Origin of the sequence: Thiohalocapsa halophila (assembly GCF_016583825.1) — a bacterium.
GTDB lineage: Bacteria > Pseudomonadota > Gammaproteobacteria > Chromatiales > Chromatiaceae > Thiohalocapsa > Thiohalocapsa halophila.
On record NZ_NRRV01000035.1, the window covers coordinates 1 to 51,008 of the forward strand.

44 protein-coding genes are annotated in these 51,008 nt (G+C 68.6%); 33 read left to right on the forward strand and 11 right to left on the reverse strand.

What is annotated here, in order from left to right; translation table 11 throughout:
- Nucleotides 1-136: 136 nt before the first annotated feature.
- Nucleotides 137-1,114: a bifunctional riboflavin kinase/FAD synthetase gene (gene ribF / locus CKO31_RS14625; protein ID WP_200238853.1), complete on the reverse strand. Its 978-nt coding sequence runs from the start codon at nucleotides 1,112-1,114 to the stop codon at nucleotides 137-139.
- A gap of 66 nt (nucleotides 1,115-1,180) precedes the next feature.
- A complete protein-coding gene (murJ, locus tag CKO31_RS14630; protein ID WP_200238855.1) occupies nucleotides 1,181-2,755 on the reverse strand; it encodes a murein biosynthesis integral membrane protein MurJ in 1,575 nt (524 codons plus the stop codon).
- 231 nt (nucleotides 2,756-2,986) lie between these two features.
- Between murJ and CKO31_RS14635 the strand changes: the two genes are divergently transcribed.
- The 6 genes from CKO31_RS14635 to CKO31_RS14660 all read left to right on the forward strand — a co-directional run bounded on the left by CKO31_RS14635 (nucleotide 2,987) and on the right by CKO31_RS14660 (nucleotide 8,212).
- Nucleotides 2,987-4,546, forward strand: a complete 1,560-nt coding sequence (locus CKO31_RS14635) for an ArnT family glycosyltransferase (RefSeq protein WP_200238857.1) — start codon at nucleotides 2,987-2,989, stop codon at nucleotides 4,544-4,546.
- Nucleotides 4,547-4,801: 255 nt separating this feature from the next.
- On the forward strand, nucleotides 4,802-6,391 hold the full coding sequence (locus CKO31_RS14640) for a DUF4139 domain-containing protein (RefSeq protein WP_242475392.1): 1,590 nt from the start codon (nucleotides 4,802-4,804) through the stop codon (nucleotides 6,389-6,391).
- Between the two features lie 92 nt (nucleotides 6,392-6,483).
- Nucleotides 6,484-6,900 carry a hypothetical protein gene (locus CKO31_RS14645; protein WP_200238858.1) on the forward strand — a complete coding sequence of 139 codons (417 nt, stop codon included), beginning with the start codon at nucleotides 6,484-6,486 and terminating at the stop codon, nucleotides 6,898-6,900.
- A complete protein-coding gene (locus tag CKO31_RS14650) occupies nucleotides 6,872-7,441 on the forward strand; it encodes a Uma2 family endonuclease (protein ID WP_200238861.1) in 570 nt (189 codons plus the stop codon). Before CKO31_RS14645 ends, CKO31_RS14650 begins: the two co-directional genes overlap by 29 nt.
- A 230-nt stretch (nucleotides 7,442-7,671) precedes the next feature.
- On the forward strand, nucleotides 7,672-7,932 hold the full coding sequence (locus tag CKO31_RS14655; RefSeq protein ID WP_200238863.1) for a type II toxin-antitoxin system Phd/YefM family antitoxin: 261 nt from the start codon (nucleotides 7,672-7,674) through the stop codon (nucleotides 7,930-7,932).
- 10 nt (nucleotides 7,933-7,942) lie between these two features.
- The gene (locus CKO31_RS14660; RefSeq protein ID WP_322789150.1) at nucleotides 7,943-8,212 is read left to right on the forward strand and encodes a type II toxin-antitoxin system RelE family toxin; all 270 of its coding nucleotides are present in this window, start codon (nucleotides 7,943-7,945) and stop codon (nucleotides 8,210-8,212) included.
- 33 nt (nucleotides 8,213-8,245) lie between these two features.
- On the opposite strand, the gene CKO31_RS14665 is transcribed toward CKO31_RS14660, so the two are convergent.
- Nucleotides 8,246-9,220, reverse strand: a complete 975-nt coding sequence (locus tag CKO31_RS14665; RefSeq protein WP_200238865.1) for an MBL fold metallo-hydrolase — start codon at nucleotides 9,218-9,220, stop codon at nucleotides 8,246-8,248.
- Nucleotides 9,221-9,546: 326 nt separating this feature from the next.
- Between CKO31_RS14665 and CKO31_RS14670 the strand changes: the two genes are divergently transcribed.
- The 6 genes from CKO31_RS14670 to CKO31_RS14695 all read left to right on the forward strand — a co-directional run bounded on the left by CKO31_RS14670 (nucleotide 9,547) and on the right by CKO31_RS14695 (nucleotide 20,510).
- Nucleotides 9,547-15,036, forward strand: coding sequence for a RecQ family ATP-dependent DNA helicase (locus CKO31_RS14670; RefSeq protein ID WP_200238867.1), 5,490 nt, complete (start codon nucleotides 9,547-9,549; stop codon nucleotides 15,034-15,036).
- Between the two features lie 244 nt (nucleotides 15,037-15,280).
- Nucleotides 15,281-15,658: a hypothetical protein gene (locus tag CKO31_RS14675; RefSeq protein WP_200238869.1), complete on the forward strand. Its 378-nt coding sequence runs from the start codon at nucleotides 15,281-15,283 to the stop codon at nucleotides 15,656-15,658.
- A gap of 214 nt (nucleotides 15,659-15,872) precedes the next feature.
- Nucleotides 15,873-17,288 carry a hypothetical protein gene (locus CKO31_RS14680; protein WP_200238871.1) on the forward strand — a complete coding sequence of 472 codons (1,416 nt, stop codon included), beginning with the start codon at nucleotides 15,873-15,875 and terminating at the stop codon, nucleotides 17,286-17,288.
- 248 nt (nucleotides 17,289-17,536) lie between these two features.
- A complete protein-coding gene (locus CKO31_RS14685) occupies nucleotides 17,537-19,054 on the forward strand; it encodes a phytoene desaturase (RefSeq protein ID WP_200238873.1) in 1,518 nt (505 codons plus the stop codon).
- Entirely contained in the window at nucleotides 19,032-20,150 is a 1,119-nt protein-coding gene (locus tag CKO31_RS14690) for a phytoene/squalene synthase family protein (protein WP_200238875.1), read from the forward strand. The genes CKO31_RS14685 and CKO31_RS14690 overlap by 23 nt, the downstream gene beginning before the upstream one ends.
- Before the next feature lie 3 nt (nucleotides 20,151-20,153).
- Entirely contained in the window at nucleotides 20,154-20,510 is a 357-nt protein-coding gene (locus CKO31_RS14695) for a hypothetical protein (protein WP_200238877.1), read from the forward strand.
- A gap of 757 nt (nucleotides 20,511-21,267) precedes the next feature.
- Here CKO31_RS14695 and CKO31_RS14700 read toward each other — a convergent pair.
- Together CKO31_RS14700 and CKO31_RS14705 are read right to left on the reverse strand one after the other, a co-directional pair.
- Nucleotides 21,268-21,981 carry an SDR family oxidoreductase gene (locus tag CKO31_RS14700; protein ID WP_200238880.1) on the reverse strand — a complete coding sequence of 238 codons (714 nt, stop codon included), beginning with the start codon at nucleotides 21,979-21,981 and terminating at the stop codon, nucleotides 21,268-21,270.
- Between the two features lie 160 nt (nucleotides 21,982-22,141).
- Complete coding sequence (locus CKO31_RS14705; protein WP_200238882.1) at nucleotides 22,142-22,351, reverse strand: DNA gyrase inhibitor YacG; 210 nt, start codon at nucleotides 22,349-22,351, stop codon at nucleotides 22,142-22,144.
- 284 nt (nucleotides 22,352-22,635) lie between these two features.
- Between CKO31_RS14705 and CKO31_RS14710 the strand changes: the two genes are divergently transcribed.
- From CKO31_RS14710 to CKO31_RS14755, 10 genes are all read left to right on the forward strand, one after another.
- Nucleotides 22,636-23,385, forward strand: coding sequence for a YebC/PmpR family DNA-binding transcriptional regulator (locus CKO31_RS14710; RefSeq protein WP_200238884.1), 750 nt, complete (start codon nucleotides 22,636-22,638; stop codon nucleotides 23,383-23,385).
- Between the two features lie 302 nt (nucleotides 23,386-23,687).
- Nucleotides 23,688-24,218 carry a crossover junction endodeoxyribonuclease RuvC gene (ruvC, locus tag CKO31_RS14715; protein WP_200238887.1) on the forward strand — a complete coding sequence of 177 codons (531 nt, stop codon included), beginning with the start codon at nucleotides 23,688-23,690 and terminating at the stop codon, nucleotides 24,216-24,218.
- Between the two features lie 245 nt (nucleotides 24,219-24,463).
- Nucleotides 24,464-24,754 (forward strand): type II toxin-antitoxin system Phd/YefM family antitoxin, encoded by a 291-nt coding sequence (locus tag CKO31_RS14720; protein ID WP_200238891.1) that lies wholly within the window; start codon nucleotides 24,464-24,466, stop codon nucleotides 24,752-24,754.
- Nucleotides 24,751-25,050 carry a type II toxin-antitoxin system RelE/ParE family toxin gene (locus CKO31_RS14725; protein WP_200238894.1) on the forward strand — a complete coding sequence of 100 codons (300 nt, stop codon included), beginning with the start codon at nucleotides 24,751-24,753 and terminating at the stop codon, nucleotides 25,048-25,050. Before CKO31_RS14720 ends, CKO31_RS14725 begins: the two co-directional genes overlap by 4 nt.
- Nucleotides 25,051-25,165: 115 nt before the next feature.
- Complete coding sequence (gene ruvA, locus CKO31_RS14730; RefSeq protein WP_200238897.1) at nucleotides 25,166-25,780, forward strand: Holliday junction branch migration protein RuvA; 615 nt, start codon at nucleotides 25,166-25,168, stop codon at nucleotides 25,778-25,780.
- 170 nt (nucleotides 25,781-25,950) lie between these two features.
- The gene (gene menB / locus CKO31_RS14735) at nucleotides 25,951-26,808 is read left to right on the forward strand and encodes a 1,4-dihydroxy-2-naphthoyl-CoA synthase (RefSeq protein WP_200238900.1); all 858 of its coding nucleotides are present in this window, start codon (nucleotides 25,951-25,953) and stop codon (nucleotides 26,806-26,808) included.
- A 111-nt stretch (nucleotides 26,809-26,919) separates the two neighbouring features.
- Nucleotides 26,920-27,822 (forward strand): 1,4-dihydroxy-2-naphthoate octaprenyltransferase, encoded by a 903-nt coding sequence (menA, locus tag CKO31_RS14740; RefSeq protein ID WP_200238959.1) that lies wholly within the window; start codon nucleotides 26,920-26,922, stop codon nucleotides 27,820-27,822.
- Between the two features lie 79 nt (nucleotides 27,823-27,901).
- A complete protein-coding gene (gene menC / locus CKO31_RS14745) occupies nucleotides 27,902-28,969 on the forward strand; it encodes an o-succinylbenzoate synthase (RefSeq protein WP_200238903.1) in 1,068 nt (355 codons plus the stop codon).
- Entirely contained in the window at nucleotides 28,966-29,751 is a 786-nt protein-coding gene (locus CKO31_RS14750) for an alpha/beta fold hydrolase (protein ID WP_200238906.1), read from the forward strand. The genes menC and CKO31_RS14750 overlap by 4 nt, the downstream gene beginning before the upstream one ends.
- A 307-nt stretch (nucleotides 29,752-30,058) precedes the next feature.
- Nucleotides 30,059-30,475: an acyl-CoA thioesterase gene (locus CKO31_RS14755; protein WP_200238908.1), complete on the forward strand. Its 417-nt coding sequence runs from the start codon at nucleotides 30,059-30,061 to the stop codon at nucleotides 30,473-30,475.
- 90 nt (nucleotides 30,476-30,565) lie between these two features.
- On the opposite strand, the gene CKO31_RS14760 is transcribed toward CKO31_RS14755, so the two are convergent.
- The 4 genes from CKO31_RS14760 to CKO31_RS14775 all read right to left on the reverse strand — a co-directional run bounded on the left by CKO31_RS14760 (nucleotide 30,566) and on the right by CKO31_RS14775 (nucleotide 35,351).
- The gene (locus CKO31_RS14760) at nucleotides 30,566-31,987 is read right to left on the reverse strand and encodes an APC family permease (RefSeq protein WP_200238911.1); all 1,422 of its coding nucleotides are present in this window, start codon (nucleotides 31,985-31,987) and stop codon (nucleotides 30,566-30,568) included.
- Nucleotides 31,988-32,014: 27 nt separating this feature from the next.
- Entirely contained in the window at nucleotides 32,015-33,568 is a 1,554-nt protein-coding gene (locus CKO31_RS14765) for an AMP-binding protein (RefSeq protein ID WP_200238913.1), read from the reverse strand.
- A gap of 228 nt (nucleotides 33,569-33,796) precedes the next feature.
- Nucleotides 33,797-34,303: a PIN domain-containing protein gene (locus tag CKO31_RS14770; RefSeq protein ID WP_200238916.1), complete on the reverse strand. Its 507-nt coding sequence runs from the start codon at nucleotides 34,301-34,303 to the stop codon at nucleotides 33,797-33,799.
- The gene (locus CKO31_RS14775; protein WP_200238919.1) at nucleotides 34,284-35,351 is read right to left on the reverse strand and encodes a helix-turn-helix domain-containing protein; all 1,068 of its coding nucleotides are present in this window, start codon (nucleotides 35,349-35,351) and stop codon (nucleotides 34,284-34,286) included. Before CKO31_RS14775 ends, CKO31_RS14770 begins: the two co-directional genes overlap by 20 nt.
- Before the next feature lie 378 nt (nucleotides 35,352-35,729).
- On the opposite strand from CKO31_RS14775, the gene CKO31_RS14780 reads away from it, so the two are divergent.
- The 4 genes from CKO31_RS14780 (at nucleotide 35,730) to CKO31_RS14795 (ending at nucleotide 41,582) form a co-directional block, all read left to right on the forward strand.
- Entirely contained in the window at nucleotides 35,730-37,328 is a 1,599-nt protein-coding gene (locus CKO31_RS14780) for a bifunctional GNAT family N-acetyltransferase/carbon-nitrogen hydrolase family protein (RefSeq protein ID WP_200238922.1), read from the forward strand.
- Between the two features lie 783 nt (nucleotides 37,329-38,111).
- Nucleotides 38,112-38,804 carry a PEP-CTERM sorting domain-containing protein gene (locus CKO31_RS14785; RefSeq protein WP_200238925.1) on the forward strand — a complete coding sequence of 231 codons (693 nt, stop codon included), beginning with the start codon at nucleotides 38,112-38,114 and terminating at the stop codon, nucleotides 38,802-38,804.
- Nucleotides 38,805-38,929: 125 nt separating this feature from the next.
- Entirely contained in the window at nucleotides 38,930-41,074 is a 2,145-nt protein-coding gene (locus CKO31_RS14790; protein ID WP_200238927.1) for a PhoX family protein, read from the forward strand.
- Between the two features lie 265 nt (nucleotides 41,075-41,339).
- Nucleotides 41,340-41,582 carry an ATP-binding cassette domain-containing protein gene (locus CKO31_RS14795; protein WP_200238930.1) on the forward strand — a complete coding sequence of 81 codons (243 nt, stop codon included), beginning with the start codon at nucleotides 41,340-41,342 and terminating at the stop codon, nucleotides 41,580-41,582.
- Nucleotides 41,583-41,791: 209 nt separating this feature from the next.
- Here CKO31_RS14795 and CKO31_RS14800 read toward each other — a convergent pair whose 3' ends face one another.
- Entirely contained in the window at nucleotides 41,792-42,217 is a 426-nt protein-coding gene (locus CKO31_RS14800; protein ID WP_200238933.1) for a type II toxin-antitoxin system VapC family toxin, read from the reverse strand.
- Nucleotides 42,214-42,429, reverse strand: coding sequence for an AbrB/MazE/SpoVT family DNA-binding domain-containing protein (locus tag CKO31_RS14805; protein WP_200238935.1), 216 nt, complete (start codon nucleotides 42,427-42,429; stop codon nucleotides 42,214-42,216). Before CKO31_RS14805 ends, CKO31_RS14800 begins: the two co-directional genes overlap by 4 nt.
- Before the next feature lie 595 nt (nucleotides 42,430-43,024).
- On the opposite strand from CKO31_RS14805, the gene CKO31_RS14810 reads away from it, so the two are divergent.
- The 7 genes from CKO31_RS14810 to CKO31_RS14840 all read left to right on the forward strand — a co-directional run bounded on the left by CKO31_RS14810 (nucleotide 43,025) and on the right by CKO31_RS14840 (nucleotide 51,006).
- The gene (locus tag CKO31_RS14810; RefSeq protein ID WP_200238938.1) at nucleotides 43,025-43,858 is read left to right on the forward strand and encodes an MlaE family ABC transporter permease; all 834 of its coding nucleotides are present in this window, start codon (nucleotides 43,025-43,027) and stop codon (nucleotides 43,856-43,858) included.
- A gap of 245 nt (nucleotides 43,859-44,103) precedes the next feature.
- Nucleotides 44,104-44,913, forward strand: a complete 810-nt coding sequence (locus tag CKO31_RS14815) for an ATP-binding cassette domain-containing protein (RefSeq protein WP_200238940.1) — start codon at nucleotides 44,104-44,106, stop codon at nucleotides 44,911-44,913.
- Nucleotides 44,914-45,001: 88 nt separating this feature from the next.
- Nucleotides 45,002-46,093: an MlaD family protein gene (locus CKO31_RS14820; RefSeq protein ID WP_200238942.1), complete on the forward strand. Its 1,092-nt coding sequence runs from the start codon at nucleotides 45,002-45,004 to the stop codon at nucleotides 46,091-46,093.
- Entirely contained in the window at nucleotides 46,078-46,722 is a 645-nt protein-coding gene (locus CKO31_RS14825; RefSeq protein WP_200238944.1) for an ABC-type transport auxiliary lipoprotein family protein, read from the forward strand. Before CKO31_RS14820 ends, CKO31_RS14825 begins: the two co-directional genes overlap by 16 nt.
- 118 nt (nucleotides 46,723-46,840) lie before the next feature.
- A complete protein-coding gene (locus CKO31_RS14830) occupies nucleotides 46,841-48,184 on the forward strand; it encodes a hypothetical protein (RefSeq protein WP_200238947.1) in 1,344 nt (447 codons plus the stop codon).
- 40 nt (nucleotides 48,185-48,224) lie between these two features.
- Nucleotides 48,225-49,127: an EamA family transporter gene (locus CKO31_RS14835; protein WP_200238949.1), complete on the forward strand. Its 903-nt coding sequence runs from the start codon at nucleotides 48,225-48,227 to the stop codon at nucleotides 49,125-49,127.
- Between the two features lie 115 nt (nucleotides 49,128-49,242).
- The gene (locus CKO31_RS14840; RefSeq protein WP_200238952.1) at nucleotides 49,243-51,006 is read left to right on the forward strand and encodes a B12-binding domain-containing radical SAM protein; all 1,764 of its coding nucleotides are present in this window, start codon (nucleotides 49,243-49,245) and stop codon (nucleotides 51,004-51,006) included.
- Nucleotides 51,007-51,008: the final 2 nt, after the last annotated feature.

Here is a 51,008-nt window from a genome sequence, read left to right on the forward strand (position 1 = left end):
GCTCCTGGTCCGAAACAGGCACGGAAGCCGCAGCGCAGCGGGGCATGGCAACAAACCTCTGATCATCGAAAATTCACGAGATCAGAATGATAACGAACATACCTCGAAACGGTCTCAGGACTTTCATGCGGCTGCACTAGCCGACGCCGAGGTAGGCACGGGCCGCGGCGGCGTCGCGGCCGATCTGCGTCTTCAGCGCCTCGAAGGACTCGAAGCGCTGCTCGCCGCGCAGTCGCAGGCGAAACTCCACTTCCAGGTGGGCGCCGTAGAGATCGCCGTCGAAGTCGAGAAGGTGCACCTCCAGGCGCACGTCCTGCCCGTTCAGCGTCGGCCGGCGCCCGACGTTGGCCACGCCTGGCCAGAGGCTCGGCCAGCGCTCGGCCCAGTCCGCCGGCCGCTGGACCGGGAGCCGCCCGCCGTCCAGCTCCCGCACCGCCACGGCATAGACGCCGGCGACCGGACTGACCCGCCGGTGCAGCGGCAGATTCGCCGTTGGAAAGCCGATGCTGCGCCCGCGCTTGTCTCCGTGGGCCACGCGCCCGCGCATGGCGTAATGGCGGCCCAGCAGGTGGCGGGCCTGCGCCAGCTCGCCGCGGGCCAGGGCCTCGCGTACCCGGGTGCTGCTGATGCGCTCTTCGCCTTGGGTGATGGTGTGGAGGTTCTCCACCTCGAAGCCGCGCTGCGCACCGGCGGCCTGGAGCAGCTGAAAGTCGCCGCCGCGGTTGCGCCCGAAGCGGAAATCGTCCCCCACCAGTAGGAAGCGTACACCGAGCCCGCGCACCAACAGCCGGTCGATGAAGGCGTCCGCCGGCATGGCCGCGAGCCTGGGCCCAAACTCCAGCAGCATCACACGCTGGATGCCATCGGCCTCGATGGCGGCGAGCTTCTCCCGCAGGCGGGTGAGTCGCGCCGGTGCGGCGTCCGGCTGAAAATATTCCATGGGCTGCGGCTCGAAGGTGATCACCGTCGCCGGCAGGCCCAGTTCCTGCCCGCGCTGGAGCAGGCGCCTGAACACGGTGCGGTGACCAAGATGCACGCCGTCGAAGTTGCCGATGGTGGCGACACACCCGCGGTCTTGCTCGCGCAGGTTGTGCAGGCCCCGGATCAATCTCATCGCGCTCGGTTGCTCGGGCTGCGGTCTATGGGAGTGAGCGGCGGATTATAGACCGCCTTGGGCGTGTTATTCGGCGCCGTCGCCCTCCGCATGCTGCGGCGGCTCGCGGAAGTGGTGCGGGCGCAGGCCCAGCGCCAAGAGTGCGCCACCGTAGACCAGCGCGGCGGCGCCGATGACGCCGGCGAGTCGGAGCACCCGCTCGGCAGTAGCCGTCTCCAGCCAGTCGGCGGTTGGCCCCGCGAGCCACCAGAGCAGCAGCGCCATGGCCAGATTCGCCGCGAGCGCCCGCAGCAGCAGCAAGCGCCAGCCCGGTAGGGGCCGATAGACACCGGCGCGGTTCAGCCCAGCCAGCAGGAGCCCGCCGTTGAGCAGCGCCGCAAGGGATGTCGCCGCCGCCAGGCCGCCATGGCCAAAGGGGATCATCAGTGCCAGGCTCAGCAGCAGATTGACGACCATCGCCAGCAGGGCGATGCGCATCGGCGTGCGCACGTCCTGGCGGCCGTAGTAGCCGGGCACCAGGGCCTTCACCGCCATGAAGCCAGTCAGCCCGGCCGAGTAGGCCACCAGGCTCTGCCGGGCCATGGTCACATCCTCGGCACCGAAGCTGCCGGAGAGAAACAGCGTCGCCAGCACCGGGCCCGCCAGCAGCATCAGGCCGATGCTCGCCGGCACCCCCAACAGCAGCACCCAGCGCAGGGCCCAGTCCAGGGTGCGCGAGAAGGCTCCGCCGGCACCGGATTCGGCCCGCACCCCGGCGGAGCGCGACAGCTGCGGCAGGATCACCGTGCCCAGCGCCGCGCCGAGAATGCCGAGCGGAAACTCTACCAACCGGTCCGAGTAGTAGAGCCAGGAGATGCTGCCGGTGACCAGCAGCGACGCCAGCAGGGTGTCGATGAGCAGCGCCACCTGGGCCACCGACACCCCGAACAGCGCCGGTCCCATGAGCCGCCCGATGCGCTGCACGCCAGGGTGGCGCAAGCCGAGCCGCGGCCGCGGCAGCAGCCCGAGCCGAGCCAGAAACGGCAGTTGGAAGGCCAGCTGCACCAACCCCGCCAGGAGCACGCCCCAGGCAAGCGCCATCACCGGCTGGTCGAGTCTGGGCGCCAGCCATAGTGCGCAGGCGATGAGCACCAGGTTCAGCAGCACCGGCGTGAAGGCAGGGACGCCGAAGCGCTCGTGGGTGTTCAGGACGCCGCCGGCAAAGGCGGTGAGGCCAATGAAAAAGAGATAGGGCAGCGTCAGCCGCAGCATGGCCGCGGACAGGACATGAGTCTCGGGCTCCGCGGCAAAGCCCGGCGCAAAGGCCAGCACCAGCAGCGGCGCTGCCAACACGCCAAGCGCGGTCACCACGAACAGCAGCAGTGCCAGGCTGCCCGCGGCGCGATCCACGAAGTCCTTTAGGTCCGCCGCCGAGCGCGCTTCCCGGTACCGCTGCAGCACGGGCACCAGCGCCGCCGCGAAGGCGCCCTCCGCAAACAGCCGCCGCAGCAGATTCGGCACTTTGAAGGCGACGAAAAAGGCGTCCGTGGCCGCATCCGCCCCGAACAGCCGCGCGATCAGCAGGTCCCGCACGAACCCGAGCACGCGCGACAGCAGGGTGGTGCTGCCCACCTTGGCGATGGCAGCGGTGAGCTTGGGCACTGGCGCTCCGGCAAAAGCCGCGATTATAGGCAGGTGCGCCGACGCGACCCAGGTACGCCCGAGACCTGGGTCAACGACGCGCCGGCAGTGGCTGGCTCTTCCTCACCGGCTCCCTATGGGCTGTGTCGCGCACTGCCGGGGCATTGCGCTTGGCCCTGCGGGATAATCGACCTCGATGCGGGCCAGGGCAGCGGGCCGCCGCGCAACACTCATGCTCAGGAGTCCCAGACCTTGGCCGAGACCCGAGAGGCCGCCAGCAGCAACGGCACGATGCAGCCTGCGCCCGCTACCCGCAGGCGCATGGTCGAGTGGCTCGGCGTCTTGGCGCTGGTGCTGGGTGCGGCAGCGCTCTTCGTCACGAACAACGACTTCTCCCGGCACTACCACAGCGACGAGTCCAACAAAGCCCGCTTCACGGCGGAGCTCGTCCAAGACTTCAAGCATCCGTTGCTGTTGCTGCAGGCGAGCCGACTGGTCAACGCGCTCGTGCAGGCCGAGGATCGACAGGCCATCACGCGGATCGGGCGCTCGGTCTCCGCCGCGGCGGCGTCGGGCCTGGTGCTGCTCATGTATCTGCTTGCCCGGCCACGTCTCGGGATAGCGGCGGGGTTTGCGGTCGCCGCGGGCGTTGCGCTATCGCCCATCATCGTCATCCACGCCCATTACTTCAAAGAAGACCTGCTCCTCACTCTCTTCTGCTATCTCTCCCTGCTGGCGCTGGCACGCTTTCTTGCGGAGCCGACGCGGCGCACGGCCCTGCTGCTCGGCGTGGCCACGGGTCTGGCCTTGTCGTCACACTACAAGTCTCTGATCCTCGCGTTCGTGTATGTGCTGGCGCTGGTCCTGGTGGCGCCGAGGCCGGCTCGGGCGTACGTCAGGCTGGGCCTGCAGGCCGCCGCAGCCGCGGCCGTGCTGTTCCTGATCGTGAACTACCCACTGCTCTGGGACCCGGCGAGCTTCCTGAAAGGCTTCTTCTTCGAGGGCGAGCATGCGCTGAGCGGTCATGATCTGCGCATCAGCCCGATGGCGCACCTGTTCAGCTTCCACCTCGCGAACAGCCTGATTCCCGGCATGACACTGCCGCTGGCCCTCGCCGCCGTGGCGGCATCGCTGTGGGCGGCCCTCAACTTGCGTCGGCTCGACACGGCGGAGCGTATCCTGCTGTTGTTCATTGCCACGGCCTACTTCGTGGTCGAGCTCTCCCCCACCAAGCCGTTCCCGGATTTTCAGCGCTACGTGATACCGGTGGTGCCGGGCCTGATCTACTTCTTCGTGAAGCTGCTCTCGCGCATCGCCGCCGGTCAGCCGGAGCGCAAGAAACTGATTCTGGGTGTCGGCGCACTGATGCTCTTGGCGTACCCGGGATACGTGACCCTCAATCTGCTCTACGCCCTGGATCGGGACACGCGGGAAGCGGTGCAGGCGTACGTCGAGAACAATCCGGGCGCCTATGTCTTCGAGTGGTACACCCGCCCCGGGCCGGGCACCGTGCGCGACATCTCGGCGGTGGCACCCGATGCCTACCGCAGCGAGCACGGCTTCTATGTCGCCAGCAGCTTCATGTACGGGCGCTATCTCGCCGGGCTTGGCATGCCAGATCAGCCGCCGGCGGTGTACGCGAAGGCCGGCCGCTACGCCCGCCTGTTCTCCGGATTCGAATGCGTGGAGATCAGGCCGCGTTTCCGCTCCTTCGCGTTCAGCAATCCGGTTCTGCGCATCATCGATCTCCGCCGCCCCACGGAGCAGGCATCCGGCTGTGAAGTCAGGGTCCATGGCGGCGCGCAGGAATGACCGAGATCCGCCCGCGCGCACCATGCGCTCGCCACTCGGGGGCGCGGACTCCCAGGCGGCGACGAGCCGCCCATACGCACGCCCTGTCGGCCGGCGCGACGGCAAGGGACTTGGGGCCGCAGCGCTCAGCGGCGCCCGGTTTGCGCGGCGGGATGTACAACGCTCGGCAACTTGCGCAAACCGAGGGTTTACACTGTGCGCCCTGATGTTTTTCGCTGGCTCTATTAGGGTCCGGCGCCCACCGACAGGTGACACATGCACAAGCCCATCGGCATCCGCGCTGCGCTGCTCGCGGCCCTGACCCTCATCGGCACGGAGAAGACCATGGCCCAACCGCCCCAAGAGCCCCCGGCCCAGCCCTCCGTGTATCCCCCAGGTGCCATGGCCGGCACAGCTCAGTCCGAGCCCGGCGGCACGGATGCCGGCGACCCTGGTGCCGGGCTCGCCGCCGGGGTGCCCGAGCAAACCAGCACCCTGGCGGAGCAAACCGCCGTCGCCGTGACCATTTACAACCAGGATCTGGCGCTCATCAAGGACCGCCGCCGGCTAACCCTGCCTGCCGGCCGTGTGGATCTGGCTTATCGGGACGTGAGCGCGCGCATCCGCCCCGAGACGGCCCTGCTGCGCGACAGCGCCGGTGCCGCGGGTGTGACGGTGCTGGAGCAGAACTTCGACTTCGACCTGCTGACACCGGACAAGCTCTTGGAGAAGTACGTCGGCCGCGAGGTGGGCGTGGTGCGCACCCACCCGACCACCGGCGAGGAGACCGAAGAAACCGCCACCGTGCTCGCCGCCAGCGACGGTGTCGTGCTGCGCATCGGCAGCGGTGCCGAGCAGCGCATCGAGGCGAGCCGCGACGGGGGGCTCCCCGGACGCATCGTCTACCGCGACATCCCGCCCAACCTGCGCGATCGCCCGACCCTGGTGCTGGCGCTGGACAATGCCGCCGCCGGCGAGCGCGAGCTGGAGCTGTCCTATTTAAGCGGCGGCCTGAGCTGGGAGGCGGACTATGTCGGCGAGCTGGCCCCGGACGAGACCACTGTGGACCTCACCGGCTGGGTCACCCTTACTAACCAAAGCGGCACCGCCTACCCGAGCGCCAAGCTCCAGCTCGTTGCCGGCGAGGTGAACATCGCCGACGAGCCGCAGGCGGACATGCGCATGATGGAAGCCATGCCGCGCGCCGCCGCGGCCCCGCAAATGACCGAGGAGAGCCTGTTCGAGTATCACCTCTACACCCTCGAGCGCCCCACCACAATCGCCGACAACCAGACCAAGCAGGTGTCGCTGCTGGATGCCCCCGGTGTGGCCGTCGGCAAGGAGCTCTTGGTCCGCGGCAACCCCGGCAGCTACCGCGGCGCCCGCGGTCAGCTGACCGAAGAGATGGAGGTCAGTGTTTTCCTGAAGCTGACCAACGACGAGGCCTCGAACCTCGGCATGCCGCTGCCGGCGGGCACCGTGCGCATCTACAAGCGCGACGCGACGGGCAACGCGCAGTTCGTCGGCGAGGACCGCATCGACCACACGCCGAAGAACGAGACTGTGCGCCTGAAGCTCGGCGAGTCCTTCGACGTCACCGCCGAGCGCAAGCAGACCGCGTTCGACAAGCGCTCCGGCACCGGGCCCTGGCAGTACGAGTTCGACAGCGCCTACGAGATCCGCATTCGCAACGCCAAGCCCGAGCCGCAGCCGGTCACCGTGCAGGAGCGCATCCCCGGCGACTGGAAGATGCTGGAGGAGAGCGCCCCACACCAGGTGGGCAACGCCAACACCGCGCTCTGGAAGCTCACCGTGCCCGCCGAGGGCGAGACGGTGCTGACCTACCGCGTGCGCGTCAGGTTCTGAGCGCGGCAGCGCGGGAGCGGCGTCCCCGCCGCGATTGCGATGGTCACGAGGTGGGAGCGGCGTCCCCGCCGCGATTGCGACAACAGCGGTCAGTGTCGCGGCAGGGATGCCGCTCCCACGTCCCCGCGAGCTTCGCGGCCTGCTTCTTCTCCGGCCGCTCGGGCGGCGGGGCGGGGCTGATCCTGCTGCCGGTGCTGCTGTTCACCGGGCTGGCGTTCATCAATGCCCTGGCGAGCCACAAGCTGGCGGTGGGCTTCATCGGCGTCGGCTCGACGCTGAGCTACGACCAGCTCTACGCAACGTCCATGACGCTCGCCGCCAACGGCATCTTCTGGAACCGCGTCGGTGCGGTTGACCCCGTCTTCATGGGCCATGTGATCTGGCCGTTGGCGCCCGGGCTCTCTGGGCGAGGCTCCGCTGGTTTTCCACCCCGTCCCGCTTCGGCTATGCTGCTCGGAATCGAGCATCGATCTCACCGCCATGTCCAGCGTCGCCCTCCAATTGCCTGAGCGCCACCGGATATCCGTGCGTGAATACTTCCGCATGGCCGAGACCGGCGTGCTGGATCCCGAGGCGCGGATCGAGCTCATCGACGGGGAGTTGTTCGACATGCCGCCCATCGGCCCCGCCCACGCCAGCCGGGTCAAGCGCTGCATTCGGCTGTTCTCCCGCGTGGTGGGCGATGCGGCCATCGTCTCCGCCCAAGACCCCGTGGTGCTTGGCGATTTCTCCGCCCCGCAACCGGATCTTGCCCTGCTGCGCTGGCGGGAGGACTTCTACGAGCAGGCCCACCCAGGGCCTGCGGACATCCTCGTCGTCATCGAGGTCGCGGACAGCAGCCTGGCCCACGACCGCGACCGCAAACTGCCCCTCTATGCCCGCTTCGCCGTGCCCGAGGTTTGGCTGGTGGACATCACGGGCCGGCATCTGGATGTCCATCGCCACCCCGAGGACGGCGCCTACACCACCCGGTTCCGGGTGCAGCACCTCTCGTGCGTGGGCATCGCTGGCCTGCCAGGTCTCGAGCTGGACCTGCGGTCGCTGTTCTGACCCGGGCGGTCAACACCCGGGCAGCTCGGCATCGAGCTGCTTTCGAGCCAACGACGATCTGACATTAATCCTTGCAGCATCGTTGGCGGTCACGGGCCTGCTGCTGCTGTGGCCGACGGTGCGGGGCTGGCTCGGCGGCTGAGCCGAGACTGCGCGACCTGGACAGCAACGGCATTGAGGTCTAACCTTCCGTACCAGAACATGTACACTGTCGAGCTTCACCCCCTGCCATGAGCGCCATCACCGCCACCGACGCCCGCAAGGGCTTTTTCGACCTGATCAAGCGCGTCAACGAGCGCTACGAAGTCATGCACATCCGCCATCGCCAGGGCGATGCCGTGCTCATGTCCGAGGCCGAGTACGAGGGGCTGATGGCGACACTGGAATTGCTGTCCGACCCGGGTTTCCGAAGCGGCATGTCCAGAGCGCAGGCGGAAGCCGAGGCCGACGACACCCGATCCTTCGAAGAGGTCTTCGGCGAGCCGCAGTAAGGAGCGGAGCGTGCCGGAGGGATCCAAACGTTACCGCATCCGGTTCACGCGGCAGGCGGAGAAGGATGTCCAAAAGCTCACCCCCAAGGTTAGGGACAAGCTGAAGGACATCCTGCGCAACCGCCTCGCCGTCGATCCCCACTCAGGCAAGCAGCTCGTGGGTCCACTCAAAGGCTACTGGTCATTGCGGCTCACCTATCAGGACCGCATCGTCTACGCCAGCCACGATGACGAGCTGCTGGTGCTGGTTCTGCGTGCGCGCAGCCACTACGGAGACTGAGCGGTCGCCCGGCTGGGGCCGACTCGCCCGGCATCACTGCCCCAGCATCTCCTGCTCCAGCGACAGATAGATGCCGTAGGCGTTGCGCCGGTGCGCGGCATCGAAGGCCGGCAGCTTCTGGAATCGCGACCAGTCCGCGGCCTCGTAGGCCTCGGCGAAGGGGATCATCTCGTCCACCGCCGCAGCCATCTGCTCGCGGGTGTACTTGAGATAGTCGAGCGTGCGGGAGACGGCCGCCGCGGGCTCGCTGGCCGCGGGGCCGTGGCCCGGGATCAGCGCCTCGATACCGGTGTCGTCCAGGGACTCCAGCACGGCCAGCCAGTGGCCGGTGTCCGCGCTGCCGGTGAAGGGCACCCGGCCCTCGAAGATGATGTCGCCGGAGATGAGCACATTGTCCGGGCGCACCAGCACGGCGAGGTCGCCGTCGGAATGCGCCGGGCCCAGGTAGCGGATATCGAGGGTCACATCGCCCAGGCCGATCTCCGTCTGCTCAGTGATCACCACGTCCGGGCTCACCAGCCTCGTGTCCTCGTTGACCCAGGGGTCGAGGGAGAAGCGCCGCTCCTCCAGGCGCTCCTCTGCGGCCGGCGCGTCCAGGTAGTCCTGGAAGCCGCCGGGGGCAATGATCTTGGCGCCGAGGTCTTCAAACACCTGCAGCCCGTAGATGTGATCCGCGTGATAGTGGGTGACGAGGACGGTCTTGATGGGCGCATCGGACACCTTGCGGAGCTCGTCGATGAAGCGCTTGGCAAGCGATGGCGAGCCGAGGGCGTCCACCACGGCGATGCCGTCGTCGGTGATGATGGCCGCGGCGTTGGAGATGAAGCCCTTGTTGTCGGTGGCGATGCCGGGCACGCCGCGCACGTAGTAGACATGGTCCGACACCTTGTGCAGCGGCATGTCGATGTCGATGGGGGCGATGTCTGCGCCAGCGGCGGCGCTGGTCAGACCTAGCGCTGCGGACAGGCAAAGGGCGGACAGAGAGCGTGTGATGTGCGACGAAGCCATGGGCTGAACTGAGATTGGGCGTTTTGGGCTACTTGGGTAGCGATTGACGGCAGGAGCTCGCCGCCGCTTTGGCTGAGATGCGGCGCCGGGGCAACCACCGCCTATGGTTGGTCAGCTTGTTCGTCCGCGGCGCTGAGCGCTTCGCAGAAGATGCGAATTGCATCCGCGTATTCTACATGCACTACCAATACCACCAACTGATCGGGCGGGCCGCTGCCGATCATGCGCTGGCCAATCCGGCAGGATTGGCGCAAGAATCGGCACCAATGACTGCGCGATTGCGGCCGTCGGCTCGGCAACCGGCTGCGGGAGCAGCGACCACAGACATGGCAGACGACGGCCGGCATACCGAGGGCGGCGCACCGGGCGACGACCTACTGTTCTCCTGGCTCGGGCGCGCCCTGCTGCTCGACCTGGAGACCGGCCCCTCGGGCGAGGTCCACAAGATCGGCGCCGTTCCGGGCTCGCGCGGCGGCGAGCGCGAGTTCCGCCGCGAGGGCCGGTTCGAGCTGGGCCGGGCGCTTAAGGATCTGGCGGACTTCGCCGGCGATGCCGAGACGGTCATCGGCCATAACCTGCTGGGTCACGACCTGCCGACCCTGCGCGCGCTGGCACCGGCGCTCGGGCTGCTCGGGCGGCCCATCGTCGACACCCTCTATCTCTCGCCGCTGGCCTTCCCGCAGAACCCTTACCACCGGCTGGTGAAGGATTACAAGCTGGTGCGCGACAGCCTCGCCGACCCGGTGGCGGACTGCCGGCTGGCGGCGCAGGTGCTGCGGGAGCAGTGCGAAGAATTCGCCCGGCGCCTGGCAGCCGACCCATCCGAGGCGGCCCTGCTGGCGGTCTATCGCTTCTGCTTCCAGGGCGCCACCCTGCTGGACGACAACCCCACCGGCGGCGACGGCATCGCCGCGGTGTTCCGGTTGATGGGGGTGCCCCTGCCCACGGTGCAGCAGGTGCGCGACACGCTGCTCGCGCGTTGGCAGGGCCACGCCTGCGCCACGGCCGCACCACGGCTGATCCTGGATCACATCAAGGACATCAAGCTGCGCCCGGTGCTCGCCTACGCCGCTGCCTGGCTGACGGTGGCCGGCGGCATCTCGGTGCTGCCGCCCTGGGTGCGCCAGCGCTTCCCGGCCACGGCGGGCCTGCTGACGGCCCTGCGCGAGGTGCCCTGCGGCGAGCCGGACTGTGCCTGGTGCCGGGAAACCCACGACCCGGCCATGCAGCTGCGGCGCTGGTTCGGCTTCGACGCCTTCCGTGCGGAGCCGGCGACGCCGCACGGCGCAAGCCTGCAGCAGGCGGTGGTCACCGACGGCATGGCTGGGCGCTCGTTGCTCGCCCTCCTGCCCACCGGCGGCGGCAAGTCGCTCTGTTTCCAGCTGCCGGCGCTGGTGCGCTACACGCGCCGCGGCACGCTGACGGTGGTGATCTCGCCGTTGCAGGCATTGATGAAGGACCAAGTGGACAACCTTGTGCGTAAAACCGGCGCCACCAACGCCGCCGCCCTCTACGGTCTGCTGACCCCGCCGGAGCGCGGCGACGTGATGGAGCGGGTGCGCCTGGGCGACGTGGCCATCCTGTACCTCTCGCCGGAGCAGCTGCGCAACCGCTCGGTGGCGGAGATGATGGCGAGCCGGGAGATCGGCTGCTGGGTGTTCGACGAGGCCCACTGCCTATCCAAGTGGGGCCACGACTTCCGCCCCGATTATCTCTACGCCAGCCGCTTCATCCGCACCCTGGCCGAGCGTCAGCGGATGCCGGTGCCGCCGGTCACCTGCGTCACCGCCACCGCCAAGCAGGACGTCACCGACGAGATCCTGGCCCATTTCCGCGACGAGCTGGGCCTGACGCTCACCCTGTTCGAAGGCGGTGTGGAGCGGGACAACCTGGCCTTCGAGGTGCAGCTCGCCGGCAAGCACGAGAAGGACGCCCGCATCCACGCCATCCTCACCGAGCACCTGGGCAAGCCGACAGAGCGAGCGCATGATAGCGGCGGCGCCGCCATCGTCTACGCATCCCGCCGCCGGCGCACCGAGGCGCTGGCCGAGCGCCTGCAGCGCGAAGGCTGGGCGGCGGAGGCCTTTCATGCGGGCATCGAGGCACCGCAAAAGAAGCGCATCCAGGACGCCTTCGTGGCCGGGGAGCTGACGGTGATCTGCGCCACCAACGCCTTCGGCATGGGCGTGGACAAGGAGGACGTGCGCCTGGTCATCCATGCGGATATCCCGGCGTCGCTGGAGAACTACATCCAGGAAGCCGGCCGCGCCGGGCGCGACCGCCAGCCTGCGCTCTGCGTGCTGCTCTACGACCAGCAGGATATCGAGGCCCAGTTCGGCATGGAGGCCATGTCGGAGCTCACCCATCGGGATATCGCCGAAATCCTGCGCGGACTGCGCCGCGCCAAGCGCAATCGCGACGGCGATGTGGTGGTGACCGCCGGCGAGCTGCTGCGCGACGAGGAGCTGCGCCTCGGCTTCGACCCCGAGGCGCGCGACGCGGACACCCGCGTGCGCATCGCCATCTCCTGGCTGGAGCGCGCCGGGCTGGTGCAGCGGGACGAGAACCGCACCGGCGTCTTCCAGGGCCGCCCGGCGGTGACGGACCTGGCGGCGGCGGAGCGCAAGATCGCCGGCCTGCGCCTCTCCAACGCCCAAAAGGCGCGCTGGCTCGCCATCCTGGAGGTGCTGCTGAACGCGGAGCCGGACGAGAGCTTCACCGCCGACGATCTGGCGCTGCTGCCCGCCTGCAGGCAGCAGCCCGGGGCCGACTGGGATCGCGGCCAGAGCGCGGCGCAGCGCGTGCTGCGCACCCTGCACGACATGGCGCGGGCCGGGCTGGTGGACGAGGGGCCGCAGCTGAGCGCCTTCGTCCGGCACAAGGTGCGCGACAGCTCCCGGTCTATCCTGGCACGCGTCGTCGCCCTGGAGCGGGCCATGCTGGAGGCGCTGCGCGAGCAGCAGCCGGACACGGACCCCGACGCCTGGCTGCACCTGTCCCTGCGGCGGCTCAATCAGCACCTGCTGGACGCGGGCCACGCCGACAGCAACCCGGAGACCCTGCGCGCGCTGCTCAAGGGCCTGGCGCTGGACGGCCGCGGCCTGGCCGGCGCCCGCGGCAGCCTGGATCTGCGCCAGCTCGACCGCGACCACTATCGGGTGCGACTGCACCGAGACTGGCCGACGCTCGCCCGCACCGCCGAGCGCCGCCGCGCCGTGGCCCAGCTGATGCTCGACACCCTGCTCGCCAAGCTGCCCGCGGATGCCCCGGCGGGCGCCGACCTGCTGCTGCGCTTCGGCACCGACGAGCTGACCCGGGCCATCGCGGACGACCTGGTGCTCGCCGGCGAGGTGCGCGATCCGCTCGCCGCCGTGGACCGCGGGCTCATGTTCCTGCACGAGCACGGCGCCGTCATCCTGCACAGCGGCCTCGCCGTGTTCCGCGCCGCCATGACCGTGCGGGTGCTGCCGGAGGCCAAGCGCCGGCGCTACAGCAAGGCCCAGTACCAACCGCTGGCGCAGCACTACGGCGAGCGGGTGTTCCAGATCCATGTCATGGACCGCTACGCCCGCCTCGGCGCCGAGCAGGTCCGCCGGGCGCTGGGGCTGGTGGCTGGCTATTTCTCCCTGGGCAAGGAGGCCTTCGTGCGCCGCTTCTTTGGCGACCAGCGCGAGATGCTCTCCCGCGCCACCACCGCCGAGTCCTTCGCGCGCATTGTGGATGCCCTGCGCAGCCCGGCGCAGACGGAGATCGTCGCCGCCCCGGCGGACGGCAACCGCCTGGTGCTGGCGGGCCCCGGCGCCGGCAAGACCCGGGTCATCGTGCACCGCTGCGCCTACCTGCTGCGGGTGCTGCGGGTGCCGGCGCACCGCATCCTGGTGCTCTGCTTCAACCGGTCCGCGGCGCTGGAGCTGCGGCGGCGGCTCGGCGAGCTCGTGGGGGACGACGGGCGGCGGGTGACGGTGCAGACCTACCACGGCTTTGCCATGCGCTTGACGGGACATTCGTACGCGGAGCGCGCGGCTGACGGCGCCGACATGACGCCGGATTTCGAAGGGGTGTTGGAAGAGGCCGTCGCCCTGCTGGAAGGTCAGAGAGACCTGCCGGGCATGGCGCCCGACACCGCCCGCGAGCGCCTGCTCGCCGGCTATCGCCACATCCTGGTGGACGAGTACCAGGACATCGACGCCACGCAATACCGTCTGGTGAGCGCCATCGCCGGCCGTGCGCTGCAGCAGGACGGCGACGATGCCCGCCTCACCCTGCTCGCAGTGGGCGACGACGACCAGAACATCTACGCCTTCCGCGGCGCCAGCGTCGAATATATCCGCCGTTTCCACCAGGACTACGACGCCGAGCTGCACTACCTGGTGGAGAACTACCGCAGCAGTGCGCACATCATCCAAGCCGCCAACGCGCTCATCGTCCACAACCGCGAGCGCATGAAGGCGGATCAGCCCATCCGCATCGACCGCGGCCGGGCGCGGGCGCCCGCCGGCGGGCGCTGGGCCGAGCTGGACCGCCACGCCCGCGGCCGGGTGCTGGTGCAGCAGGTGTCGGATGCGGGCCGGCAGGCGGCGGCCATCGTCGCCCGCATGCAGGCGTTGCACCGCCTCGGCGGCGGCAGCTGGCGGGACTTTGCCATCCTCGCCCGACGGCACGCGGTACTCGCACGCGTGCGCGCGCTCTGCGAGCACATGGGCATTCCGGTGCGCCTCGGCGCCGACCTGCCGGGTTTGCATCGCATCCGTGAGATCCACGCCTTCCTGGCCGCGCTGAAGGACCACGGTCAGGCGCCGCTGACACCGGCGCAGCTTGACGAGCTGCTGCCGTCACGGCGGGGCCCTTGGCGCGATCTGCTGAGGGATCTGATCGCCGATTGGCGTGCAGAGCTGGGGGCTGCGGGGGGAGAGAGTGCTGTCGACAGGTATGCCGAGGCTGCCGCGGGGCCGTGTGGCACAGCCCCGGACACCGACGGCCCCGCGGTCCCCGCTGCCGATATCGCCGAATTCTGCTGGGAGAGCCTCACCGAGCAGCGCCGGGAGCGTCGCATCGGCGACGGGGTGCTGCTCGCCACTCTGCATGCCGCCAAGGGGCTGGAATTTCCGCATGTGCTCATAGCCGATGGTGGCTGGGCCCATGGCGCGCGCACCCGCGCTGCCCGCGACACTCGGTCGGCAGCGCCGCGCGCAGACGAGCCAGCCGAAGACGAGCGCCGCAGCTTCTATGTCGGCATGACCCGCGCCCGGGAAACACTGACGCTGTTGGAGATCGCCGGCGGCGGGCACCCGCACCTGCCGCTGCTGCACGCGGCTGCTAGCCAGGGGCAGGCTGTCGCCGGCGACTGGCTGCTGCGCGAAGCGCCGATTCTAGAGCCGCCACCGGCGGCGATCACGGCCCGCCGCTACGCTCAGCTTACCCCTGCGGACCTGGACCTGGGCTACGCCGGCCGTCAACCTCCGGACGCCCCGATTCACCGCCACCTCGCGGGGCTGCAGGCCGGCGACTACCTCGCCTGGCGCCGGCTGGGAGCGTCGGCGTCCCAGCGGCCTGACGGGGGCCGCAGCACCGAGACACCGCCAGCGCATAACGGCGCCGGCGGCCTAATCCTCACCACGGCCGACGGTCAGGCGGTCGCCCGCCTGTCCAAACGCGCCGCCGGCCAATGGCTGCCCCATGCTGAGTGTATCGAGGCCATCCGCATCGTCGCTATGCTCCGCCGCGACCACAGCCAAACCGAGCCCCAATACGCCGCGAGCCTGCACAGCGAGGTTTGGGAGGTGCCTTTGGCAGAGATTCAGTGGCGGGCTTCTTGAGCGCAGCCCCCGAGCGGCGCCCGCGGGGCGGCTGGGCGTCGCGCCCACGGGCATCGTCCGGCGAATCCGAAGCGCCCGAGCGTGTGCGGGCCGGGGTGCCGGCGGCCCGACCGCCATGCTGGTGGGTGCCGCAAGCACTGCCCCGGCGCGGCGTCGACGGACGGCTCCCACCTCGTGTCGGAGCGACGCGTATCATTGATCTGCCACAGGCCGCGCTGGAGTCGCGTGCACCGCTGCGCTGCGCGTGCTCGGCAAGACAGTCTCCCGACGCTGTGGCACGATAGCCGCAAAACATTCAGGGTTTAGTCCCGCCCGCAACCTCACCTCTCAAGGCTTCGAGCGTATGATGTTACACCTAGAAAACTGGGTTTGGGGTCTGGTCTTTATCGTCGCACTTGTTGTTTTCCTGCACGCTGCCTTCGAGCTGGCCCGGCGACTGTTGGCGCGCTTTGCCCTGCGAGTTTGTCAGATGCGCGAAGCCCGCGAAGGAGGCTTTATCTGCGAGCTGAAGCGGAAGCTGCATGGCTTCGCAAGCCGATCGCTGCTGCCGCGAGCGCTGGTGTTGATCGGCTCCTTCGCCGTGATGGCTTTCGTTATCGTGGAGCATTCGGCAAAACTCTGACAATTCCCCCGCCGCACTGCCGGCAGCCGTCGGTGGTGCGCGCGCTTGCGTGACCGTTCAGCCAGAACAGGACCGTCCAGAGCCCGTCCGTTGGCGGTAGGCGCGCTTGCGTAACAGCCGCGGGCCGTGCCGTGTCGAGCGAGCCGTGCTGCGTTCGCCACACGACCGCGACCGCCCTGGACGTCGAACAGGTATTCTTTCCATGTCCATTACGATGTCGCAATTCCTGAAATCGCACGGCCTTCAGCGTAATCCTTTCATCGAGGAGGAGGCGCAGAACGACAAGGTGTTCGAAGATCTCGTCAATGAGTCGGGCTACACCTTCAACCATCAGGCTTGGGACAAGTTTTTCGGCGAGCCGCCGGGCCGCGGCACGTCGATGATCTTCGGTGTCAAAGGCAGCGGCAAGTCTGCCCTGCGCCTTGCGCTCGAGAAGAACATCGCGCACTTCAATCGCGAGCACGCCGGGGGCATCCTGCTGATCAAGTACGACGACTTCAACAGTTTTCTGGATGCCTTCAAGCGCCGGGGCGATCAGGATCGCAAGCGCGAGACGCCCATTACGCTCAAGGATTTCGGTCTTGCGCAGCATCTCGACGCCATCCTCATCTGCGGCATGGAGGCGCTGCTGGACGAGCTCGACGCCGGCGACATTTCACTGGCACAGCTGGAAACCCATCAGCGACATGACCTGATGATGCTGATGGCCTTCTATCTCAGTGGGCCGCCGGACCGCTACAGCCGCATCATGGATGACCTCGGCGATCGACTCCTACCGCGCAGCATCTTCGGGGCCGTGGGAAGCGGCCTCAAGGCGAATGTCGTCGGTCTGTTGACGCTCGGCATCGTCCCGCTGGTGCGCCAATCCTTCTACGCCGGGGTCGCCCGCGCTGCGGCCCGGGAGATCGTGGTGCGCACGCGCAATTCCAAATATATTAAGCGGGCGCTGCGCCGGGTTCCGCTCGGTTATTTGCAGAACCAGGACATCAAGCGCCGCGGCTGGCGCGATAACGAGGACGTGCGGCGTTTGTTCGTCACCAAGTTCATAGATGTCGTGCTGAGCCTCGGCTATCAGCAGATCGTGGTGGTGATGGACAAGATCGATGAGCCTTCGCTGATCAATGGCGACCGCGAACGCATGGAGGCCTTCGTCTGGCCGCTGTGGAATAACCGCATCCTGCAGCTGCACCCGAATCTGAGCTTCAAGATGCTGCTGCCACGGCAGCTCTACGAAGTGGTTCGCAGGGCGGGCTCCGATAAGGCGAATGAAGCCCGCTTTGACAAGCAGAAGATCATTTATCCCTTCCGCTGGGGCGACAAGCAGCTCTACGACATGATGTCAGACCGGCTGCGCATCTGCCGCACCGATGCAAGTCAGCCATATCCGCTTGCGAACCTGTTCGACGAGGTGATGCCGACCCGGGAGATATTGGGCGCACTCGACAAGCTGCGCCAGCCGCGCTTCGTGCTGAATTATCTGTATCGGCTGATCGCCGAGACCTGCGCCCAGACCGACCGGGTCGATGACCAGCCGGTGCGTATCCCACACGAGGTCTTCTACCAGATCACCGCAACCATCGGCGAGGACATCAAGCAGTACTACCAGACGCTTGGAGAGAGTCCCGAGTAAGCGCACTCGCGGCTGCGGCAGCCGAGTGGGCGATGACGCCCGGCGTGACCTGAGGGCCGCGCCCGGCGCGCAGCCCAAGGCGGGCGGGGGTGCCTGATCGGCGTCGCGTTGACCCCGCACAACCGCGGCCGCCTTCGCCTGCTGCAACCTATGGTGCAGCGTCCGCGGACGTTGCTATACTGTCAAACATTCTTGACATCAGGCTAGGTTGACACGTGACGACGGCACCCCCGCGCGCTCCCTCCGATTTGACCGCGGCGGCCCAGACCGCTGCCGGCGGTCAGGCACATGCCGTCGTCATCGGCAGCGGCTTCGGCGGGCTTGCGGCAGCCGTCCGGCTCGCCTCCCGCGGCTATCGGGTCACAGTGCTGGAGAAGCTAGACAAGCCGGGCGGGCGCGCCTACGTGCACGAGCGCGACGGCTTCAAGTTCGACGCGGGCCCCACCATCATCACCGCGCCCTTCCTGCTGGAGGAGCTATGGGAGATGGCCGGGCGGCGCTTCGCGGACGACATCGATTTGCGCCCGATGGACCCCTTCTATCGGATCCGCTTCGACGACGGCACCACCTTCGATACCAACGCCGACGAGGCAGCCATGCGCGAGCAGGTGGCCCGGTTGTCGCCGGCGGATGTCGCGGGCTACGAGCAATACCTGGAAGAGAGCCGCAAGATCTTTCAGGTGGGCTTCGTCGAGCTAGGCCATGTACCCTTCACGAAGTGGACGGACATGGCGCGCATCGTGCCGAAGATGATGAAGCTGCAGAGCTACCGCAGCGTCTACGGCCTGGTGTCCAAGTACGTCAAGGACGAGCGGCTGCGCACGGCGCTGTCCTTTCACCCGCTGCTGATCGGCGGCAACCCCTTCTCCGTCAGCTCCATCTATGCGCTGATCTCCTATCTGGAGCGCCACTGGGGCGTCCACTCCGCCATCGGCGGTACCGGGGCCATCGTCGATGGACTGGTGAGCCTGATCGAGGGCCAGGGCAGCACGATCCGCTGCAATGCCGAGGTCGCCGAGATCACCACCCAGAACCGCAAGGCGACAGGGGTCAAGCTCAAAAACGGCGAGGTGATCGCCGCGGACATCGTCGTCGCCAACTCGGACTTCGCCTGGACCCACAAGCATCTGCTGCCGAGCGTCAAGCGCCGCAAGTGGCCGAACTGGCGGCTCGACGCGTCGCGCTACTCCAACGGTCTGTTCGTGTGGTACTTCGGTACCAAGCGCCAATACCCGGACCTGCCGCATCACAGCATCCTGCTCGGCCCGCGCTACCAGGGCCTACTCCGCGACATCTTCCACAAGAAGAGCCTGGCGGACGACTTCAGCCTGTACCTGCATCGGCCGACGGCGACCGACCCCAGCATCGCCCCCGAGGGCTGCGATGCCTTCTACGTGTTGGCACCCGTGCCGCACTTGGACGGCGACACCGACTGGGCCGAGCGCGCCGAGCCCTACCGCCAGGCCATCGAAGACTATCTTGACCGCACCGTGCTGCCGGGGCTCAAGGACAACTTGGTCACGTCGCTGGTGTCGACCCCCATCGATTTCCATGAGCGCCTGCTGTCGTACAAAGGCGCCGGATTCAGCCTGGAGCCCGTGCTCTGGCAGAGCGCCTGGCTGCGTCCGCACAACAAGAGCGAGGAAGTGGAGCACCTCTACTTCGTTGGCGCCGGGACCCACCCCGGCGCCGGCGTCCCCGGGGTCATCTCCACCGCCCGCGTACTCGACAAGGTGGTGCCCGATGCTACTGTTTTCGCAAACTGAGCGCTGTTTCGCGGACCCGGCGGACCTGGCCGCCTGCCGGGCGTTGTTGAGCAACGGCTCCAAGTCGTTCCATGCCGCGTCCTTCTTCCTGCCCAAGTCGGTGCGTCAGCCGGCATCAGCGCTGTATGCCTTTTGCCGGATCGCCGACGACGCTATCGACGAATGCCGCGACGACCAGGCAGCGGCGCTTGCCGAGCTGCACGCGCGCCTGGGCCGCATCTACGCCGGACGGCCGGAGCCGCATCCCGTGGACCGCGCCTTCGCCGGTGCCGTCAGGCGGTTTCACATGCCCCGCGAGCTGCCGGAGGCCCTGCTGGACGGCTTCGCATGGGACGCCGAGGGCCGTAGCTACGACACCATCTCCGGTGTGCTCGACTACTCCGCCCGGGTCGCCGCTGCCGTGGGTGCCATGATGACGGCGTTGATGGGCGTGCGGGCACCGACGGTGCTCGCACGCGCCTGCGACCTCGGCAGCGCCATGCAGCTCACCAACATCTGCCGCGATGTGGGCGAGGACGCCCGCAATGGACGCATCTATCTGCCGCTCGATTGGCTGCGCGATGCGGGGATCGACCCCGACGAATTCCTCGCCAAGCCGCGCTTCACGCCGGCGCTCGGTGAGGTGGTCGAGCGCGTGCTGGCGCTCGCCGAGACCCTGTACCAGCGTGCCGAAACGGGCATCGCCAGGCTCCCCGTCGGCTGCCGTCCGGGCATCTACGCCGCCCGCCTGCTCTATGCCGAAATCGGTCACGAGGTGGCCCGCAACGGCTTCGATTCCGTGTCACAACGGGCCGTGGTGCCGCGTGCGCGCAAGATGGCTTTGTTGAGCCAGGCCATTGCCGCGACACCCTTCCCGGGCGGAGACTGCGACGCGGAGCCCTTGGACGAGAACCGTTTCCTGATCGATGCCGTTGCGGCGGCGCCCGCCCTGCCGGGCCGCGATGCCACGGGCCGCCCGCGGATCGGCCAGAAAGTGGTCTGGTTGTTGGACCTATTCGAAACCCTGGAGGAGCGTGACCGCACGGCTCAGACGATGGGCCAGTCCATGGAGCGGCTCGGCGGCGACATGCTCTCCGCGACGCGTACTGGAGGCTGACCAATGCGCTACTACCTCGGAGCCGTTTGTCTGATCATCGGTGTCTGGTATATCTACGCGGCCATCAATCACCGCAAGAAAGTCCTCGCTGCCCGCGAGCGTGCCGCTGCATCCGGCCATGAGCAAAAGATCGACCCGGCGCTCGCGTCCGTGGGCACCACGATGCTGCCGTTCTATGCGATGTACGGCGCTTTTGCCTCCCTGCTGCTGGTGGGCGGGTATTTCCTCTCCGATCTCAAGCTCTACCTCTCCGTGGTAGACCTCTTCGGCCTCCTCGTGCTGGTGGTGGGCTACAGCGTGTTCATGGTCATGAAGATCGCCTACTCGAAGCTCGGCCTGGATATGTCCCAGCCCGCCTGACCTCGCCCGTCCGACCCAGCCCGCCCAACCCAGCCCGCCGAACCAGGCGCGGGCAACTTCTCGGTTGCGCGGATCATAAGCCGCTGACATCCGTGCCGGATGTCGGCGGCTTCGCGCGCCGGGGGCTTGATCGTAAAGAGAACAGTCAACCACGAAGCACACGAAAGCTCACGAACAAGAATACGAAGCAAGACAGGCGCTTGAACCTAGAAACGGTAGTTGAACGGCCCCCAGGGTACGTCCCGCGTGGCGTCCAGCAAGGCACAACGAGGCGGAATAGCCGACCTATTCCAACGAGTTGTAACGCAGCTGGGCGCCGCGCGGGGCGTGCCATGGGGGTCGTAGCGGCCCTCACCCGGGAGGTGGCCCTGAAATCGGTGCGAATTCTCAAATTGCGCAAACACTTGTAGCTGCTACGAAGCGGTCAACTGCCGTTTCTAGGTTGAAGGTAAGCCTCGCAGGGATCTCGCGCACCCGGGGCGTGAGCGCGCGAGCTTGCGTATCCTGCCGAGCCCCTTCGTGGTCTTGGTACTCTTCGTGGCTCAGATATCGGATCTAGGCTGACCACGGGTGTTCGTCCCGCCGAGCACGGCGAAATCCACCATCAGGCAGGCCGCCGCCAGCAACGGCAGGCTGCCGAGCAGCAGGGGCCAGCGGCGGGCGACGAAGCCGGCCTTGTCCGCCTGAGCCTCAGCCGCCAGGCGCCGCAGCGCGGTGTTGCCGGCACCCGAGCCAGGGCTTCCGCCGCGGGCCGTGGCTACCAGGGAATCCGCTCCCCATGTCGGAAGAACCCACCCGTCGGCCCGTCCGCGGCCAGGGTCGCGGCCCAGACGATGCCCTTGGCGCCTTCTTCCATGGACAAGTCGGCATTGGGCCCGCCCATGTCGGTACGCACCCAGCCGGGGCAGACCGAGTTGATGCGGATGTCAGTGCCCTGGAGCTCGTCGGCGAAGATGCGGGTGACGGCGTTGAGCGCCGTCTTGGACAGCCGGTAGCCGGGGCAGCAGCCGTTCATGTCGCTGAGCTGGCCCATGCCGGAGGAGACATTGACGACGCAGCCGCGGCCTTCCAGCAGCGGGATGAGCTGCTGGCAGAGCCGAAGCGCCGCCAGGGTGTTGGTCTCGAAGGCGCTGCGGATGGTCTCCAGCTCCGCGTCGAAGATGCTCGAGCCCGGCTGGCTGGGCCCTGGGTCCGGGAAGATGCCGGCGTTGTTCACCAGGGCGTCGATGCGCCCGTAATCGCGCTGGAGCATGTCGCGCAGCTCGCGGATGGACTCCGCGGCGGTGACGTCCAGCCGCGCGAAGCGGGCGTCGGCGCCGTCGGCCGCTAGCTTGTCGGCGGCGGCGCGGCCCTCGGCCTCGCGGCGGCTGGTGAGTACGACCCGGTAGCCCTGGCCTGCGAGCTGGCGGGCGGTCTCCAGTCCCAGTCCGCGGTAGGCGCCGGTGATGACGGCGACGGGGGGTGCGGTCATGATGAGCTCCTCGTGGTGGTGTTGGAAGTGCGAAGTGCGAAGTGCGCGGTGCGAAGTGCGAAGTGCGAAGTGCGAAGTGCGAAGTGCGGAGTGCGAGGGCAGCTGGGTGGACTGTCGCCGGCAGCCCTTCCCCGTGCGCTGCCGCGTCGGTGCGGGCGGGTCAATGCCGGCGCTCGCCCTCGTCCGCGTCGCCTTCCAGCCAGTCCCGGCCGACATCGTCGACGGCGGGCTCCGAAATGCGATGGCTCTCGTCCAGCCAGTCGCCAAGGTCGATGAGCCGGCAGCGCTCGCTGCAGAACGGTCGCCACTTCGACTCCGGCCCCCAGGGCACCGGGCGTTGGCAGGTGGGGCATTTGACGGTGACGGTCATTGGCACCTCCGGGGCAATCTGCACTCGGCGGTCGTGTTTTTGGTGGCCGTGCCGTGAGTGTCAACCGGCCGACGGCCTGGATCAAGCGCCGGGCGGGTCCGGCGCGATTCGTTAGAGGACGCGGTTGTGTGCGCGGGCTGGCCCGCCGGGCGATGTTAAACTGTCGCGCCTTTCGCGGTGCCGCCGCGGGTAGGCGTGCAGCGACGGCTCGCGAGCCGTGCTCGGCTGGCACCGGCGGCGGCAGCGCCCGCACCCGTCTTTCGTCTCGAGCAGCAGAGGGCACCATGGCCGGACACAGCAAATGGGCCAACATCAAGCACCGCAAGGCGGCGCAAGACAAAAAGCGCGGCAAGGTCTGGACCAAGCTGATTCGCGAGGTCACGGTCGCCGCGCGCGAAGGCGGCGGCGACCCCAACGCCAACCCGCGCCTACGGCTCGCTATGGACAAGGCCTTCGGCGCCAACATGCCCAAGGACACCGTCGACCGCGCCATCAAGCGCGGCGCCGGCGAGGAGGGTCTCGACGACTACGAAGAGATCCGCTACGAGGGCTACGCCCCCGGCGGCGTGGCCATCATGGTCGACTGCATGACCGACAACCGCAACCGCACCGCCGCCGAGGTCCGCCACGCCTTCACCAAGCACGGCGGCAACCTGGGCACCGACGGCTCCGTCGCCTACCTGTTCAGCAAGCAGGGCGTCATCAGCTTCCAGCCGGGCACCGACGAGGACAAGGTCATGGAGGCCGCACTGGAGGCCGGCGCCGAGGATGTCGTGGTCAACGACGACGAATCCCTGGACGTTATCACCACGCCCGAGGAATTCAGCGCCGTCTGCGCAGGGCTAGATCAGGCGGGCTTCGACACCAGCGTCTCCGAGGTCAGCTACAACGCCGCCACCAACGTGGAGCTGGACCGCGACAGCGCCGAGAAGCTCTTGAAGCTGGTGGACATGCTGGAAGACCTGGACGACGTGCAGGAGGTCTACCACAACGCCGATATTGCCGATGAGATTATGGCGGAGCTGGATGGGTGAGGCGCGGTCCTGGAGCAGGCGTCAATGCAGACTCCCGTAACCTGCGCTGAGTACGGAGTACGGAGTACGGAGTACGGGGGCGCTGTGCCGGCGCAGTGGGTGTGGTCGCTCCTGATCGAGCCCTGCCAGTGCAAATTGGGCTGCGGACGAGGAAAGCTCCAGCCGCAAGAGACAGCGCGAGAAGCGCCGACCCATGACCGGAGGCCCGCACACTGGCGGGCGCATCAGACGCGGCAAGGAGCCTGCCGCGTACTCCGTACTTCGTACTCCGTACGCTGCGTCATCATCGAGGCGGGCGGCGCGTGACCAATCATCTCCGCCACCGCATCCTCGGCATCGACCCCGGCTCCCGCAATACGGGCTACGGCGTCATCGACAGCGACGGCCGCCACAGCCGTCTCGTCGCCAGCGGCTGCATCCGCGTCGGCCGGCAGCCCTGGCCGGACCGGCTCGGGCTCATCTTCGATCGCGTCGCAGACCTGGCCGGCGAGCACCGGCCCCACGACATGGCCGTGGAGCAGCTGATCTTCGCCCGCGACCCCACCGCCGCGCTCAAGATCGGCCAGGCCCGCGGCGCCGTCCTCTGCGCCGGCCTCAAGGCCGGCGTGACGGTGCACGAGTACAGCCCCAAGTCCGTCAAGCTCGCCGTGGTCGGCAGCGGCGGTGCCGACAAGGCACAGGTGCAGCACATGGTGCGCATCCTGCTGAGCCTGGCGCAGGCCCCCGGCGAGGACGAGGCCGACGCCCTGGCCATCGCGCTCTGCCACGCGCACTCCATGGGTATCCCCCAGCGCAAGCGGGCCGCCGCGAGCTGGCGGGATTTTCGGCCCTGAGGGCGCCAGCTCCGACCAACTGCCGGTCGTTCCGGCACCGCAGTGCGATTGTCCAGCGCATGGTGCCCGAGCCGGCCATGCGGCTCGCGGGGCTCCAGCAGTGTGTGTTTTCAGAAGTTGGATCCATAGCGTAGCCTCTCGGCACTACTGCGGCCGATGCGCTGCCAGACTCGCCGGGTTGCAGCCTCTGCACGTTTGGCCTAATTTGGCTCAATTGCCCAGATAATCCGGCGGGACCGACCCTCATGCAGAACCTATCCGCACATGACGCCAAGGCGCGTTTCGGGCAGTTGCTGGACACCGCCCGTCGCGAGCCCGTCGTGATCGAGCGCCATGGCCGCGCCGTCGCGGTGGTGGTCTCCAAAGAAGAATACGACGAGCTCACGGCCATCAAGCTCGCGCATCTGCGCGCCGAGATCGGCACAGGCATCGCAGAGCTCGAGCGTGGTGCTTATGAAGATTACAAGCAGGAAGATTTGCCGGTACTTGCCGATCGCGTTAAAGCGGCCGGTCGTGAGCATCGCGCCAAGAAGTGACCTATCGGCTCTCGCGCAGGGCAGAGGCGGATCTTACCGACATCTGGTTGTATTCCGCAGAGCGATGGGGAGCCGAGCAAGCCGACCGCTATGTCGACGATCTAATCCGCCGGTTCGTCTGGCTCGCCGAGCATCGTTCGCTATGGCGTCCGAGACCCGCCCTTGCGGAGGGCCTTCACAGTTATCCTCAGCAGAGCCACGTCATCTATGTTCGCCAGATCGACGCGGCCGAGCCGATCATCGAAATCGTCCGGGTGCTGCACGGGCGAATGGAGCCGGACGGACTCCTGGAATGATCACCGTGGCATTGGGCGAGCGGTCGGGCCGGCAGTCAAATTCGGTGCGGTCCGATCACGCCGCGGTGTCAGACTGATCGGCCGCCTGCATCCACCGAACGACCGGTACCCCTCCATGATCGGACGTCTGCGCGGCCAAGTTCTCGCCAAGCACCCGCCGCAGGTGCTGATCGACGTCGGCGGCGTCGGCTACGAGGTCGAGGCGCCCATGAGCACCTTCTATGACCTGCCGGCCGTCGGCGAGGAGGTCGCGCTGGTCACCCATCTGGTGGTGCGCGAGGACGCCCATGTGCTCTACGGCTTTCTTCACGAGCGCGACCGGGCGCTGTTCCGCGATCTGCTCAAGGTAACCGGCGTCGGCGCCAAGATGGCGCTGGCCATCCTCTCCGGCATGGACGCCCAGCGCTTCGCGGTCTGCGTGGAGCAGGAGGACATCACCGGGCTGAGCCGCCTGCCCGGCATCGGCAGGAAGACCGCGCAGCGCCTGGTGATGGAGATGAAGGACCGCGTGGCCGGGCTCGGCACCGGCGCCGTTGCCGGCGTGCTGCCGGCCCGGGACATCGGCGCGAGCGTCGCGGCGGACGCACCGCTGGTCGATGCCGTGAGCGCGCTGGTGGCGCTAGGCTACAAGCCCGCGGATGCCGGCCGCATGGCCCGTGCCGTCGCCGAGGACGTCAAGACCTCGGAGGAGATCATCCGCGCGGCGCTCAAGTCTGCGGGCGCGGGCTGAGCGGGGGCGCCGCTGCGCGCCGTCGCCGGCCTCAATGGCCCTGGCCAACGCCGGTGTTCCGGCAAGCCTGTCAGTCCTGAGCCGCTCAGGCCCACCGCCGGCGCAGTCGCTCGCCCGCCTTGGGTACAATCGCCGGCCAGACGCCAGCCCAGAGCCTCAGCGAGGTCACGATGAGCCCAGACGCCGACTCCCCCGTGCAGCAGCCCGCCCCGGACTGGCAGGCCCCCGAGGATGTGCTCTACGAAGACATCCGCTACCACCGCGCCGAAGGCATCGCCCGCATCACCATCAATCGCCCGGAGGTGCGCAATGCCTTCCGCCCGGAGACCATCATCGAGCTGCTGGACGCCTTCCACCGCGCCCACCTGGACCCGGAAGTGGGCGTGGTCATCCTCACCGGCCAGGGGGAGCTCGCCTTCTGCTCAGGCGGCGATCAGCGGGTGCGCGGCGACGGCGGCTACCGCGACGCCGCCGGCACCGAGCATCTGAACGTCCTGGAGCTGCAGCGGCGCATCCGCTCCCTGCCCAAGCCCGTCGTGGCCATGGTGGCGGGCTATGCCATCGGCGGCGGTCATGTGCTGCACCTGGTCTGTGACCTCAGCATCGCCGCGGACAACGCCCGCTTCGGCCAGACCGGCCCCAAGGTGGGCAGCTTCGACGCCGGCTACGGCGCCGGGCTGATGGCCCGCACCGTCGGGCTCAAGAAGGCCAAGGAGATCTGGTTCCTCTGCCGCCAGTACGACGCGCAGGAGGCGCTGGCCATGGGCCTGGTGAACACCGTGGTGCCGCTGGCCGAGCTGGAGGCCACCACCGTCGACTGGTGCCGGCGCATGCTCCAGCTCTCGCCGACGGCGCTGCGCTGCCTCAAGGCCGCCTTCAACGCCGACGCCGACGGCCTCGCCGGCATCCAGGAGCTCGCCGGCAACGCCACCGGGCTCTTCTACCAAACCGAGGAGGCGCAGGAGGGCCGCAACGCCTTTCTGGAGAAGCGCCCGCCGGACTTCTCCACCTACCGGCGGCGGCCCTAAACCTGTGATCGAGAACCTGTAATCGAGAACCTGTAATCGAGAACCCGTGATCCAGAGCCTATGACCGAGCGTATGCCCGAGCCTACGCACAGCACCCCCGGCGCCGCCGCCATGCCCAATATTCCGACGCTGCGCGAGCAGTCCCAGCGCTGGCTGAGCGCGGCGCGCCCGCGCACGCTGCCGCTGGCGGTGACACCCGTCCTCGGTGCCCTGCTCTTGGCGCTGGCGGACACCGGCGGCATTGCACCGCTGACCGCGCTGGCCACGCTCCTCGCCGCCGCCGGCATCCAGGTCGGCACCAACCTGCACAACGACGCCGCCGACTTCGAGCGCGGCACCGACAACGGCGCGCGCCTGGGGCCGGCGCGGGCATCCGCCCAGGGCTGGTTCACCAGCGCCCAGGTGAAGCGCGCGGCGCACATCGCCTTCCTCACCAGCTTCGTGCTCGGTCTGCTGCTGGTGGTGCGCGGCGGCTGGCCCATCCTGCTGCTGGGGCTCGCCGCCATTGCCGCCGGCTACGCCTACACCGGCGGGCCCAAGCCCATCGCCTACGGGCCCTACGGCGAGCTCTACGTGCTCTGCTTCTTCGGCATCGCCGCGGTGGCCGGCAGTTACTACCTCCAGACCCTGACCCTCTCCGCCGGGGCCATCAGCCTCGGCATCACCCTCGGGCTGCCGGCGGCGGCGGTGCTGCTGCTGAACAACTACCGGGACTTCGACACCGACCGCGCCGCCGGCCGTCGTACCCTCTGCCATGTCCTGGGCCGGCCGGCTGCCCGCAAGGTCTACGCCGGGCTGCTGCTAGCGCCCGTGCCGCTGCTGCTCTGGGGCGGTCTGCCCGGCTGGACCTGGCCCGTGCTGCTGGCGCTGCCGGTGGGGCTCAAGCTGATGCGACAGCTCGACGTCAGCGATGGCCGGGCGCTGAACACGCTGCTCGGGCGCACCGCCCAGTACCAGATGCTGCTGGTGGGGCTCTATGGCATCGGGCTGCTGCTGGGCTGGCTGTGGGGCTGAGCTGCCCCGGCCGCGCCCGGTGCCGGATGCGGCGCCCGGCGGCCTGCTGCACTTTGGCTCTCGGCGCCGACCCTCTTCCATGACGGACCTCCGGCTCGGCCTGTACCCCTATCGCCTGGCGCTGCGCCGCTCCTGGCGCACCGCCCGCGGCGTGCTGCACGAGCGCGCCGGCTGGCTGGTCCGTGCGGAGTCCGACGGGGCCGTCGGCTGCGGGGACTGTGCGCCCCTGCCGGAGGCAGGCACTGAGAGCGCAGGGCAGGCCATGCAGCGGCTCCGGCATTGGTGCGAGCGCACCGGCGAGGGCATCGCCGGCCTGCTGGCGGCGCTGGACGCCGAGTCGGGCGCGGCCCCCGCCGCCGACTGCGCACTGGAGACGGCCCTGCTGGACCTGAGCGCCCGCCGCGAGGGTCTGCCGCTGCGCCGGCTGCTGGCACCCACCGCCCTGGATCGGCCCGCCGTGAACGCCATGCTCGGCGCCGCCGCAACGCTTGAGAGCCGCGCCGTCGAGGTCGCCCTCGCCCGGGGGTTCCGGGTGCTGAAACTGAAGCTCGGCACCGGCCCAATCGCCGAAGAGCTGCGGCGCATCCAAGCTGCTGCCGCCCTCCTGTCGGCCGGCGCCAACCTGCGGCTCGACGCCAACGCTGCCTGGGATGCTGACACGGCCACCGCGTGTATCGCGCAGCTCGCGGCGCTGCCCATCGACTGCCTCGAAGAGCCCTTGGCGATCCCGGACGACGCCGCCCTCGGGCGCTTGCAGGCCGCGGCGCCCTTCAGCCTGGCCCTGGACGAATCGCTGGCCGGCCGGGCGGACCTCGACCCGAGCCGCCTGCCCGTCAGGCGGCTGGTGCTGAAGCCCGCGGCCGTCGGCGGCCTGCGGCGCACGCTGCACCTGGCTGCTCGCGCCCAGGCCGCCGGCCGCGAGGTGGTGGTGACCAGCCTGGTGGAGTCCGCCGCCGGGCTCTGGGCAACGGCGCAGCTGGCGGCGGCCAGCGGCAGCACGCTCGCCCACGGGCTCGCCACCGCCGATTGGCTGATGGCCGATCTCGGGGCGCCGCCGGTCATCGCGCAGGGCCGCATCGACCTGCCCGACGACGCCGGCAGCGGCTTCACGCCCTACGACGGCCAGCTCAAGCTACCGGCACTATGAGCGACGACGCCCGCACCGACCTGCTCCGCGGCTATGCCTGCCGTCGCCTCGGCGCGCCGGCGCAAGCGCCGAGCACGCTGCTGCTGCACGGCTTCACCGGCACGAGCGCCGACTGGGACCTGTGGCCCGGAGACGCGCCGGCGGCCCTGGCCCCGGACCTCCCCGGCCACGGCGGCAGCCCCGACCCCGCCGGCGACTTTGCCGCCGAGATCCGGCGTCTGCTGGACGCGCTCCCCGCGAGCGTCGAGCGCGTCGCAGGCTACTCCCTGGGCGGGCGCATCGCGCTCTGCCTGCTGGCGGCGGCGCCGGAGCGCTTCGGCGCCGCCACCATCGTCTCCGCGCACCCCGGGCTCTTCAATCCCGCGCAGCGCGACGGCCGCCGGGCGCTGGATCAGCGCTGGATCGGTCTGCTGCGCGACCAGGGCATCCGCGCCTTCGTGGATGCCTGGGAAAGCCAGGCCCTGTTCGCGACCCAGACCGGGCTGCCGGCGGCCATTCTGGCGGCGCAGCGCCGCCGCCGGCTCGCCCAGCGCCCCGCCGGCCTCGCCGCGAGCCTCGCCTGCTTCGGCCTCGCCCGGATGCCGGATACCTGGGGCGCGCTCGCCCGCTGGCCGGGGCAGCTCACCTGGCTCGCCGGGGCCGGCGACGACAAGTTCGTCGCCATCGCCAAGCGCGTCGGCCGCGAGCGCCCGGCGACCGACCTGCGCCTGGTGCCGGACGCCGGCCACAACCTCCTGCTGGAGGCACCCGAGGCCGTAGTCGACGCCGTCCTCGGCCGCTGACTGCAACCTAGAAACGGCAGTTGACCGCTTCGTCGCAGCCACAAGTGTTTGCGCGATTGGAGAATTCGTACCGATTCCAAAGTCACCTCCCGAGCGAGGGCCGCTACGACCCCCATGGCACGCCCCGCGCGGCGCCCAGCTGCGTTACAACTCGTTGGAATAGGTCGGCTATTCCGCCTCGTTGTGCCTTGCTGGACGCCCCGCGGGACGCACCCTGGGGGCCGTTCAACTACCGTTTCTAGGTTTTCGGCCCACACCGTCAGCGCGTCGCTTTGCCCCGGGCAACGACCGCGGTAGAGTCGGCGTCATGAGCGAAGCCGCCTTCGAGCACCGATTCCGCGTCGCCCTGCACGACGCCGATGCCGCCGGCGTGCTCTTCTTCGCCCACCTCTTCCGCCACGCCCATGATGCGTACGAGGCCTGGATGGCCTGGCTCGGCTTCCCCCTGGATACCATGCTCCGCCACGGCGAGCTCCGCCTGCCGCTGGTGCACGCCGAGGCCGACTACCGCCGCCCGCTGCATCATGGCGCCGCCGTCATCGTAGAGCTCACCCCCGCCGCCGTCGGCGAGCGCAGCTTCACCCTCGACTACCGCTTCCAAACCGCCGACGGCGGGCTCGCGGCCACCGCCCGCACCGTCCATGCCGCCATCGACACACACGGCCGCCGCAGCCTCCCCCCCCAACTCCGCCAGGCCCTCGAAAAATGGGGACGGTATATTTAATTCAGAGCCGGGCGACGCGCATCCGCAGGCTCTAATAAGGGCGACGAAGTTAAGGTTACCGTCCCTTTAATTGGCGGTCCGTAGCTGAAGTTATCCTGCACGCACTTGGGTGGAGCCGAGGAGGGCGGCGCGGATGTCGGCGTCGGCGGGCTTGGGCGCGAGGCGATAGATGACGGCGCCCAGCGCCGCCCAGGCGATGAGGATCAGGTACTCCTGCGGCCAGCGCAGTGACAGACCGGTGCCCGGCAGCACAATGGCGGCGATGATGGCCAGGGCCGCGGCGCCGCCGATGCCGGGCAGCCAGCCGGGGCGCACCCGGTAGGGCGCCGGCTGCCCGGGGTGCAGCCGGCGGATGCGGTAGAGGCTCGCCACCGCGATGGCCCAGGCGAGGCCGATGTAGACGCCGCCGGTGTCCAGGAGCCAGAGCAGGGCGCCCTTGCCGAGCCAGCCGAGGCCGAGCGTCAGCGCCAGGGTGAAGCGCAGCGCGCTCACGGGCCGCCCCGCCGAATCGAGCCGCGCCAGCGCCGGCGGGAAGAGCCCGGCGCGGGCGAGGCTCAGGATCACCCGCGACGCCGCCGAGAACAGCGCCAAGAAGCTCGTCACCAGCCCCAGCACCGAGATGGCGTAGGCGCCCCAGCCGAGCAGCGGCCAGCCCGCATGGCGAAAGGCGTCGATGACCCCTTCGTCCATGGTCGCCGTGGTCTGCCACGGAATCAGCCAGGCGGTGGCCAGCAGCACCAGGCAGTAGAAGCCGGTGGCCGTCAGCACCGTCGCCAGCACCGCGAGCGCAATGCGCCGCGGCGGCAGGGCCGCGTCCTCGGCGAGCACGGACACCAGGCTGAAGCCTGTCAGGAAGGTCATCGCCGGCAGCACGAAGCGCAGCGTGCTCGCCACAGGGCTCGCCTCCGGCGCGAAGGCGGGCCAGAAATGCTCGACGCTGCCGGTGCCGAAGCCCACCGCGGCCAGCGCCAGGCCGATCAGCAGCATGGCGCCGAACAGCGCCAGCTGCACCCGCCCGGCGAGTCCCATGCCCCTGGCCGTGAGCACCAGCACGGCCACCGCCAGCCCGACGCCCATCACCAGCACCGGCAAATGCACCGTGGTGCCGGCGATGCGGTAGAAGGCGATGGATTCCAGCCCCGGCAGCACCACCGCCAGCAGCATGCCCGAGGCCGTCACATAGAAGGCCAGGGAGCTGACATAGGCCCCCACCAGCAGCCAACCCGCGATGAAGGCCAGCCGCCGGCCAAAGGCCGCATAGGCAAAGACCACTTCGCCGCCCGCACGCGGGAAGCGCGCCGCGAGCTCGGCATAGGCGAGGGCCACACAGGCGGCGAGCAGCCCGGCCAACGCGAGCCCGAAGATCTCGCCGCCGGCGCCGTAGCGGGCGAAAAAGTCGCTCGCGGTGTAGACCCAGCTTGTGCCGAGCATGCCGGCGGCACCGAGGGCCACCAGCATGGGCAGGCTCAGGGTCTTGGTGAGATCAGGGGGTTGCGGGGAGGCTCGTGGCATACGCGACTCCGCCCGGTGCGCGATGGATCAATCGGCGCTTGGTGGGCCGGGGGCCTGTTCAGCATGCAAGGAATCGCTCCGGGACTCAGCGTTCAGGGACTCCCCGCCAAAGGGCTCTCCGGAGCCGGGCGCACCGGCGTTGGCGGCATCCGGTCCTTCGACGAGGCGTTTCAGGGCTGCCCGGTCCGGCTTGCCGGAGGCGAGCAGCGGCAGGGCCGCAAGGCGGCGGAACAGCCGCGGGCGCTCGCGGCTCGGCAGCTCGGCGCGGCACCAGGCCTCCAGCGCCGGCGCCGCCGCCGGTCCGCGCCAGCAGGCGGCTAGTGTTGCACCCCAGTGCGGATGGGTCACCGCGACGACGGCCGCCTCCACCACGCCCGGCGCCGCCGCGAGCCTGGCCTCCACGGCGGCAGGGGAGACCTGCTCGCCGCCGATGACCACCAAGTCGTCGGCGCGCGCGAACACCCGCAGCGAGCCGTCCGCCTCCACCCGGCACAGGTCGCTGGTGGTGAGCCAGCCGTCGCCGAGGCCGAGGCCCGGCCGGCGGCGGGCGTCGGCATAGCCCGCCATCAGCATGGGCCCGCGCAGGCGCAGCCGGCGCGGCGGCTCGCCGGGCCCGGCGCAGTCCGCCTGCACGTCAGGCAGCAGCGGCCCCACCAGACTGCCCGGCGCCGCATCGTCGCGCCAGCGCCTGACGGCCACCATGGAGCCGGTCTCGGACATGCCGTAGCTTACGAACAGGGGCCAGCCCGCGGCCACGGCCCGCCGCGCCAGGGCCGGATGCAGCGCCTGGCCGCCCAGCAGCAGCACCCGCAGCCGCGGCGGCGGCGCCGGCATGGCCTCCAGCAGTCGACTCAACATCGCCGGCACCAGGGACAGGTGGGTGACGGGATAGCGGGCCAGGGTCGCCGCCAACGCGCAGGCATCGAAGTCGGTTCGGGCAGCGGCGCGCGCGGGCTCGGTGAAGATGCAGGCGCCCGCGCCCGCGCGCTCGGCGCCCGATTCTGTCGGGGCCGCTTCACCGGCCGGCCCATCCGCCGCAACCAACCGCAGCGTCGCCCCCGCCAGCGCACAGCGCCAGCCGATGGCGAGCCCCCCGATGTGATGCAGCGGCAGCACGCAGAGCCACTCGTCACCCGGCTGCAAGTCCAGCGTCCCGTTCACCCGTGTGGCGGACGCCGCGAGCTGCGCCGCGGTCAGCATCGCTACTTTCGGCGCCCCCTCGCTGCCGCTGGTGCGGATCAGCAGGCTCGGGGCGGTGGCGCCTCGACAGTCCGCGGCGGCGCCTCGGCCGGTGCTCGCCGGCGCATGTTGCCCCCAACGCCACTCGGCGCCGACGGCAGCGGCGAGCGCATCGACGTGCGCCGACGGCAGCCCGGCGGGATACGGCAGCAGGCCGGCGCCAACAAGGACAAGGGCGTGCTGCAAGCACAAGACGCCCATGGGGTCATCGGCGGGCCGCAGCACCACGTCTCCCGCCCGCACACCCCAGGCTGTCAGCTTCCCGGCCAGGCGCCCCGCCGCCGCCGCGAAGTCCGCCTGCGACCAGTGCGCGGCGCCCACCGCGACGGCGGGTGGCGACATGACCGATACCGACGCCTGCGACCGCGAGCCAAGAGCGGTCGCCGGCGCAGACGAAGGGGTTGGGTTGGCTTGGGACATGGCGAAGCGGGCTGCCGTAGTCCAGCGATGTTGCCACGGACTGGACGGAGCCGGCAGCGGCGGCTTGCGGGCATGGGCTCCGGGTCGTCAGAGACGAAAATCGGAAGCGTTGCTGCCTACTCGACGCCGCGCCTCACCGAGTGACCTGACTCAACCTGCGCTGTCTGGATCTACGAATTTCGACAACTGCCGCTCCACCTTTCCCCACGGCAGGCGCCGGCCCTCATCGCGCATAGCCTCATAGGCTGCTTGTGCATCAGCCGGGGCCGCGATTCTATTCAACACCATCTGCTCCACCAACCAGAGCGTACCATGCACTTCGGTACCTTCCGTTGCGGCAACCATGCGCAGGTTTTTATCGCCGGTGAGCAGCGGGCAAGCTTCCTGACGCGCGAGGGCAAGCGCGAAGATGTCGTTGCGACTGACCCCGGTGCGGCGATACCTGTCCAGGAGGGACACGGCGTCGGCGATGCCGGCTGCCGCCAGCGGCAGTACGTTCAGGCCGCTCGCCGGCAGCTCGGGGTGGTGTTGCGCCAGCTCTTCGGCGAACAGGATGTCGGGGACGGCAAACCTGTAGGTCAGCTGAAACATGCTCGCCAGCATCCCGCCTACCTGGATATCGATCAGGATGTTGGCGTCACTGATGAGCAGCTGCATCCGCACGCTCCATGTGTCGCATGGCATGGAAGTCCATCGTCGACATGCCCATCAGCTCGGCGGCCTTGGATTCGGTAACCAGGTCTTCGGCCAGGGCGTGGAACAGTAGCTGGCTGAACAGCTGAGGCGCTTCCCGCGGGTAGGGGTCACAGGGCTCGCGCTTGTGCCAAGCCCGAGAGCGGAACAGCTTCTGGTGCTGGATGTACGCGTGCTCAGAGAGCACGCCCAGGTCTCGGGCGCGGAACAGCCACGCCGCCATGCTGAGCCCGTACGCGGCTTTCAGCACGCAGAGCTCGCGGGGCTCTAGGCGCGTGCGCGTCGCGCCGAGCTCTTTGATGACTTCCGGCTTCGGCGCGAGGAAGGCGCCGGCGAAGCGATGCGCTGCTTTCTCTTCGTCCAGCTCGGGCGCCAGGCGACCGTCGAGCACCAGGTGGCCCAGCTCGTGCGCGAGTGTGAAGCGTTGGCGATCACCGGGCCAGTCACGGCCGACGACGACGACGGGCATGTCCTGCACCTTTGCGGCCAGTCCGTCGAACTGCCCGCCGGCGGGCGTCTCGACCTGGAACACGAGGATCCCGCGCTCTTCCAGGCTATCGCACAGCACGGGTATGGGATTTCGGCCAAGCCCCCAGGCCGAACGAAGCGCCAGGGCAAGGTCTTCGATGGCGTCGAGCGTGGCGATACGCGTCGGCAGGTTGGCCGGCACGGAGAACGGCCGCACCAGTCGTTGGGGTATCAGCTCCTGCAGCTCCAGAAAGCGCTCTAACTGCTCCAGGGTCGCAGCCTCTATGCGCCGCAGCGCCTTCTGCGGCACTCGCGCCTGCTTGCGGTACTCGACGCCCTGAAGCTCGATGCCGCCGGCCCGGAAGAAATACTCCACGCGCACGCCGAGTGCTTTCGACAGGGTCAGCAACACTTCGGACGAAGGCGTCGCATCGCCCTGCTCATACTTGGCGATTGCGGTGTGACTCACACCGGCCTGCGCAGACAATGCCCGTAAAGACAGACCTGCGGCTGCCCGGGCCTGCTTGATGCGCTGTCCGATCATGATCTGTACCTCCCAGTGAGGTTTACAAAATTGGCATCCTTTCTTCAGCTTGTAAACCGAGGAGGGAAGCAGATTTTCGGCTGAAGCTCGGCATCGACCGCGGCATGGCCTTTCGCGGCGTTGGCGCCGCGCTCAGCCTCCGCTACCTCGGCGCTGCCTATGCGGTATTCGCGCTGCGCCTGGTCCTCGGCCTGCTTGCCGAGGCGCTCGACTTGCAGGTATAGAGGCGCGGCTGCGCCAGGTGAGCACGTCCCGCAGCCCGTTGGACTGGAGTCGTTGTCGCATCGCCGGGTATCGGCACACTGCCGACGCCGGCGGCCGGATGGCACAATCGCAGCCATTGCCATCCGCCACAGTGCCATCTGCGGGAGCCCGCCTTTGTCCACCACACCCAACACCCCCGACAACGCCGCCGACAACGTCGAGCGCCTTACCGTCCGCAACGCCACGCCGGCCGATGTTCCCGCCATCCGCGCGCTGTTCGAGCGCGCCTATGCCGGCGCCGGCATCGGCGGCTACACATCGGCGATGATCCGCGGGCAGATCAACAAGTTTCCCGAGGGGCAGTTCGTCGCCGAGGCCGACGGCGAGCTGATCGGCTTCTGCTCCAGCTTCGTCATCTCCGGGCGGGTGGCGCTCAAGCCCCATGACTGGACCTGGATCACCGGCGGCGGCTACGCGAGCCGCCACGACCCCAACGGCGACTATCTCTACGGCATGGAGGTCTGCGTGGACCCGGCCTACCGGGGGCTTCGCATCGGCCAGCGCCTGTACGACGAGCGCAAGAAGTTGGCCCAGGCCTGGGCGCTCAAGGGCATCATCTACGGCGGTCGCCTGCCGACACTGCGCGCGGCACTGACCCGCGACGAGAACCGCTACGACACGCCCGAGGCCTATGTCGAGGCCGTCGAGGCCGGCCGCGAGCACGATCCGGTGCTGACCTTTCAGCTGCGCAACGAGTTCAAGGTCGTTGGCCTGATGCCCGGCTATTGGACCGAGGACACCCAGTCCATGGGCTACGGCGTGCACCTGCTGTGGCGCAACCCGCAGGTCTCCGACGAGCTGGAAGAGGCCCGCCAGAAGGAGTACGGCGGGCGGCTCATGGACACGGTGCGTGTGGCCACCGTGCAGTACCAGCAGCGCCGGGTGAAGTCCTTCGATGAGTTCCTGGACATGATCCGCTACTTCGTCGACGTCACCGCCGACTACCGCGCGGACTTCTGCGTCTTTCCGGAGCTGTTCTCTCTGCAACTGCTCTCCATGCAAGACCAGGAGCTCTCGCCGGCCGAGGCCATCGACGCGCTCACCCGCTGGACCGACCCCATCAAGGACGCGCTGCGGGAGATGGCCGTGCGCTACAACATCAACATCATCGGCGGCTCGCATCCCACCAAGATGCCGAACGGCCGGGTGGAGAACATCTGCTACATCTGCCTGCGCGACGGCGAGGTGCACGAGCAGCCGAAGATCCACCCCACCCCCAACGAGGTCTACTGGTGGAACATCGAGGGCGGCCACGACCTCGCCGCCATCAACACCGACTGCGGTCCCATCGGCGTGCTCATCTGCTACGACGCCGAGTTCCCGGAGCTGGCCCGCCACCTCGCCGATCAGGGCGCCAACATCATTTTCGTGCCCTTCTGCACCGACGAGCGCCAGTCCTACCTGCGCGTGCGCTACTGCAGCCAGGCGCGCGCGGTGGAGAACCAGTGCTATGTCGTCATGTCCGGCAATTGCGGCAACCTGCCCAATGTCGCCAACATGGACATCCAGTACGCCCAGAGCTGCATCCTCACCCCCTGCGACTTCCCCTTCGCCCGCGACGGCATCGCCGCCGACACCAGCCCCAATGTCGAGACCGTCGCCTTCGCCGACCTCGGCCTCAAGGCCCTGCGCGAGGCCCGCTACGAGGGCACGGTGCAGAACCTGAAGGATCGGCGGCATGATCTGTACACCACCGTGTGGCGGGAGCGGTGAGCGTGCACGCCAACAGCCGGACGCCGCGGTCTGCCTGCTGTCGTCGCTCCGCTTTCATCAGGGCTCACTAAACGCGCCGTGAGTATCGCCCCGCTGTGGCATGGTGCGGTGCCTGATTGGGTCGCGAAGGCGATGCGTCTCTAACCAGCTCAATCGACGGCGCGTCCGACAGCTCCAGCTGAGACGACTCCTTCGGCATTATCTGAGCCCGGCTCCTACTTGGGGCCCCCTCCTTGCACGCATCTGCTATGACTCCCGGAGCTCGCCCGCCACGTCGCTGACCAGGCCCCCCGAGCCGCCACTGCGGCCATCGCGCAGCGCGGCTCCTGATCCTGCGCGTCTCCATCACCCGGCGGCTCCGGCGTCGGCCGACGCGGCTGCGGCCATCGCGTGTGCCTTTGCCGCCGGACATCCCCCTCGTCATTTCTTGCTCATTGAATGGACCGCGGTCCGTCATGGAACCGTCGTCTGCCCTTCATTTCCCGCCTTTATACTGAGTCCGTTACTCGGAATAAGGCTTTCCAAGGTATAGGCGCGTCGGCATCAAGCGCGTCTTTCGACCAATTACACGGTCGGCGGCGCTTGATCAAGGTAGGCCCTGTTGTCTGATCGTCTCAACACTTTCGTCTGTGTGCGGGCGCGCTCGTAATTGTCGTTTGCAGCCGGTCGATGCCGCGACGCATCGGCATTCGTCATCGGTTCTCCGGCAATGACACGCAGCCCGCTCATGCCCTTGTATCGCTACCGTCCAGGAATGACCGCAACCCAAGAGGCTCATCGTCTATGTCTGTCCGCAAGCAGTTACCCGGCGCGTTTCTGGGAGCGACCGCGCTCCTGCTAGCAAGCTCCGTCCAGGGCGCTGTCATCACCGCGTCGGGTGCGTTCGATCTCACCAGTCTGAGGACCGCCAACGTCTCGTCGATCACGCCTTTGAGCTACGAGGCGTCTTCAGAGAATTCTCTTGCAAACAGCAACCTGACCGGACCTGCGCCGGTCTCTGCCTTGGTCGACACCGACTTCAAGAACGGCAGTGCATCGGCCACGGCGGACGCCGCGGACTTGAGCCCGTCGGCATTGACGGTGTCTGCCGATGCCTTTGACGCCGGTAATGCGCTGGCCTCGCTGTCCTATGACTTCAGCTATGAAATCACCGCGGACGGACCGGTGTCCATTGCCATCGACTACAGCGCCTTGTACGACCTGGGCGGCAGCATTATGGCCAATACGCTGGTCTCGCTGATGATGTTGGACAGCTTCAGCGGCGGCTTCGATCAGGCCGCGCTGCTGCCGGGCGATCCGGCATTCGCATTCGGCACCCTGAGTGTGGGCTACGACGGAGCGGAAGGCGACACCGGTGTCATTACACTCCTCGCTTCCGCCGCTGCGGACAGCGGGGTGGAAGCCGTTCCGCTCCCGAATACGCTGTTGGTGCTGGGCCTCGGGCTGGCCGCCATGCTCGGCGCGCGCAAGCGCTGATTCCCGTCTACGCCATTGACCACTGGCCTGCGGACACGCGCGGCCGATCAGGGACCCTGCGTCCCGAATTCGACCCCGATGCATTCAATTGGAGAAGACTCATGGGCAAGTACGAGCACGATTCGATGAGCGCCGACATTTTTCAGGACGACGGCACCGCCGACGTCATGCCCGGCACGCCGGCGCGGCCGACGGCGGCCGACCCGATTCAGGTGGTCATGCAGAAGGCCGTCTCCCGCCGGGCACTGCTGAAGGGCGCCGCCGTTACCGGCGCGACGCTGGTGATCGCACCGGGCGTCATGTTCGCGACGAGCAAGCCCGCGGTGGCCGCCGGTGATCCCTCCGCCCGCCTGACCTTCACGACGCTCCCGGCCGGCGACGGCAGCGAGCCCGACGTCCGGGTGCCGTCCAACTACGCGGTCACCGTCCTGCTGCGCTGGGGCGACCCGCTGACCCCCACGGCACCGGCCTTCGACGTCGACAACCAGACCGGTGCCAGCCAGGCCCAGCAGTTCGGCTTCAATGCGGACCTGGTGCTCTGGTATCCGCTGCCGAGCTACGTGCGCCGCTCGGTGGACATGACCGGCGAGCTGAACAGCCTGGTGGATCGGGTCATCGGGTTCCAGTATCCGCGCCTGAAGCAGCGCGGCAGCGGGGGGGCCCTGATGGTCGTCAACCACGAGTACACCTCCGCCGACGACATGTTCCCGGGCTATGTCGACGGCAGCCCGACCCTGGATCAGGTGGAGACGGAGATCGAGGCCCACGGCTTTTCCATTGTCGAGCTGACCCACGGCGGCGGTGCCCCGAGCTTCGACATCACCTCGCCGTTCAACCGGCGCGTCACCGGCTCCACGCCGCACGCGATCACCGGCCCGCTGCGCGGCCACCCGATGCTTCAGACCAGCACCGATCCGGCGGGCGAGACAGTGCTCGGCTGCCTGAACAATTGCGCCGGCGGCAAGACCCCCTGGGGCACCATCCTCACCTGCGAGGAGAACTTCGATCAGTACTTCGCGAACTTCGCGGGCGCTCCCGGCGACATCGCGGCCTTCAGTCAGCGCATCCCGGCCCCCTCGGGTGCGAGCCGCCGCCACTGGGAGGACTATGTCCCGCGCTTCGACCTGAGCAGCGAGCCGAAGGAGTACAACCGCTTCGGCTACATCGTCGAGATCGACCCCTACGACCCCAACGACGTGCCGAAGAAGCGCACCGCCATGGGCCGCTTCAAGCACGAGGGTGCCGCCTGCCGCCTGACCCCGAGCAACCGAGTCGCGGTGTACTCCGGTGACGATGCCCGCTTCGAGTACGTCTACAAGTTCGTCACCTCAGGCAGCTACAACAAGTACAACCGCACCGCCAACAAGCGCCTGCTCGACAGCGGCACCCTCTATGTCGCCCGCTTCGACGCCGGCGCCGTCGACGGCGACGACATGGGCAGCGGCGTCTGGCTGCCGCTGGTGTGGCAGGCGGGCAACGCCCTGGACCAGGCCGGCTACGCAAGCCAGGAAGAGGTGCTGCTGGACACCCGCGGTGCCGCCGACGTGCTCGGCGCCACCCCCATGGACCGCCCGGAGGACATCGAAGTCGCCGCCGGCACCGGCAAGGTCTACATCGCGCTGACCAACAACTCGCGTCGCGACGGCGACCCCGGCGAAACCCGCATCGTCAACGGGCGCGAGGTCAGCTCGGCACCGGACGAGGCCAACCCGCGCAACAACACCTATGACGACGGCGACCCGACCAACAACACCGGCAACCAGCACGGGCACATCATCGAGCTGATCGAAGACGGCGACGATGCCGGCGCCCTGACCTTCACCTGGAACATCCTGGTGAAGTGCGGCGACCCGAGCGTCGTCGCCCACGACACCAGCTTCGGCGATCTGGCCGATCCGGTGGCGGCGGGCGTGAGCCCGATCTCGGACCCGGACAACCTGGTCCACGACGACACCGGCAACCTCTGGATCGCCACCGACGGCCAGTACTACAGCGGCAATGTCGGCTTCGGCCAGAACGACGGCGTCTTCGCGGTGCCGGTGGAGGGCGCCGACCGCGGCCTGCTGCGGCAGTTCCTGTCGGGCGTGCCCGGCGGCGAGGTGTGCGGGCCGGAATTCTCGGGCGACAACCGCACCTTCTTCTGCGCCATCCAGCACCCGAACGACGGCAACGCCTTCAACGCCGTATGGCCCATCGGCGACCCGGACGGCGTCTCCAAGCCGAGTCTCATCGCCGTGTACGAGCTCACCGGGGCCAAGATCGGCACCTGAGCGCTGCCGGCATATGTGTCGCGAGGCCGAGGCGCGCAGGCCCCGGCCTCACGGGCAAGCTCTGCGATAACCGGCCCTGCCCCCCTTGGACGCCTCTAGGGCGAACGCGAGGCGGGCGCAGGGTCGTGAGACGCTCTCGTCGGCGAGCCGGACCCAACCCGGCGCTCTGGCTTCTCATCCCGAAAGCGTGGTCTCTCAGCGCTGACGCCTGGGCTCGAACCCGGACATCGACCTATTGTTCGTGCTGTGGCCGGAGGCATGATCCATGCGCGAGGCGGCAGCGGCAGCAGCTCCCAACCCGGAGCGGACACCGGAGCCGCCGGCGCTGGAAGTCACCGAGGCCTTTCAGCACGTGGCCGGGCACGCGGTGCTGAACGGCGTGTCACTGACGGTGCAGCAGGGCGAAGGCGTGCTGCTCATCGGCCGCAACGGCGCGAGCAAAAGTCTGCTTATGCGTCTGGTGCTGGGGCTGGACCTGCCCTCGGCAGGACACCGCCGTCGTTGCTGATGGCGCCGACGTTGAAGCCCGCCACCACGGGCGTTGTCCACCTGCGCGACTTGGACGCGTGCCGCACCAGTATTGGATATCATCGTCGCGCTGATCAGGATTCCGAGGTGCCAGCGCATGGAGCATGTTCCGGCAGGCGGGCGGCCAGTTCCTTTGGCAAGGCGGTGCATATGGTGAATCGCGACTGGGCGCAGGGGCGCGTACTCGGATCATTCCCCGTCATTGGCACGCGGTGCCGTTGGGTCTTCAATCTCTATCCGAAAGTGCTTAGAGTACCCCTGATCGCGAGTGATCAAGGTCATGCCGCCGCTTGTGGCATGGGCGCCGATTAGGAAATCCGCCAAGACGCGGGAGCGGGTGCCACCACGCTGTCGATACCGTCGGAAGGCGCGACCGGCGAGATAGGCAGCCTCCCAGGGGATATCGTCGCGACGAAACAGTCCCGGGGGCAGGAGCTCGTTGAGCTCTTCGATGCGCTCGATGACGGCGCCGACTTCGGCGTAGATCACCGGGTTGATGACGAGCACACCGGAGCCGGCGCAGCGAGCCAAGCAGTCTTTGGAGCGGGGACCGAAGTGACGGTCGGCGCCGATGACGTCGAGGATGACGTTGGTGTCAACCAAATACTCTGTCATCCGCGTAACAATGCCATGAGCTCGTCGGTCGTGCGATCAAGCGGGTGACGTCCGTAAAGGGCCTCGATCTGATCCGCGCGTGCCGAGCTGTCGGGGATCAGCCGGACGCCACGCTTGTCGGGAATGAATCGGACCTCCGTGTTTGCCAGCAAGCCATAGCGTTCGCGTAGTTCCCGTGGAATCGTCACCTGGCCACGTTCGCTGATGCGCATTGTCTACCCCAAAATAAGAAAACCGATACTTACCGGAACGCTAAGCGCGGCGGAGCGGGATGTCAATGTTTGCAGTGCGGTCCGGGAGAAGGGCAGCTCCGAGCGCTGTTCGATTGGTTTCACTCACGTCGATTGGTGCCGACCGGAGACAGTACGAAGCCGGAGCTTCGCTTCGTACCCCGGCGCTCGAAGAGCCAGATCGAACGTCCGCTTCCGGGGTCGCCGACCAGGCCACCATAGGGATCGTACGCGATCGCTTCCGGCGTACGGCCGCCGCTGCGCCGGCGCTGGACGATGCGCGGCAGTTCGGACCCAACGCGCGGTGACGGCGGGGAGACCGTGATCGCCCGATGATCGACAAAGCCGGTCGCACTGTGTCGACCCGTCCAGTGGGTGTGGCGAAAGCTATACGCCTCACAAGGACGGTGGCTACTCCTGCTTTGGGTCGCAAGCGGGCACCAAGAACAGTGGCTGCGAATGTCCGGAGCCGGGCCGGGAGCGGCCTTTTCTCCTTGGCAGTGCGAACCGGCGAGGCCACCAGTCGTGATGTCGCCGTCCACGGCAGACCTTGGGATTCAAGGTACCATTGCGGCGCATGGACCCCGCCCCCGAGACCCCGCTGAATCCTGCCAAACGCGGCCTGCCCGGCGCACCGTCGGCCACGGGCGGCGGTGCGCTCGGCTGGCTGGCCGGCGTTGGGCTCGCGGCGCGGACGCTGCTGGAGTGCCTGGCGCTGTACGGCAACATCGTCCTGGGTCGGGAGCGGCTGGACCTGCCCGCCTTCACGGCGGCGCTGCGGCAGGCGGGGCTCTCCATTCTGCCGGCGGTGACAGTGGTGACCGCTGCGCTGGGAGTGATCCTCGGCCGTCAGGCGGTGAATGTGCTGCAGAATCTTAACCTCCCCGGGGTGCTGCTCCGCACCGTCACCTATGCGGTGGTGCTGGAGCTGGTGCCCATCCTGGTGGGTGTGCTGGTGGCGGGGCGGGCCGGCGTGGCACTGGCGGTGCGCCATGCAACGCTGGTGGTGACGGGGCAAATGGACGGGCTGTTGGTGGGTGGCATCAACCCGATCCGCTATGTGACGGGTCCCGTACTGCTGGCGATGCTGGCCATGTCCTTCGCCTTCCTGGTGTGGGGCAGCCTGGTGACGGTGGGCACGGCCTATCTGTGGCTGTTTTTCTTCTCGGACGTGCCGCCGTATCAACTGGTGGATGCTGTGCGCAACACGCTGGGGCCCCAGGACCTGCGCGAGGCGCTCGCGAAGCCGCTGGTGTTCGCGGTGGTGATCGCGCTCATCGCGACGGTCAATGGCACCATCGCCGGGCGCGACCCCGAGCTCATCGGCGACGCCGCCACCCGCACCATGATCGCCGCGGTCACCAGCATCCTGCTCATCGACCTATTGTTCGTGCTGTGGCCGGAGGCATGATCCTAGAAACGGCAGTTGACCGCTTCGTCGCAGCTACAAGTGTTTGCGCAATTTGAGAATTCGTACCGATTTCAAGGTCACCTCCCGGGTGAGGGCCGCTACGACCCCCATGGCACGCCCCGCGCGGCGCCCAGCTGCGTTACAACTCGTTGGAATAGGTCGGCTATTCCGCCTCGTTGTGCCTTGCTGGACGCCACGCGGGACGCACCCTGGGGGCCGTTCAACTACCGTTTCTATGATGATCCATGAGCGATGCAGCAGCGGCAGCGGCCCCCAACCCGGAGCCGACACCGGAGCCGACACCGGGGCGGACACCGGAGCCGCCGGCGCTGGAAGTCACCGAGGTCTTTCAGCACGTGGCCGGGCACGCGGTGCTGAACGGCGTGTCGCTGACGGTGCAGCAGGGCGAAGGCGTGCTGCTCATCGGCCGCAACGGTGCGGGCAAGAGCCTGCTCATGCGTCTGGTGCTGGGGCTGGACCTGCCCTCGGCAGGGCGGGTGCGGCTGTTCGGCGAGGAGCTGCGCCTGTTGCGCGGCGCGCACGCGCTGAAGCTGCGGCGGCGCATAGGGGCCGTGCTTCAGCACGGCTCCTTACTGGACGGACTGTCGGTGCAAGAGAATCTGCTGCTGCCGTTGATGCCCACGCAGCTGTCGCGGGGGGAGATGGCCCGGGCCGCGCGGCTCGCCATCACCCAGCTGCAGCTCGACGGCATGGAGAACCACCTGCCGCGGGCGCTCTCGGTGGGCCAGCGCCGGCGCGTGGAGCTGGCGCGGGCCCTGATCCACCAGCCGGACCTGCTCATTTGGGACGGGCTCACCGACGGCCTGGACCTGCCTGCGGTGCGCGAGATCTTCGAGCTGCTGCGCAATCAGATGACATTGCGTGGTCTCACGGTCATCGGCACGGACAATATGGCGCTGGCAGCGGTCGGCCCCGAGGACCGGGTGGTGGTGTTGGAGCGCGGTGATCTATTGTTCGACGGCAGCCGCAGCGCTCTCGAAGCCGAGGCGCCGACGCGCCTGGAGCTGCGGTATTTGCTGCATGGGAGATGGTAGGGTCGAGTGTCGAGTAGCGAGTGCCGAGGGCCAAGACACAAGACACTCCACCGCACCTCTCGCCCCTCGTAACTCGTCACTCGCCACTATGTCACTAGAACGCCTCTACCAGCCCCCCGAGATCGGCGCTCCCGGCATCCGCCGCGGCCGGCGGCAGCGCCGTGACCTGCTCCTCGCGGGGCTCTTCGTGCTGGCCATGGCGGCGGTGGTGGCGGGTGTGTTGCTGCTGAATGTGCCGGCGCTCTTTGGCGGCTATCCACTGCGGGCCTACTTCCCGGACGCGGGCGGCCTGGACCGGGGGCTGAACGTGGTGCAGGAGGGCTTCACCATCGGCCACGTGGGTGCCGTGGAGCCTGTGTTCCTGGACGATGCGGACCGTAAAGAATGTCCGCTTGCGGACGAGCCCCGCTCGGCGGAGCTGCCCTGCTTCCGTGCCACCCTTCGCATCCAGCGGGATTGGCCGGTGCCCGAAGGCAGCCAGGCGCAGCTGGCGCCGGCGGGCTTCCTCGGCGGCAACCAGATCCGCATCCAGCCGGGGCTCGCCGACCAGCGCCTGGCCGCCGACGCCGTGATTCCGACCCTGCCGCGGCAGCCGGACCTGCCCAGCCAGGCAGCGATGGCCCTGACCCAGCTGCAATCGGCCATCGATGACACCATTCGCCCGGCGCTTCAGGATCTGCAGGCGCGCATCCGGGGCCTCGTTGCCGCGCTGGGCACCGGCGAGGAAGGCGAGGAGGGCGCGGCGGCCGTCGCCGGCGAGGGCCTGGCAGAGGTCTTTCAGAACCTGCGCCAGCTCTCCGCCGACATCGAGCAGACGGTGGACCCGGAGCGTATCGGCGCCATACTGGCGTCCGTGGACAAGATCAGCGCCAACCTCGCTACAGCGTCGTCGGGATTGGAGGCCCGCAGCGAGGACGTCGGCGCCGCCGTGCAAGAATACACGGCGCTCGGCAGAGACCTGCGGAGCGTCGTCAACCAGGCGCAGCCCGCGGTGACCGATTCCCTGGACGATGTCCAATACCTGTTGCAGGAGCTCTCCGCGGCGCTGGCCCCCATCCTTGCCAATATCGAGACCGCCTCGCGCAACCTCTCGGCGCTGACGGGCGACCTGCGCGAGGACCCCAAGTCACTGCTGTTCAACCGCCCGGAGAAGGAGCCGACCCCTTGGCTGGATCGCTGACGCGCCGCCTTGCAGCTGTGCTGGTCGGCTGTCTCGCCTGCGCGCTGCTCGCCGCCTGCGGCGGCGGCGAGCGGGTGCGCGACCTTTTCTTCAGCCTGCGCCCGGAGGTGAGCGTGCCGCCGAGTGTTCGGCCCATCCCGGGTACGCTGCGGGTGACGCCCATCTCGGCCCGCGGCTTCCTCGCCGGCAGCCGTATCGTCTACCGCACCGCCGAGGAGCCGCTGCAAGTACAGCGCTACGGGCAGCTGCTGTGGGAGGAAGTTCCGGCGCGGGCGCTTGCCGACGACCTGACCGCGGCGCTGCGCGCGGCCGGCGTCTTCGAGCACGTCATTACCGCCGGCGACCCGGCGCGGGCGGATTTTCTGCTAACCGGCGAGCTGGAGCGCTTCGAGCATCGGCCCACGGACGTCCCGCCCCATGTGCTGGGCCAGCTGAGCCTGACCCTGGTCCGGGGCAAGGGCCGGCAGGTGCTGGTGGCCAAAACCTATACCGCCGAAGAGCCGGTGGCCGTCGGGCCGGAGGATCGCACCACGCCGGAGGCCATTGTCGCCGCTTTCAACCGGCTCGCCGGGCGCCTGATCGAGCAAGTCGTGGCCGATGCGCAGGCCATGGGCGGGCGGTTGCAGTGATGCCGGCGGCAGACGGCCAGATCGCCAGGGTAAGCCCTGACGGGGGTCCGACATCGCGGCGCAGAGACCGCCGCATCGGATGAGCGAAGGCCGCCGCAACCCGCCCCGTAGGCAGGGGATGACGCTGCCGCATGCCGATCCCTTCGCGGCAATGCTGCCTGCGGCGGCCTGGCGTATGCCGGTGGCCTGGAGCCGGCTGCAGGTGCCGGGGCCGCCAGCGGCCTTCGCGCTGAGCGGTGCCGAGCTGACGGCGGCGACGCCGCTCGCGCGTTTCCACCGCCGCCTGATCACCCTGCTGGACTGCGCGGCGGACGGCGGCGACCGGCTTGCGCTGGTGGACAAGGCCATGCCCCATGCACACTTCGATCTGATGCTGAGCGAGGCCTCCGACCGCGACAAGCCGAGCCCCTGCGACGTGGCGCCGTCAACCGGCCGCGCGCTCTGGCGCACTGGGCTGGAGCTCGTGCGCTTCGTCTCGGATCCGCAGGTCATGGGTGCGCACCATTTAGCGGACGGCGCCTTGCACCTGGCGCTCAACTGCGATCCCGACACCCGGGACCGCGAGAGCGTGCAGGCGGCCAAGCAGTTCCATTTGCACCTGCTGTACTGGAACGCGGCGGAGCTGGCCCAGCTGGCGGGCCCTGCCGAGACGCCCTCGCAGTACGGCTCGCGCAGCCGCCGTCAGCTGCTGGACCCGGTCGGCTTCGTCGGTGCCCGGCTGGTTACGGCGCTGCTGCGGCGGCTGGACTTAGGGCTTGCCGACGCCGAGGTCCTGGACCGCGACGACGCCGCCGTCGCCGCCGGCCGGCGACCGCCCGGTGCGCTGCTGCGCCTGCCCGGCTGGTCGGTGCTGGCCGAGCCCGCCTTCGAGGACCTGATCCGCCGGCTGCACCAGCGGCTGACGGACACGGCGAGCTTGCTGCGTGCGGCCTTCACCGGCACTGGCGATGCGCCCGCCCCTTGGCAGCGACACCCGTTGCGCAGCCGCGCCGCCATCGAAGCGGCGCTGACCCGGCTGGACCTCCCCGATGATCTGGTCACGGAGCTGGGCGGGCTCGCCGACGCCCTACGGGATCTGCCGTCGCCGGTGCTGGCGCGCCTGCGCCGCGGTCCGCCGGCGCTGCGCAAGCACCTGCTGACCCTGAATCCGCCGAGCTACGCACTGAACCTCTTTGCGCCCGGGCGCAACCGCCCGGATACGCCGGTCGCCGCTGCGGAGTCCGTGTATATGAGCGTGCAGCCCAAGCTTTTCTCCGGCACCGGTGGCGCCGGGCTCCTGGCGCTCGACGGTCTGCCGAGCGTGCGGGTGTGCCGCGGTGCCGGGCACTTCAGCGAGGCCCAATGGCGCCGGCGGGCCGCCCTGCAACGGGCCTTTGCGCTGCACAACGCAGAGCGCCTGCAGGGGCTCATCGGCTGTGGGCCCGTGCGACGCTTTTTGGATTGCGAGCGGGGATGGGTCTGAAGGCTGCCTGGGCTCACCGCCGCTAGCTGCCTGCCGAATCATGGATTTTGCCGCCGTCGCGCCCTTCTGGATCGTATTCTCGCTGCTGTCGGCGTTCTTCCACGCCTCGCGGCTGGCGGTCACCAAGCACCTGTCGCTCAGCTTCTCGGCGCGGGCGCTGACGCTCTATGTCAACCTGGCGAGCCTGGTGGTGACGGCGCCGCTGGTCGTCTGGCACCACGAGTTCCCGTTCCACGAGCCGGTCTATACGGCCGTGGTGCTGCTCGGCGGCGTCGTCTCCGGGGTCGGCGGCTGGGCGCTGAACACCGCGATTCACCGCAGCGACGTGTCTTTGGTGGGGCCGGTGATGACCCTCACGCCGGGCTTCGTCGTGGTCATCGAGTGGATGGTCATTGGCGATCTACCAGGCCGGCTCGGCTTTGTCGGGCTGTTGCTGCTGATCGCCGGCGGCTATGTGCTGAGCGTCGAGAAGGAGCAGGCCAGCCTGCTGTCGCCGCTGCGCCGGCTGGTGACGAGCCCGGGCAGCGGGCTCACGCTGGTGGCGGCCTTCTGCTTTGCGGCGGCGTCGACGCTGGGGCGGGTCGGCATCCAGATGAGCGACCCGTTGTCCTTTGCGGTGGTGGTGGCGGTGGTCAATCCCATCGTGCTGTTCGTGATGTTCAGCGTGCAGGATCACCGCTTCTACCGCGAGGCCTTCCCCGAGCACCTGCGCCGGGAGGTGCGCCCGCTGCTGCTGCTGGGCTTGCTGTTTGCGCTCATGCGGATCGCGGACCAGATTGCGCTCAGCCTGACGCTGGCCTCCTATGCCATGGCCGTCAAGCGCACGGCGGGGCTGTTCTCGGTGATGCTCGGGCACTGGTATTACGGCGAGGGGCATGTCGCCGCCAGGCTCGCCGGCAGTGCGCTGATGCTCGTCGGGCTCTTCGTGCTGACCCAGTCCTGAGCCGTCCGCCGTTCGCGGCCGGCCCATCGCGTTGGTCCGGTGCACCCCGAAGCTGGTAACCTGCTGCCGACACTCGCGAATCCAGCATGGGCCGCCGTGGCCCGGGAGCACCAGCATGGGCCGAGTCCGTCGGCGCCCCTTTCACGTCGAGCTCATCAAGCCGTCCCATTACGACGACGACGGCTATGTCATCCAGTGGCTCAAGGCCTGGATTCCGTCCAATTCCTTGGCAAGCATGTACGGCCTGACCCTGGAGGCGGCGGAACAGCAGGCACTGGGCGAGGACGTGGATGTCCGCGTGCAGGCCTATGACGAGACCAACACCATCATCCCGCTCGAGCGCATCATCAAGCAGATCCGCAAGGCCGGCGGCGCGGGCTTGGTGTGCATGGTGGGCGTGCAGTCCAACCAGTTCCCGCGCGCCATGGACATGGCGCGGGAGCTGCATGCCGCCGGGGTGCAGGTGGCCATCGGCGGATTTCATGTCAGCGGCTGCCTGGCCATGCTGCCGGAGCTGCCGGCGGACCTCCAAGAGGCGCTGGACCTCGGCATCACGCTCTTCGCCGGCGAATCCGAAGGCCGCTTCATGGACCTGCTGCGTGCCGCCAAGGCGCAGCGCATGGAGCCGCTCTACGACTACATGGACGAGCTGCCGGGCATGGAGGGCCAGCGCATGCCCTACCTGCCGCCCAAGGTCGCCCGGCGCTACGCACCCATGCCCGGCACCTTCGACGCCGGCCGCGGCTGCCCATTTCTGTGCAGCTTCTGCACCATCATCAACGTGCAGGGGCGCAAGTCACGCTACCGCAGCCCGGACGACGTGGAGCGCCTGCTGCGGGCGAACCTCGCCCACGGCATTCGTCACTATTTCATCACCGACGACAACTTCGCCCGCAACCGCAACTGGGAAGCCATTTTCGACCGCATCGCTGCGGTGCGCGAGGAGCTGGGAGTGAAGTTCAACTTCACCATCCAGGTGGACACCATGTGCCACAAGCTGCCGGGCTTCGTGGACAAGGCGCGCAAGGCTGGTGTCTCGCGGGTTTTCATCGGGCTCGAGAACGTCAATCCGGACAACCTCAAGGCCGCGAACAAGAAGCAGAATAAGATCAGCAACTACCGCGACATGCTGATCGCCTGGCAGCAAAAGCGCGTGACCACCTACTGCGGCTACATCCTGGGCTTTCCGGGGGATACGCCCGAGTCCATCGCCAAGGACATCGAGACCATCAAGCGCGAGCTGCCGCTGGACATCCTGGAGCTGTTCTGTCTGACGCCTTTGCCGGGCTCCGCGGACCACAAGGCATTGGTGGAGCAGGGCGTCGCCATGGACCCGGACATGAATATCTACGACCTGGAGCACGTCTGCACCGCGCATCCCAAGATGAACAAGGCCGAATGGCTCGGCGCCTATCGCGACGCCTGGGACAGCTATTACGCCTTCGACCACCTGGAGACCCTGATGCGCCGAGCGGCGGCCTTCGGCCGTAACCCCAAGCGCGTGATGGAGATCGCACTGGAGTTCTACGGCTGCCTGAAGTTCGAGCGGGTGCACCCGCTGCAGGGCGGCTTCGTGCGCCGAAAGATCCGCACCCAGCGCCGCCCCGGCCTTCGCATCGAGCACCCCCTGGTGTTTCATCCCCGCCGCGCCTGGGAGATCGCCAGCACCTATTCCAGGCTGTTCATCTACGCGCTGCGGGTCTGGATGCTCTACAAGCGCATCCGCAAGGAGACCCGCGACGGCGCCGGCCTCGACTACCTCGACGACGCCATCCGCCCGAGCGAGCCGGAGGCGGCGAACGATGCGGCGCCGGAGGACCTCACCATGGATCTCACCGGGCAGGGGGCGGAGCCGGTGCGGGTGGCGGCTGGGGGTTGATG

Bases quoted from the DNA above. Each gene is read 5' to 3' on its own strand.
- ribF (WP_200238853.1), bottom strand. From the start codon at position 1,114: ATGAGATTGATCCGGGGCCTGCACAACCTGCGCGAGCAAGACCGCGGG.
- CKO31_RS14690 (WP_200238875.1), top strand. From the start codon at position 19,032: ATGCTACTGTTTTCGCAAACTGAGCGCTGTTTCGCGGACCCGGCGGAC.
- menA (WP_200238959.1), top strand. From the start codon at position 26,920: ATGCCCAATATTCCGACGCTGCGCGAGCAGTCCCAGCGCTGGCTGAGC.
- CKO31_RS14750 (WP_200238906.1), top strand. From the start codon at position 28,966: ATGAGCGACGACGCCCGCACCGACCTGCTCCGCGGCTATGCCTGCCGT.
- CKO31_RS14705 (WP_200238882.1), bottom strand. From the start codon at position 22,351: ATGACCGTCACCGTCAAATGCCCCACCTGCCAACGCCCGGTGCCCTGG.
- CKO31_RS14775 (WP_200238919.1), bottom strand. From the start codon at position 35,351: ATGATCGGACAGCGCATCAAGCAGGCCCGGGCAGCCGCAGGTCTGTCT.
- CKO31_RS14835 (WP_200238949.1), top strand. From the start codon at position 48,225: ATGGATTTTGCCGCCGTCGCGCCCTTCTGGATCGTATTCTCGCTGCTG.
- CKO31_RS14665 (WP_200238865.1), bottom strand. From the start codon at position 9,220: ATGGCTTCGTCGCACATCACACGCTCTCTGTCCGCCCTTTGCCTGTCC.
- CKO31_RS14640 (WP_242475392.1), top strand. From the start codon at position 4,802: ATGCACAAGCCCATCGGCATCCGCGCTGCGCTGCTCGCGGCCCTGACC.
- menC (WP_200238903.1), top strand. From the start codon at position 27,902: ATGACGGACCTCCGGCTCGGCCTGTACCCCTATCGCCTGGCGCTGCGC.
- menB (WP_200238900.1), top strand. From the start codon at position 25,951: ATGAGCCCAGACGCCGACTCCCCCGTGCAGCAGCCCGCCCCGGACTGG.
- CKO31_RS14700 (WP_200238880.1), bottom strand. From the start codon at position 21,981: ATGACCGCACCCCCCGTCGCCGTCATCACCGGCGCCTACCGCGGACTG.
- CKO31_RS14720 (WP_200238891.1), top strand. From the start codon at position 24,464: ATGCAGAACCTATCCGCACATGACGCCAAGGCGCGTTTCGGGCAGTTG.
- CKO31_RS14710 (WP_200238884.1), top strand. From the start codon at position 22,636: ATGGCCGGACACAGCAAATGGGCCAACATCAAGCACCGCAAGGCGGCG.
- CKO31_RS14650 (WP_200238861.1), top strand. From the start codon at position 6,872: ATGTCCAGCGTCGCCCTCCAATTGCCTGAGCGCCACCGGATATCCGTG.
- CKO31_RS14790 (WP_200238927.1), top strand. From the start codon at position 38,930: ATGAGCGCCGACATTTTTCAGGACGACGGCACCGCCGACGTCATGCCC.
- CKO31_RS14680 (WP_200238871.1), top strand. From the start codon at position 15,873: ATGTCGCAATTCCTGAAATCGCACGGCCTTCAGCGTAATCCTTTCATC.
- CKO31_RS14840 (WP_200238952.1), top strand. From the start codon at position 49,243: ATGGGCCGAGTCCGTCGGCGCCCCTTTCACGTCGAGCTCATCAAGCCG.
- CKO31_RS14795 (WP_200238930.1), top strand. From the start codon at position 41,340: ATGCGCGAGGCGGCAGCGGCAGCAGCTCCCAACCCGGAGCGGACACCG.
- CKO31_RS14820 (WP_200238942.1), top strand. From the start codon at position 45,002: ATGTCACTAGAACGCCTCTACCAGCCCCCCGAGATCGGCGCTCCCGGC.
- CKO31_RS14805 (WP_200238935.1), bottom strand. From the start codon at position 42,429: ATGCGCATCAGCGAACGTGGCCAGGTGACGATTCCACGGGAACTACGC.
- CKO31_RS14810 (WP_200238938.1), top strand. From the start codon at position 43,025: ATGGACCCCGCCCCCGAGACCCCGCTGAATCCTGCCAAACGCGGCCTG.
- CKO31_RS14670 (WP_200238867.1), top strand. From the start codon at position 9,547: ATGGCAGACGACGGCCGGCATACCGAGGGCGGCGCACCGGGCGACGAC.
- CKO31_RS14770 (WP_200238916.1), bottom strand. From the start codon at position 34,303: ATGCAGCTGCTCATCAGTGACGCCAACATCCTGATCGATATCCAGGTA.
- CKO31_RS14830 (WP_200238947.1), top strand. From the start codon at position 46,841: ATGACGCTGCCGCATGCCGATCCCTTCGCGGCAATGCTGCCTGCGGCG.
- CKO31_RS14755 (WP_200238908.1), top strand. From the start codon at position 30,059: ATGAGCGAAGCCGCCTTCGAGCACCGATTCCGCGTCGCCCTGCACGAC.
- CKO31_RS14655 (WP_200238863.1), top strand. From the start codon at position 7,672: ATGAGCGCCATCACCGCCACCGACGCCCGCAAGGGCTTTTTCGACCTG.
- CKO31_RS14800 (WP_200238933.1), bottom strand. From the start codon at position 42,217: ATGACAGAGTATTTGGTTGACACCAACGTCATCCTCGACGTCATCGGC.
- CKO31_RS14815 (WP_200238940.1), top strand. From the start codon at position 44,104: ATGAGCGATGCAGCAGCGGCAGCGGCCCCCAACCCGGAGCCGACACCG.
- CKO31_RS14695 (WP_200238877.1), top strand. From the start codon at position 20,154: ATGCGCTACTACCTCGGAGCCGTTTGTCTGATCATCGGTGTCTGGTAT.
- CKO31_RS14765 (WP_200238913.1), bottom strand. From the start codon at position 33,568: ATGTCGCCACCCGCCGTCGCGGTGGGCGCCGCGCACTGGTCGCAGGCG.
- ruvA (WP_200238897.1), top strand. From the start codon at position 25,166: ATGATCGGACGTCTGCGCGGCCAAGTTCTCGCCAAGCACCCGCCGCAG.
- CKO31_RS14760 (WP_200238911.1), bottom strand. From the start codon at position 31,987: ATGCCACGAGCCTCCCCGCAACCCCCTGATCTCACCAAGACCCTGAGC.
- CKO31_RS14785 (WP_200238925.1), top strand. From the start codon at position 38,112: ATGTCTGTCCGCAAGCAGTTACCCGGCGCGTTTCTGGGAGCGACCGCG.